Below are 55,828 nucleotides of genomic sequence, written 5' to 3'. Positions count from 1 at the left end.
ATCAACCAGGCGGTACGCAAAATGTCGGCGGCCTTGGCTACCGGCTGCTCCATCATCGTCAAAGCACCTGAAGAAACGCCTGCCGCCCCGGCTGAGTTGATCCGCGCCTTTCACGATGCAGGCGTGCCTGCAGGTGTGATCGGTCTGGTGTACGGCACACCGGCCGAGATTTCGAACTACCTGATCGCGCACCCGCTGATCCGCAAGATCACCTTCACCGGCTCCACCCCCGTGGGCAAGCAACTGGCCGCCTTGGCGGGCCAGCACATGAAGCGCGCGACCATGGAGCTGGGCGGCCACGCCCCGGTCATCCTGGCCGAAGACGCCGACATCGCGCTGGCTTTGAAAACCGCAGGCGCGGCCAAGTTCCGCAATGCGGGCCAGGTCTGCATCTCGCCCACCCGCTTTTTGGTGCACCACAGCATTGCCGACGCCTTTGCCGAACAATTTGCCGCACAAGCACAGGCCCTGAAAGTGGGCGATGGCCTGGCCGCAGGCACACAAATGGGGCCACTGGCCAACGATCGCCGCCTGGCCGCCATGCAGTCCATCGTGCAAGACGCCCGCGCCAAAGGAGCCAAGGTGCTCACAGGTGGTGAGCGCATTGGTACCCAAGGCAACTTCTTTGCGCCCACGGTGCTCTCGCATGTGCCGCTCGACGCCGATGTGGTGGTCAACGAGCCCTTTGGCCCGATCGCCGCGATCCGCAGCTTCGAGAAGATCGAAGACGCCATCGCCGAAGCCAACCGCCTTCCCTTTGGTTTGGCGGGCTACGCGTTCACCAACTCCATGAAAACCATGCACCTGCTGAACCAACGCCTGGACGTGGGCATGCTGTGGGTCAACCAGCCCGCCGCGCCTTGGCCTGAGCTGCCCTTTGGCGGCATGAAAGATTCGGGTTACGGCTCTGAAGGCGGCCCCGAGGCGCTGGAGGCCTACCTCAACACCAAAACGGTGTCGATCTTCAACGCCTGAGGCTGGCATCGTGCTGCGCATCCTGGTCACCGGCTTTGAACCCTTTGGCGGGCAAAGTCTCAACCCTTCTTGGCAAGTGGCGCATGCCTTAAATGGCCTGACGCTGAAGGGCGCGCAGGTCGTATCCGTGCAGCTGCCTTGCGTGTTTGCGCAGGCGCTGCCCGTTTTGCAGCTTACCTTGGCACAGCACCGGCCGGACATTGTGATGGCGCTGGGCCAGGCTGAGGGGCGCTGTGATTTCTCGGTCGAGCGCGTGGCCATCAACGTCATGGACGCCCGCATCGCCGACAACGCGGGGGCGCAGCCCATCGATGTGCCCGTGGTGGCAGGGGCGCCGGCGGCCTACTTCAGCACCTTGCCCATCAAGGCGCTGGTGGCGGGTTTGCGCGCTGGCGGCTTCCCGGCATCGGTGTCGCAATCGGCAGGCACCTTTGTCTGCAACCAAGTGTTTTATGCCTTGCAGCACGCGCTGGCAGGGCAAGGCGTGCACAGCGGCTTTGTGCATTTGCCGCTGTTGCCCGAACAAGCCGCGAACTGGAAGGGCCCCACCCTGCCCAGTTGGCCTGCCAGCTTTCAGATTGCGGCGGCGCGGCAGGCTCTGACCGTGCTGGTGGCGCATCGGCAGCAGGGCTTGGGCGATGTGGCCTTGGGTGGCGGCACGCTCAACTGACTTGCAAGCCGATCTGCAGAACGCAACCAGCACTCCGCCCCCCTTTTTTGTCACCCCGGTCGAAGACCCGGGGTCCACTTGGTCATGTCCTTGCTCAAGTACCTGGAGACGATCCAACAGCCTTGAGTTCAGTGGTCATGCGCTGGCGGGCCCGGGCGGCCACCCCCGTCTCGGCAAAAGCCCAGGCCAGTGATGCGCCCATGCCTTGCAAGGCGGTGCGCACAGCGGCTTGCTCCAGCGCACAGCTGCGTTCGCGCTCCAGCATCTCCAGCGCCCAATCGGGCAACATCTGAAACGCGGCCCGCACGATCAGGCTGACCAAGGGTCTGTCCAAGGGCGCACACGGGTAGTGCTCGATCAGGTCAATCGTCTCTCGTGTGCGTTCGTCCACCCGCAGCTCGGACCGAAAGTCTTGCAGCTGACTCAAGGCTTGGTGGCGCGTTTGGGGCAGGTTGTGCGCGCCCAGGCGCTCGCCGATTTGAGCCATTTCGGCAAAGTACAGGTCTTGCCTGTCCGAGCGCAAAGGCTGCAGCGACAAGTCTTGGTAGGCACGCAAAAAACTGGTGATCTCGCCCAGGTGCACCCAGCGGATCAGCTGCGGGTCGTTGGCCACATAGGGCGTGCCATCGGGCAGCGTGCCGCGAATGTGCGCGTGGATGCGGGTGACCCGCTCAATGGTCTGCAAGGCCGCTGCCGTGCCGCCATAGGTGGTGGTGGCCACAAACAGGGCCGTGCGCCCCAGCCGCGCCTGCAGCTGGGATTGGCTTTTCTAGACAGGCGCTGATCCTCCGTCGCTGCCAGAGCTTGGGCGATCACCGGATGAATGGGCATGGACTGCATGGAATTTATGGTACCCAGACAATGGATCACTTCAAAACCAAGGTCTAGTTGAGGCTTTGATAGTGCCTCACCACCCATCAAACAAAAACAACACCGGATGAGAGTGATCCTCGACGCACGTATTCGTCGAGCTCTATTCGATTTGGCAACCCATCGCAGTCCCCTGGGAATTGAACTACGCGAGCACCAATAGCATTGCCTCGCCGCGCAGCCTCGCTCAGCGACATTCCCTCAAGGAGTGCACTGATAACCCCTACCGCAAAGCCGTCGCCAGCACCGACCGTGTCAACGACTGTCTCAACTTCAAATCCAGAAATGGTTGCAAAACCCTCTTTGCTGGCAACAAAAGCTCCTTGGGATCCTAGCTTTACAACTACCTGGCTAACCCCCTTCTCCAAGTAGAAATTTGCAATTCCTTCCGCAGTACTTTGTCCAGTCAGGAGTTGACCTTCAGCCAAACCCGGCATGACAAGATCCGAGCAAGCGGCAAGCCGGTTAATACACTCCACCATCGCAGCCTGCGAAGGCCAGAGTCGTGGCCGTAGATTTGGATCGAACGAAATCGTTCGTCCTTGAGCCCTGGCGAGCCTGGACATCTCAAATACAAGTTCTCTCAGGCGGGTCGACAGTGCCGGACTGATTCCAGTCAGATGCAGGTGCCGAGATGCGAGGCAATAGTCGACAGGGTTATCGATAAGACACAAATAGCTGGCCGCCGAATTTCGTCGGAAATACTCTATGGTTGGATCGCGGCCGTCTACCTCACGTGACTTGAGCATGAATCCAGTAGAGTGGTCGGGGTCAATTTGAACGTGCTTGCGATCGATACCCTGCTGATCCAAAAATGCAAGCAAATGCTCCCCAAAGCTGTCGGCCCCCACTTTGCTGATATATCCGACGCTTAACCCCAATCGTTTGATACCAACCGCAACATTGAGTTCAGCGCCTGCAGTAGCCCGACTGAAATCAGTCACTCTGGACAGCGCACCAGTCTCTTGTGCGATCAACAAAGCCATTGCCTCGCCAACTGTCACTAAATCAAGAGTCGGATTCACATTACCGCCCCAAGTTGCCACGGTAGAAATTCGTTGTCTCCGAGGCCATGCAGTTCGCTTTTTGTACGCTGACCCGAGGCAGTTGACAGCATCAAATCGAAGAGGAGTTCCCCTGCCTGTGCAATGGTCATATACCCATCAACTATGCCACCACAATCAAAGTCCATGTCCATACTCATACGCTTGAACAGTGCAGTATGTGTGGCCAGCTTCAATGAGGGTGTAGGCTTGCATCCGTACGTCGATCCTCGTCCTGTGGTGAAACAAATCAGGTTGGCGCCACCAGCTACTTGCCCGGTCGCAGACACGGGGTCGTATCCGGGTGTATCCATGAACACGAGGCCATGTACATGGACTGGCTGAGCGTATTCATAGACAGCCATCAAACCGCCGCTCCCTGCTTTTGCGACTGCCCCCAGCGACTTCTCCAGAATCGTGGTGATACCACCAGCCTGGTTACCGGGAGAAGGATTGTTGTTCATGTTACCCCCGTGCTTGTGCGTGTACGCTTCCCACCAACGCACACGACTCATAAGTTTTTCCGCTACTTCAGAACTTGCCGCACGCGCAGTCAGCAAGTGTTCTGCGCCGTATATCTCAGGCGTCTCCGACAAGATTGCCGTTCCGCCATTTCGAACCAATAGATCTACGGCGGCACCAAGCGCGGGATTTGCACTGATGCCGGAATAGCCATCTGAGCCACCGCACTGCAAACCGACAGTTAGGTGCTTGGCACTTGCGGTCGTACGGATTTTGCGGTCGGCAATCGGCAGCATGTCTTGCAATATTGCCACCCCTGCATCAATCGTCTCGCGAGTCCCTCCCTCGTCCTGAATTGTCAAAGTAGCAAACAATGCAGGGTCTCGGCGGCCCAAGGTCTTAACCAGAGGTGCAAGTTGATTGACCTCGCATCCAAGCCCGACTGAGCAAGAGCACGCCAGCGAAATTCGGATGATCAGCATATCCGCGCAATGTACGGCGAAGCAACTCCAAGGCTTCACCAGCACCCGACATGCCACATCCGCTGCCATGGGTTATCGCGACAACCCCGTCCACATTTGGATACGCACGAAGCGTGGACTCCTGAATGGACTGCGCAATGTGTCTACAGACAGTAGCAGAACAATTGACGCTAGAGATGACACCAAGATAATTTCTGGTCCCTACCCGTCCATCAGCCCGCACTATTCCTTCAAAACTAGCCGTGACCGCCTCAATTGCAGTTGGGTGGAATTTTTTGCCCACACCATGGTCCGACTGGGAGCTGAGCATTGCGACGTTGTGTTGATGTACATGATCACCTGCTTGGATATTAAGAGTGCTCAGACCGATGATCTGTCCATACTTAAGAACAGGTTGACCCACCGCGATAGACTCAAGTGCCAGCTTGTGACCCGCTGCGATAGGGTTTCGCACGGTAATGAATTTACCCCCTAGGACAATATTCTGTCCGACGCACAGAGCAACCCTTGCTACGGCTACGTTATCCGCATCGTTTAAACAGATGAGAAATGGATTGGCACAATTCATGACGTCTCGTTATTGAGAATTTTTTAAGTGATATTTGCCAAAGCTGAACGAAGGAGTGGCTGCTTGAGATCGGGCGATGTGGCCTCTGCAAGCGTGACGATTGGCCTCAGCCGACGCTGCTTCTTCTCATCATGGTTTTGTGCGATGTCAGCTAATTTGTGGGCTAGGTATGGATTCAGGAAACGTTCACGCACGGTTGTCAAGTAGTTCAGCGCCTCCACGCCATGCCCCAAGTTCTGAAAAATTGGCAAAACTTCGTCTGCCCACAGTACCTCAAGATCGGCGCGAAGAAGCGGGTCATTCATTGCCTGCGCTACTGTTTCGTCTACCGCTCGCGCATCGGTCAGCCACCGTTGCGCAAGATAGGTGTGGCCTGCGTTAAGGAAGAACAGTTTCAATCTCTCGAATCGCTCCAGATCATCCGTGACCACTATTGACTCATGAGTGCAGGGCAAGACCAAGCGTTCTTGTCGTTCAATCGCCCATAAAGCGTAAGGCTCTGCAACTGCACCTACCGGCTTGATGGCTTCCGAAACGATTCGGTCGACCAAGGAATTGGCCCACACACAATGATCATGCAACCAGGCAATGAAGTCGTCAGGCTGGTTCCACCTCCGCGCCAGTTGAGACACCACATCTCTAAGCGTGTCTCCGTTTCGCTCAACCAACTCACATGGGAATATCGACAATTCAGCCTCTGGCTTCACAACCCAACGATGTACCAGCAGAACAACCAGTTTGGCAGGGAAACTGCGAGGCACCCTTGCCGTTTGGCCGATCAAATCTGCTGTGTCCCGATCATCTATCTGATAGCCTCGATCTGCGGTATTTGAGATGATCACCGTGACGTCACCTGCCATGTGATCCACAACTAATGGCCAATCAGCATTCGCATCCAAAGCCATGCGAATTGATTTGCACGTCAACAATTGATCAATCCGTTCTCCGTGTGACAGTCCGCGAATCATCACTGGATAACCCTGACCGTTGCAAAAAGCTGCAACTCGCTCGGCACTTGCAGGACTGCCAGTGGTTTGAACTACTGTGATACCGCCCAGTGCTTGCCCAGCGTCCATCGCCTGGGAAACAAAGAGATCAACATGTGCTTGCAGGAATCGGCTGGTACCGAACTGCAGGATTGGCTGGCCCATTTGTCTCAGCACTCCACGATAGCCTTGATAACCCCCTGCGACGGGTCGAGTAGTTTCGGGAAATTTTCGGGTACTTCCGCCAGGGTCATCCGATGCGTGTTGAGCGCTTTGTCCGGAATCAACCCAGCGCGCAATGCGTTAAGCACAGTTTCAAAATCTTCTGTAGTTGCATTGCGACTGCCCATTAACGTAGTTTCACGTTTGTGAAATTCCGGGTCAGAGAATGTGATTGACGCACCAACCACTGAAATCAACACATAGGTACCACCATGCGCTACGAACTTGAAGCCACGCTCCATAGCTTTAGGGTTACCTGTGGCGTCGAACACCACGTCGAAGAACTCGTTATCAGTACATTGCGAGAGTTGCTTCTCGTCATCAGGGCCTAACTGCACTGCAGCATTCACACCGAGATGCGTGGTGCAAAACGACAGTCGATCTAGACGCCCGTCCAATGTCGTGACAGTGGCTCCCCGCATCTTGGCGAAAATCATCGCGGCCATGCCAATTGGACCTGCGCCGACCACCAAGACACGCTGCCCCTGCAGTAAGTTGGAGCGACGTACCGCATGGGCACCTATCGCAAGGAATTCAACCATTGCTGCCTGATCCAAGGTAACGCCCTCAGCCTTGTGGACGAAACTCTGTGGCAGACTGAGATATTCGGTGAACGCACCGTCGCGGTGTACGCCCAGAACCTGAATGTTGACGCAGCAATTGGTCTTTCCCTGACGGCAAGCTATACATGTCCCGCAAGAGATGTAAGGCATGACATAAACCGTATCGCCAGCTGCCAAATGACTTCCACTTGGGGCCTTCTCAACAATTCCAGACAACTCGTGGCCCATGACCCTTGGATATTGGAGGTAGGGTTGATTGCCAGTAAAAATGTGCAGATCGGTTCCGCAGACGCCTACGCGCTTCACACGCAGCAGTACTTGATCTGGGCCACGAGTTGGAATGTCCCGGTTCTGGGCGATTAACTTGTTTGGCGTTTCACAGACGACCGTTAGCATGAATTTCTCCTAAGTTATGGATCAAATTTAGACATCAACACGTTTAAACGGGTTCATGTACGTCCTCAACCAACACCGCCAAGTTCTGCCCCGCACGCACATGACCGATGAGGCCGTGCGCATAAAGCATGCCACTTGACTGGAAGAACACCGGCTCTGGCTCCAGACTGGGACGGGTAAGGGCGTGCATCAGACCAGCCACTTGACCCGCCTCTATACGATCTCCCAGTTTGAAGCGGCGCTCGAAATAACCATCCATCGGGGCAAACACATAGGCTTTCCCGCCATTGATACGCGTCCAGCGAGTCTTCTCACCGGGCATGGTGGCGATGTGTGGCAACACACCGGTGTGCTTGAGAACCCTGTGTGTGGCTTCGCGAGTAGCTCGAACAGAGTCGCTAGTGACCCAGCCACCCATTCCCATTTCAGCCGCCAGTGTGGGGATACCTTTCAACGTGGCATAACCGGCCGCAGTGCGGTAGTCACCCATGTTGCTGGTTTGTACTGTGATGCCAACCCCGAATACCTCGGCTAAGCGGGCGTTGGCTTCGATGAGGCCTGGCGGCATATCGTCGGCCATAACCACATGAGCACTGGGCTGAATAAAAAGTGTCCGCCCCCCGGCGTGAAGGTCCAAGTAAAAGTCAGCACGGCTAAGTATGTGGTCAGTCACATACCGAGCAATTTGCTGCGTCGGCAAACCGTGATCGTCTCCCGGGAAGACACGGTTAAGGTTGAGGTGATCGATAGGCGAGGTGCGGCGACCGGCTCTTAGGGCTGGAGCATTGAACGTGGGCAGCAAAATCAATTGGCCAGCCACCTCACTGGCCTGAATCTGGCGCATCAACTCGGCGATGACGATCGGCCCTTCATACTCATCGCCATGGACGGCGCCTGACACCACCACCACTGGGCCCTGCCCGTTTTTGATGGACGCAGCGGGGAAAGGGATAACACCCCAGGCATCGTCATCGGGCGAGTGGGGCAGGTAAATCGTACCCACCTGCTTGCCGTCCCGCTCCCAGTCAATATCGCTGAATACCGTTGTGCTCATAGTAATTTCTTCATGGTCTAAATGGGGGCATCCCAAAGGGCCGGCACGGAGAGGGCCTGGGCCACATCGTTGGCGATAGCTTGCAGCAGCCGGTGGCCCTTGTCAGGACTGGCGGCCCAAGCTTCACCGATCAGCCCCTGGCGCGAACGAGTGCCGAGTTGCTGCCAGCGGTAAATGCCTGGATTGACTCCCGGGATCGCTGAGAGACCTGGTACCAAGGGCGTCCGGAATGTTTTTTTGAGAGGCTTGACCGTCTCGGGTGAGAGTGCCTGTAGCATGGAGGTCTCGGCCTCACAAGCGTGAAGCACGCGCTCCTGTTGCGTGAGAATGTCCGCGATCGAGGCCTCGGCAATGTGCCAGTAAGTACCTGCCGCCAAGGGTAGTTGCAGTTCCACTGTCAGCTCAGTGATGATCGTTTCCAGTGCCGCGATGTTGCCACCATGCCCGTTCATCACAAAGATGCGACGGAAACCATGCCGGGCTACTGATCGCACCACGCAGCCAACCACCGCGGACATGGCCGCGTAGTTAAGGGTCAGCGTGCCACCAAGGGACATGTGGTGCTCCGACATGCCGAAGGGGATTGCTGGCGTGACCAAGGCGCTGAACGGGCTGCGCATTTGTTGCGCTGCCCGCTTCGAAATCTCGTAGGCGAGTCTCCAGTCAACCTGGGTTGGCAGGTGGGGACCATGCTGCTCACTAGCGCCCAGCGGGATGATCACCACAGTCTTCATGCGCGCGGCGCGCACCAAGTCTGGAGCTGTCATCCGGTCCCAGCGGACTTCTCTGGGCCGATGACTTTTTGTCACAGGGATCCCATGGGGTCCATCTTGCGATACAGCCATTTCTGGTGCAGCTTGTCTAACTCGCCATTCTGGGTATTGAAATACACGAAAGAATCGAGCCACCGCACTAAGTTGTGCTCTCCCATTTTTACACCCATGTGAGCCGGGCTGTTTCGAATGTTGAACTTGAGGTCAAACTCATTTTTCGGGTTCATTTTGGCCAGTGCAGGGACTACCACACTGTTGGAGGCGAAGAGTTGAGCCTTGCCAGTGACGTATGCCGAAATGGCAGTGGCATCATCTTCCGTACGCATGATGTTTGCTTTGGGATTGGCGGCGGAAAGGGCCATCTCCTGGGCAGTGCCTTTGGCTGCTGCAACTTTGAACTTACCGAGGTCACTGGCCGACTTGACTACAATATTTTTTGGACCATACACCGCCAGTGATGTGTTGGCATAGGGTGCGCTGAACATGATCTGCTTGGCGCGCTCAGGTGTCAGACCCATGATGGAGATCACCACATCGACTTTGTCGGTAAGCAGGAAGGGCAAGCGATTGGCGCCAGTGAGTTGTACAAGTTCGGCTTTCACGCCCAAGGCTTTGGCCACCATGTTGGCAACATCAATGTCATAGCCCTCTGCTTCACGGTTCGCATTCTGAGTGCCAAAGGGCGGCACATCCACTGGCACACCAATTCGAATGACACCGGCGGTCAAGATTGCCTGAAAACGATCGGCCATTGCATTGCTGACGAGGCCAAGCGAAAGCAAGGCGACGGCCATATGGCGTGTCCATTTTTTCAACATAACTATCTCCTGATTGATACCAAAAAGCCTTCCTGTTTATTCACCCAACCAATTTGGCAGGACGACTTTGCCCGGAAGTAACGACAAAATTTACCTAGCTAATCAGTGCAACACTGCACTGAGAAAGCTCTCTAATTCCGGAGTCTTCGGATTAGCAAAAAATTCTTTGGCTGGCCCTTGCTCCCAGACCTTACCGTGGTGCATGAAAACAACCCGATTCGCCACACGGCGCGCGAAATTCATTTCGTGGGTAACCAGCAACATGGTCATACCTTCACTTGCCATTTCCTCCAGTACCAGCAGAACCTCGCCCACCAATTCTGGGTCGAGCGCTGATGTGATTTCATCGAACAGCATCAGGTTCGGTGCCATGGCCAAAGATCGCGCAATGGCCACCCGCTGCTGCTGTCCACCTGAAAGTTCATCGGCATAAGCGCCGATCTTCTGTTCGAGGCCAACCTTGCGCAGCGCCGCACGTGCCAAGGCGGCTGCCTCAGCACCCGGCACGCCCTTGACGATCATGGGGCCCAGGGTGATGTTGCGCTCCACTGTCAGGTGCGGAAACAGGTTGTAGCTCTGAAACACGGTGCCCACGCGTGCGCGAAGTGCGCGCAAATCAGCGCCTGGATCATGCACCGCGACACCGTCGACCCAGACCTCGCCAGCCTGCACGGGCTCAAGGCCGTTGATACACCGCAGCATGGTGCTTTTCCCCGAGCCAGATCGGCCGATGACCGCGATGATTTCACCCTTCTCAATGCTCAGGTCGACATTCTGCAGAATGGTGTTGCTACCGTAGCGCTTGACCACGGATTTCAATTCAACGAACGACACGTCGTTTCCTTTCTATTATTCGGCTGTAACGGGTAAGGGGGAAACACAGGCAGAAATACATCATGGCCACGAGCAAGTAGACAGAAAATGGCTGGAAGGTGGCCGCCGTGGTCAGTTGACCCTCGCGCGTCAACTCCACGAAGCCGATGACGGCACCGAGTGAGGTGTTTTTGATCAGTTGGACTATGAATCCCACTGTGGGCGGGATAGCTATGCGGAAAGCCTGCGGAATGATGACGTACCGCAACTGCTCAAAGTAAGACAATCCGATCGAGACACCGGCTTCCCACTGAGTTTTGGGAATCGCCATCAGCGCGCCTCGCCAGATTTCACCCAGGAAGGCACCGGCATAAATCGAAAAGCCCAGTGTGGCCGCCGCCAGGGGCGGGAGCTTATAGCCCCAAATGGACAGGCCAAAATAAAAGATGAACAGCCATCCAAGCAGCGGGATGCCCTGCACGATACCCACGTAACCGAAAGCAAATCCGCGCAGTATCCTGAACCGCGAAGCTCCCAAGCCCGCGACCACCAAGCCAATAGCGCCGCCCCCTATCAAAGCCAAAAAGGCCAACCCAATGGTCCAGCGAATCGCGAGGATCAGATAGTAGGCGTCGGTGAGGGAAAGTTCACGAATCATGTTCTGCGAAAAATCAGGTGATAGCAGAGGCTAAATCCGCCACGCAACAGGAGCGTCAGACCCAAGTACAGTAGCGAGACGACGATGTAAACCTCGAAATCCCTAAAGGTCCTGGACTGGATGATGGAAGCCGTGTGAAACAGGTCGGGCGCCGAAATCTGCGATACCACGCTCGTGGCCAACATCATCAGCACGAATTGACTCGACAACGATGGGTAGACATTTTTCAGCGCGGGAATCAGCACCACGTGGCGGAAAATTTGTGGCTTGTTCAGGCCCAAGGAGATCCCGGCTTCAATTTGCGACTTGGGAATACTTTCAATGCCGGCGCGAACGATCTCTGCGGTGTAGGCTCCAAGGTTGATGGTCAAAGCGAGCACACTCGCCGTCATCACGTCAAGTTCGATGCCGACGCCCGGTAAACCGAAATAAATCAGAAACAGTTGAACAATGAGCGGCGTGTTTCTTATCACTTCGACGTAGGCCCGTCCTAAGCCGCGTAGCCAGGCGCTACCGTAGACCAAGCTCACCGCGACGGCAATTCCCAGGATGAATCCCAAACCAATAGTGATTGCACTAAGTTGCAAGGTGATCATCAGACCATCAAAAATTGCCTCTTTCTGGGCCAAGACGTCTCTGAACTGAAAGCTGTATGTCACTTTGTATATGAAAAGTTATTTTATCTGCAAAAAAATTTTATCAGACGAGCCATCTTATCTGGCGTACTACTCAGAAAAATTCATCGAAAACCCTTAATTTCGAATAATTTTTACCAAGATACAGAAAAAACCTCAAGGAAACACAACTTAAATTTTCTTTGATAAAATAAACTTTTTATATGTGAAAGTTAAATCATGCCAACTGACAAATCTACGCCCAAATACACAGCGCCGGCCCTCGAAAAAGGGCTAGACCTTTTAGAAGTCCTCGCAGGCGCTGCGCAGCCCATGGGTTTGAGCAACCTTGCTAAGGCGATGGGACGGAGCATCAGTGAAATCTTTCGCATGGCTTTGACCCTTGAACAGCGGGGTTACCTCATCTTGGATGGTGATGATCGTTATCGCCTAAGCCTCAAGATGCTTGAGCTATCCCATCGGCAACAGCCACTAAGGTCCTTGGTTGCTACAGCAACGCCCCTAATGCGTGAGTTGGCTGGCCGGGCCTATCAGTCTTGCCATTTGAGTACTTACCATGACGGTCAGTTGCTTGTGGTGGCCCAGGTCGATGCGCCTGGGCCGTTCACCATGGGCGCCAAAGTGGGTGCGCTCGCCAAGCTCAGCGACACCGCATCTGGAAAGGTCCTATTGGCTTTTCGCGATGACGCAGAGCGGACTCGCATGCTCGCGGCACAGGTCCGTATTCATGGTGAATTGGAGATCGATGCTGCTCATCTCTTTCAACAGATCGAAGAGGTCAGACGAAACGGGGTGATTACATCGCCCAGCAGCCGTATCCGAGGTTCCATAGACATTTCTTATCCCATCTTTGGTAATGGTCGAGAGGTCATGGCCGCCCTGACTGTGCCCTATTACGAAAGACTGGACAGACCACAAAGTCCTAGCATTCCAGACACCGAGGAAATCGGGCGCGAAATTGCCGTGCGTCTGTCAAAGTTGCTTGGCTACGCAGGCGACTCTGATACGGCGTAGTCACCAGCATCTCCGATGGACCCCGCAAAACTGATTCGGTCCGCAAGGGCTAATCTCAGGCTGTTTGTACAGTGCTAAACACTGCGCACAAAACAGAAGCTATTCCAGCCAAGGGTTTAAGGCGAGCGGTCCGTCCATCGGAGTGGCCTGTCGCATCTTCGCAATCAGCCAGTGCTGCTATCGCTACGCGTCCAGAAAGAGCACCGAGAACGAGCAGATCGCTGATTGGCTGCTGCACCTGACTGACAACAACCGCAGTTGGGGCTTTGGCCTGTGTTACCTGTACCTTCGCAACGTGAAGGGATCCGGTGTAACCACAAGCGTTTCTAACAGATTTACTGGTAGCAGGAACTCAACCTGCGGATCCAGTCGCGCAAGCGCCTGGTGGGTGAGAAGCCGTAGACAGTGAGCGTAGACGTGATCACGATCTGCACATGGGCCATGCTAGGCATGGCTCAGGCAGTCTTCTAGCATCGGCAGTCGTGCCAAGTTAAAGCTGGGGCTACCAACACGTTGCCGCACGCCGTCGAAGCCGAGGAACAGGATCATAGGAGAATGACTTACATTCATTACGCTAGCGTCATGTGAACAGTCGACGTTTCAGCTCCCCCGCACACATCGACACTGCGGTATGTGCCTCGTTGATGACTTTTCCCATCAAAACAAAGCCGTGAATCTGTCGCTGGAAGCACACGTACGTTGAATCACACCCGGCCTCGGTGAGGCGCTGTGCATATTGAAGCCCCTCATCACGCAGCGGGTCATATCCAGCTGTCAGTGTGAAGGCTGGTGGCAGCTTCGATAGGTCAGGATGCAGCAGCGGTGACGCACGCATTTCAACTTTTTCATTGGCTGAAGTGAGATAGTGACCGATGAAGTAGTCCATGGTATCTCTGGTGAGCATGAAGCCCTGCCCGTTGGTTTTGTAGGACTCTGTAACACAGCGTGCGTCGGTGCATGGGTAGATCAGGAGCTGAAACGAGATCGGAAGGTCACCAGCGTCCCTCGCCAAGATAGCGATAACAGCCGCCAAGTTGCCACCTGCGCTGTCGCCACCGATGGCCAGACGGGCCGAATCAAGGTTCAGCGCTTTCGCATTCCTGTATACCCAGTAGGTGGCTGCGAGGCAGTCGTCAACGGAGCACGGGAACCGAAATTCTGGCGCCAGTCGATAGTCGACCGAAATCACAGCGCACCCAGCGCCGTTACTCAACTCTCGGCACAGCGTATCGTGGGTGTCCAAATCGCCAATGACAAATCCCCCGCCGTGGAAGTAGACAAGTGCTGGCAGTTCGGTGCCAGCCGCAGTTCCAACAGGTCGGTATAGGCGAAGGGGAATCGGGCCGTGGGGGCCTGACGCCTGCAACTCGCGCACATCACCGACTTCAGGAGGTTCTGGCTGGGTGAGGTTCTTGCGATCCTTATACAGCGCCCTAGCAGCTGCGGGCGTAAGGGTATGGAGGGGCTGAATACCGCTTTGCTCAATCAGGCTGAGCAGTGCTTTGACGTGCGGGTGAAGCATGTGCAGTCTCCTTGATGTTTGTTGTCTGGCGGACTATAGAACAGATGACATGGCATTGCATTTGCTTGGCGGATTCAATTACGACGTGTCCTTGCTCAAGTACCTTGACCCGATACAGCAGCCCTGAACGTCGGGGCCGGGAATGCCGGGTCCATGCGCTGGCTGGCGCGGGCGGCCACCCCCGTCTCGGCAAAAGCCCAGGCCAACGACGCGCCCATGCCTTGCAAGGCGGTGCGCACAGCGGCTTGCTCCAGCGCACAGCTGCGTTCGCGCTCCAGCATCTCCAGCGCCCAATCGGGCAACATCTGAAACGCGGCCCGCACGATCAGGCTGACCAAGGGTCTGTCCAAGGGCGCACACGGGTAGTGCTCGATCAGGTCAATCGTTTCGCGCGTGCGCTCATCCACCCGCAATTGAGGTCGGTAATCCTGCAGTTGCATCAGGGCCTGATGGCGCGTCAGGGGCAGATCGTGCGCGCCCAAGCGCTCCCCCATTTGCGCCATTTCGGCAAAGTACAGGTCTTGTCTGTCCGAGCGCAAAGGCTGCAGCGACAGGTCTTGGTAGGCACGCAAAAAACTGGTGGTCTCGCCCAGGTGCACCCAGCGGATCAACTCCGGATCGTTGGCCACATAGGGCGTGCCGTCGGGCAGCGTGCCGCGAATGTGCGCGTGGATGCGGTTGACCCGCTCGATGGTCTGCAAAGCCGCTGCCGTGCCGCCATAGGTGGTGGTGGCCACAAACAGGGCGGTGCGCCCCAAGCGCGCCTGCAGCTGGGTGCGAAAGCTGGAGTGGTCCCATACGGCGGCCAGCGCCCGGGGGTGCAGGGCCTGCAGCATGAGTGACGACAAGCCCCCGGTCATCATGGCTACAAAGTGGGCGTGTACCTGCCAGGCGGCCGAGTCGGGCCCGAACAACCCGGGGTCGCCTGCGGGTTGCAAAAAGTCGCGCGCATCACCGGTGGCCCCGGTCATGGCCCGCACGCGCTGGCCCAGCTGGTCCTTGATCTGCGCTTCCAGGTGCGTTTGCAGCTGCGTGCGCAAAGGGGATTGAAAAAATGGGAATCTGGCCATGGCCTAGAGGTTTGAAAAAAACCCAAGTGTGGTTCAGCAAGCGCAGCCCTGCAGAGTCAAGGGCAATGACCTTGGTCGCTGCACCGGCACGCGGTGGCCCTGCTCGAATCCCTTAGCTCAAGGCCGACTGGGTTCGATCCGTTTCAAATCAAAGCCACGGTCATGCAGCTTGCCCAACAGCTCTTGGTAAATGGCCGCAGGCATTTGCGGTGTGCGTGACAAGATCCACAGGTACTCGCGTTTCGGCTCGCTCACCACCACCCATTGGTAGTCCGGGTCCAGGTCGATGATCCAGTAATCGCCCCAGACCAGCGGAATGAAGGACAACCATTCGGGGGCAAAGCGCACCTTGAGCCTTGGAGAGTTCGGCCCGCCAATTTGTCGTGCCGCGCCCAGCGCCTCGGTCCATTCGCCTTTGTCGGTTTTGCAGCGGTTGAGCACCTGCACCCGGCCATCGGTTTGCAGCGTGTAGGTGGCCTGCGTGCTGCTGGCGCATTTCCTCTGAAACCAGTTCGGGTATTTGGCGATCTCGTGCCAGGTGCCCATGTAGCGCGGCACGTCCACCGAGGGCACGGATTGCAAAGGCGCAGGTTCGGCATGCGCTGGAGCAATGGCCGCGAAGGCGATCAGGGCCAGGGCCAGCCATCCTGCAGCCGTGCGGGACAAAGCGCCAAGAACGGCTGGGACGGCCCATCGGCGTGGCGCGTTCACCGGTCGGGTTGCAGGGTTGAGGGTGGGGTTCATGCTGGTGTCCTGCAGGCGCGGTATCGGAGGGTGTATCGGAGGGCGTCTTGGTCGCCGCAGCGAGCTGGCCACAGCGCCTGCACCAGGTCTGTCTGTTACACCACGATCGGGTTCATCGCACCGTCCATGCTCATGCAAATGCCGGTGACGTAACTGGCTTTGGGCGAGGCCAAAAACAGCACAACGTGGGCTATTTCTTCGGGCTCGGCCATGCGGCCCAAGGGAATTTTGGCGACCGCTTGCGCCATGGCTTCGTGGGTGTCGACCCCTTTGATCCGTGCATCGGCCGCCATGCCTTCTTGCAGGCGATCGGTCAAGGTCAGGCCGGGGTTCACCGCATTCACCCGAATGCCCTGTGGCCCGTAAGCCGCAGCCATACCGGCGCTCACCAGCATCAAAGCCGCGTTGGCCGCACCGCCGGGCAGGTGGATGGGGCTGGCCACTTTGCCGCCATTGCCCACGATGTTCACCACCGTGCCCTGGCCACGCGCGGCCATGCGCTGGATGGTGGGGGTGAGCATGTGGATGGTGGTGAAGTATTTGGCCTGCATCGCATCGGCAAAGGACTCGGGCGTAAGCTCGGGTGCGGGCGTGCGCTTGGCCGCACCAGCCGAGTTGACCAACACATCAACCGGGCCGAACGCGGCTTCAGCCGAGTTCAGCGCCGTCAGGGCATGCGCCGCATCGCGCAAATTGGCCGCCACCGTGTGGATGCGCTCAGCCGGAAAGTGGACGTGCAGTTTTTGCAGGGCATTGGTCAGGTTGGCTACGTCACGCGAGACCAGCGTGACCTTCGCGCCCTCTTCCAGAAAGGCGTGAGCGCAAGCCAGGCCAATGCCTTTGCTGCCGCCAGTGATCAATACATGCTTGTCGCTTAGGTGCAGATTCATGGGGTACTCTTCTGATGAAATAAGAAATTGAATTACGTGATTTAAACACCCTTCTTTTTCCTTTGCCCCATGAACTCAAAAATCTCTGTCCTGCGTGAGCGTTTGAACCAACCGGGTCTGGTGGTCGCGCCCGGTGTATTTGACATGGTGTCGCTGCGCCTGGCCGACAGCTTTGGCTTTGATGCGCTGTACATGACCGGCTACGGCACCGTGGCCTCGCACATGGGTCTGCCCGATGCGGGTCTGGCCACTTACAGCGACATGGTCGGCCGCGTCACCGCCATGGCGGGCATGGCCCGCACGCCGCTGATTGCCGATGCCGATACGGGCTACGGTGGCTTGCTCAACATGCGCCACACCATTCGGGGTTACGAAGCCGCAGGCGCTTGCGCCATCCAGCTTGAAGACCAAGAGTTCCCCAAAAAATGCGGCCACACCCCGGGCCGGCGCGTCATCCCCACGGCCGACATGGTGCGCAAAATCCAGGTGGCCGTCGATTCGCGCGCGTCCAAAGACTTCTTGATCATCGCCCGCACCGATGCCCGCACCACGCTGGGCCTGGATGAAGCGCTGCGCCGGGCTGAGGCCTATGCCAAGGCTGGGGCGGACATTTTGTTTGTCGAGTCGCCCGAGACCGAAGAAGAAATGCGCCGCATTGGCCAAAGCTTTGACCTGCCGCTGGTGGCCAACATGGTCGAGAAAGGCCGCACCCCGGTGCTGACCCGCCCCGAGCTGGAGGCGCTGGGCTACAAGATCGCCATCTTCCCGGTCACCGCCTTGCTGGCGGGCGTGCAGGCCATGACGCAGGTGTACCAACAGTTCAAGGACACGGGCTCGTCGGCCAAGGGCGACACGCCTTTGTACGACTTCGCCGACCTGACCAAGCTCATGGGTTTTGAAGACGTGTGGGCTTTTGAAAAGCGCTACGCTGAAACCAATTGATTTTTATTGATGTGCCCCCGTAGGAGCCTACCCCGTGGGTGATGGGCGTGGGACACGCCCTGATCAGCATCGCCCACCAAGCCATCGCCCACGGGGTGGGCTCCTACGGGGAGCGGGTCCATAGCCACCGAGTTGCACTTGACGGTGCAAAAAATTTGAAACTTCAGCGTGCCAGATCCATCAAACCCCAAGGAGACAAATATGACCTCATTGAAATCATCCCCCCGCCGCCACTGGCTGCAAACCCTGCTGGCCACTGGACTGGCCGCCAGTGTGTGCGGCGGCTTGGCCCTGAGCGCCAGCACCGCTGCTGCGCAAGCTGCCTACCCCGCCAAACCCATTCGCCTGGTCGTGCCCTTTGCGACCGGTGGGGTGACCGACACCAGCGGCCGTCTGATCGCCGAGCAGTTGTCCAAGCGCTTGGGCCAACAGGTGATCGTGGACAACAAGCCCGGCGCATCCGGCAGCATCGGCACGCAAATGGTGGCCGCGGCCGCGCCCGACGGCTACACCCTGCTGCTGGGCTTTGACGGGACCTTGGTGATCTACCCGCATTCGGCGCCCAAAGTGGGTTTTGACACCGTCAAAGACTTTGCCCCGATCGGCAAGATCGGCGACGCAATTTTGATTTTGGTGTCGCACCCAGGCGTGCCCGCCAAGTCACTGCAACAAGTGATCGCCTTGTCCAAAACCCAGCCGGGCGGCTTGTCGTATGGCTCTTCGGGCACGGGCGGCACGCCGCACATCGCCGGCGAATTGCTCAAGCAGCGCACCGGCGCCAACCTGACGCACATCCCCTACAAAGGCGGCGGTCAGGCCATGATCGACTTGCTGGGCGGCAACATCCCGCTGGTTTACACCGCCGTGGCGGGTGCCATTTCACACGTCAAATCAGGCAAGTTGCATGCGGTGGCGGTGTCCAGCGCGCAGCGCGCCCCGTCCCTGCCCGATGTGCCCACCTTCATCGAATCGGGCGTGGCCGATTTCGACATCAACTCCTGGGTGGGCCTGTTGGCCCCAGCCAAAACGCCCCAAGCGATTGTGGACAAGCTCAACACCGAACTGAACGCGGTGCTGAACGACCCGGCTGTGCGCGAGCGCCTGAACACCCTGGGCATCACCGCCAGCCCTGGCGGCCCTGAGCGCTTTGGCCGCGACATGGCGCGTGACCTGTCGCGCTACGCGGCGGTGGTCAAAGCGGCGGGCATCAAGGCCGAGTGATTCAGCCCTGCAGCCCTTTGACCAAGGGCTGCGCCAGCCGCTCGCCTTCTTGCACCCAAAAGGCCGGGTCGGCTTTGCGGATGCGGTCGATGGCGTTGCCCATGTGCGCGGCAGCGGCTTGCCGGGCCTGCACAGAATCACCGGCCTGCACGGCCTGCAAGATGGCCTGGTGCTCGCTGCGCACGGCGGCTGTAAAGTCGCCACGCCGGGCCTCGTTGGCCCGCGTGACCTGAGTGGCCCCGTGCAGGAACTGGCTGAGGTAGCCCAATGTCTGGATCAGAAAAGGATTGTGTGTGGCCTCGGCAATCGCCCGGTGGAAATGCACATCTTCGGCCACACCATCGCCACCCGACTGGACAGCCTGTTCCAGCGCCTTGACCGCTTGTTCGATGGCCAGCAGGTCGCTGGCACTGCGCCGCTCGGCCGCCAACGCCGCCACCTCGGCCTCCAAAGCGCGGCGTACCTCCACCATCTGAATCACGGCCTCTTGCGAAGCGGCTTGCCGGGCTTCGAACTGCAGCGGCGCAAAGGGCAGTTGCTGCCTGACAAACACCCCGCTGCCCTGGCGCGAGTCCACCAGACCCAGAGATTTGAGGCGCGACACCGCCTCGCGCACGACGGTGCGGCTGACGGCGAATTGCTCAACCAAGCGCGCCTCGGTGGGCAGTTTGTCGCCCGGCGCCAAACGACCTTGCTTGATCTCGGCGCTCAATTGCTCCGCCACCTGATCGGACAAACGGGCACCGCTGGAGACGGGGGTGAAGTGCTGGCTCATGGAGTTGTCATACAAAAAACAAATCTAAGCATAACGGGCTGAGCAACGGGGTGCTGTCAAACAGGTGTCGTTGGGCGTTGGGGGCTGGGTGTTGCGTTCAACCCATCACGCTTAACCCTCAACGCTGAACCCCTTAGAATTACGTTTAGGTAAATTGATTTATCAATGGTAAATTACGGCCTGGGCACCGCAGGGTGCTTTTTGACCATTCTGGAGCTCGCACATGGGTGCTTACGTCAACCCGATTTATCCGTACAAGTCACCAGCCGACTTGATGTCCACGCCGCCGCAGCGCAAGCCGTTGATCGTCATTGGCGCAGGGCCTGTGGGCTTGGCCGCGGCCATTGATGCCCGCTTGCAGGGGCTTGAGGTGCTGGTGCTGGACGACGACAAGACCGTGTCGGTCGGCTCGCGGGCGGTGTGCTACGCCAAGCGCTCGCTCGAAATTCTGGACCGTTTGGGCATTGCCGACGAGGCTTGTGGCTTGGGCGTGAGCTGGAACATTGGCCGCACTTTTTTGGAAGAAGACGAGGTCTACCAGTTCAACCTGGTGCCCGACGCGGGCCACAAGCGCCCCGGCATGATCAATCTGCAGCAATACCATGTTGAGGAAATGCTGATTGCCCGAGCGTTGGAGCTGGGCGCGGACATTCGCTGGCAGCACAAAGTCACTGCCGTCACCCGCCACGATGAAGGCCACGACGCACACGCCACGCTGACGGTGGAAACGCCCGAAGGCACGTTTGACATTGAAGCCGACTGGCTGGTGGTGGCCGACGGCGCACGCAGCCCGATCCGCCGCCATTTGGGGCTGGACATCGAAGGCCGCGTGTTCCAGGACCGCTTTTTGATCGCCGACGTGATCATGAAAGCCGACTACCCGGCCGAGCGCTGGTTCTGGTTCGACCCGCCCTTTCACCCCAACCAAAGCGTGCTGCTGCACAAGCAAAGCAACAACGTCTGGCGCATCGATTTTCAGCTGGGCTGGGACGCCGACCCCGAAGAGGAAAAGAAGCCCGAAAAAGTCATCCCGCGCCTGAAGGCCATGCTGGGCGACGAGCGCCCGTTTGAGCTGGAGTGGGTCAGCATCTACACCTTCCAGTGCCGCCGCATGACCGACTTCCGTCACGGCCGCGTGCTGTTTGCAGGCGACGCGGCTCACCAGGTCTCACCCTTTGGCGCACGCGGGGCCAACTCGGGTTTTCAGGACGCAGACGATTTGATGTGGAAACTGGGCTTGGTCATCAAGGGCCAGGCTAGTGAGAAATTGCTCGACACCTACGCGATGGACCGCGAATTTGCCGCCGACGAAAACATCATGAACTCGACGCGCTCGACCGACTTCATCACGCCCAAGAGCCGCACCAGCAAGACCTTTCGCAACCAGGTGCTGGCGCTGGCCAAGCACCACCCGTTTGCGCGCAAGCTGGTCAACTCGGGCCGCCTGTCCATGCCGTCCTTCCTGACCGATTCGATGCTCAACACGCCCGATGCCGAAGCGTTTGAAGGCAACATGGTGCCTGGCGCGCCGATGGACGATGCGCCCGTCCAAGTGAACGGACAAGATGCTTGGTTGCTCAACCAAGTGGGCAAGGGTTTTCAGGTCATGTTGTTTGTGGATGCGCCGCTCTCGCCCGATGTGCTGGCGCAACTTGCAGATGTCTCCTTGCATGGTGGGAGCACGCCCCTGCGCGCGATTGCTTCTCCCATCCAGCCAACTCTGCTCATCGTCGCCCCAAGCCCCTTGAACATCCCCAGCATGAACGTCATCGTCGACACCCAAGGCCTGGTGGCCAAGCGCTATGACGCGCAACCCGGCACCACCTATTTGCTGCGCCCCGACCAGCATGTGCTCGCCCGCTGGCGCACCCTGGACACCGACCGGGTGCAAGCGGCCATGGCCCGCGCCTTGGGTCAAGTGGGCACACCTGCCTGAAGCCCTTAGAGAACCGACATGCCCACCGACACACCCACAACCCTAATCACCGCGCCCCACTTCCACGAGGCCGGACGCCGATTTTTTCGCGACTTTTCACCGGGTGACGAGTTTTACGAAAACTTGATCGACGCCCACAACGGCCTGAGCGACGAACAAAGCGAAGCACTCAACGCCCGCCTGATTTTGCTGCTGGCCAACCACATTGGCGACTTGCGCGTGCTGCGCGAGGCATTGCAAGCCGCCCGCCAAACCGACTGAGCCCAACGACTGAGCCCACTGACAAGTCGCACTGAACACCGGAGACCGCCATGAAAATCAACCGCATCCACCACGCCGCTTACCGCTGCAAAGACGCCAAAGCCACTGTCGAGTGGTACGTGAAAAACCTGAACATGGATTTCGTGCTGGCCATCGCCGAAGACTTGGTGCCCTCCACCAAGGCCCCTGATCCTTACATGCATGTGTTCCTGGACGCGGGTGGCGGCAACGTGCTGGCCTTTTTTGAACTGCCCAACTCACCCGAAATGGGCCGTGACGAAAACACCCCCGCTTGGGTGCAACACATTGCTTTTCAAGTTGACAGCCTTCAAGCGCTGGAAGACGCCAAGGCCCGCCTGCAAGCCAACGGCGTAGAGGTGCTGGGCCCGACCAACCACACCATTTTCAAGAGCATCTACTTCTTTGACCCGAACGGCCACCGCCTGGAACTGGCCGCCGACGTGGGCACGCCCGAGATGTACGCCAAGCTCGACGCGTGCAAATGGGAGATGCTCAACGAGTGGGCGCAAACCAAACGCGCCCCCAAACACGCGGCCTGGATGCACGAGACCGAGTTGACCAACTGAAGCAGCTTGACGCCAGGGGCTGGGCCTGATGGCCCGGCAAGTCGGGTTTTGGCGCTAGCTCCGGACAAGATAGACCTGGGTTATTAGGTCTCCAACGACTGATTTGCAGCGTTAGGAGACATCGGCTAAAAGCGCTGGCTGCCAGCTACCGGCCAGTAGCAGTCATCGATCTTTATAGTTCTCATGACCGATAAAGGCTAAGAAAAAAGATGGGAAGCCCTGTTAGCCAAGGTTGCCAATAGCTACCTGCCCGTTAGCGAGGACTTCAACCATCACTTGTCTTAATGATCACGTTGCGTGATGGCCCAGCCGTTTTGAAATTGACTCGGCACAGACCCGCAGTGCCTTGGCCGCCCGTCCATCCCAATCAGTGTCAAATGTTCCAGTGGGCCCCATGATCGTGATGGCCAAAACGATGTTGCCGGAATAGTCAAAGACAGGGGCAGAGAAAGAGGCGACACCTGGCGTAGGGTGGTTGACGCCTCGCGAGAGTTTTCTGGTGCGGGCTTCTTCAATCATCCTTTCAACGACCTTTTCTTCAAGAGGATGAGCGATGTCAGGCCCTAATCGAATCCGGTCCTCCAACATCATCTTTTCGATCAGTTTACGCGGCAGAAAAGCCGAGAAAACACGGCCAGTGGCAGTGTTGACGAGCGACATCACTGATCCGGTTCGGATATTGGTGTGCACGGGATAGCTTGCATCGATTAGTCGCACGATCACCGGGCCCAGATTGCCCCAGACCGCAATCGCGACGCTGTGAGTGGTCTCTTGGGCAAGGGCTTCTGCGAACGGAGTGGCCTCACGCACAGGGTTCATTGTTTGCAGACTGATCAACCCCAGCTGGATCGCCATGGGGCCTAAAAAGTAATACCCAGTAAAAGGGTCCTGTGCTACCAAGCCAATCTTCGCAAAACTCACCAAATACGGATGAATTTTTCCTGAAGGCATGTTGGCCGCTTTCACCAAGTCCTTTAACGCCATGGGCCTTGGCTCTGAAGCGAGAACCTTAAGGATTTCCCCTCCCACCTCAATCGATTGAATACCACGCCGCTCGCGTTCTGGTGTGGGCTCCGAAACGTTTTTTAAATTGATTGGATGGATTTTAGGCATGGCTGGAATCATACGCACCAATTATTAGTCAATGTCTAGCACGCTAGTACAGGGTAAATCCCTAAACATCATTTAGCTTGCTAGGTTTAAATTAGCGCTAATGCGATGAGTAATTGATCTTCCATTCCTTAGAAAGAGATTTCAATGTCGGTAAAAAATCAGCTTGATTGCGATGTTCTGGTTGTGGGGTCGGGTGTGGCAGGCATGTCTGCTGCGGTTACGAGCGCCATCCGTGGTTTGAAAGTCGTTGTGGCAGAAAAGGCCTCTTTCTACGGGGGGACGACATCCCGTTCTGGCGGCTGGCTCTGGATTCCGAACACCCAGATGGCCAAAGCCTTGGGCCATGTCGAGCGCCCAGATCAGGCACTGACCTACATCAAGGATCAGGCTGGTGACAACTTTGATGAAAAGCGCGTGCGCGCGTTTATCGAAAACGGTCCCAAGTGCGTCGAATTTTTCACATCCAAGACGGTGGTGCAGTTCGATATGCCGCTGACATTCCCTGACTACCATGCGGAGGCACCAGGCGCTGCGCAAGGTGGTCGCTCATTTGTGACACGCCCTATGGACGCTCGCGAGATGGGGCCGCTGCTCAAAGACCTTGGCCCTGTGCTTCCAGAGTTGACAGTCTTCGGCCTCACGATCGGTTCAGGGAAAGACATCATCCACTTCATGCGAGCCTCGCGATCTTTAGAGTCGGCCTGGTACGTGACAAAGCGCCTGACCAAACATTTTTTGGAGGTCTTGCGTTACGGCCGTGGTATGACGCTGACCAATGGCAATGCCTTGGCTGCGCGATTGGCGAAGTCGGCGGCGAATTTATCAGTGCCGGTGCTGTTGTCTTCTCCTGTTACGCAATTGTTGCGCGACGGGGAGCGAGTAACTGGAGCGGTTTTAGAACAACAAGGTCAAAGGGTCAAGGTCAATGCCAGGATGGGAGTGGTGCTGGCAAGCGGGGGTATTCCACATGACGAGGTGCGGAAAAAAAAGGTCTACCCCCACGTTCGTTCAGGCCATCAGCATTGGTCACCAACTCCGCATTCCAATACCGGCGATGGGGCACGCATGGCAGAGGCCGTAGGTGGCGTATTTGATGACACCTTGCAGCATGCTGCAGCATGGACTCCGATGTCGCTGGTGCCGCGCAAGGACGGGAGTACGGGCATCATGCCGCACTTCATCGATCGCGCTAAACCCGGGGTAATCGCGGTCAATCAGGATGGCAAGCGCTGCACTAACGAAGCCAATTCATACCACGATGTCGTGCAAGCCATTGTTGAGTCTTCCGTCAGCAAGGAGGACAGTTTTTGCTGGCTAGTGGCTGATCACCGCGCCATTCGCCGTTATGGACTTGGATTTGTTAAGCCGTTCCCCATGCCTATGGGCGAACACCTGCGCAACGGGTATCTGAAAAAGGGGGGAACGGTAGCCGAACTTGCACAAAAAATTGGTGTGAGTACCTCCGCACTAGAAGAAACCATCAACCGCTACAACGAGAACGCTCAGTTCGGTCGGGATCCCGAATTTGGTCGTGGCAGCAAAGCCTACAACCGGTATCAAGGCGATGCACTGCACAGCCCGAACCCCTGTGTGGAGCCACTGAGGACAGGACCTTTCTATGCCATCAAGCTAGTACCTGGCGACATTGGCTCCTTCATGGGTCTGAAAACAAATGAAAACGGCCAAGTGATCCGTACCGATGGCAATCCGATTGAAGGACTTTATGCCGCTGGCAATGATGCAGCCAGCATCATGGGCGGCGAGTACACCGGGGCAGGCATCACCTTGGGACCAGGTCTGACCTTTGGCTACATCGCAGCAAATCATATAGCCGATCAGGTTAAAGCCACACAGTCCGCTCCCGCTCACGTTGCCTGAGGAGGAACCATGGATATCCCAAAAATTCTTATTGGTCGCACGGTTTTCATCACAGGAGCTGGACAGGGCAATGGCAAAGCTATCGCCATAGGATTAGCAGAGGCTGGTGCCAAGATCGTAGTCACAGACCTCAATCGCGAGAATGCTGATGCGACGGCCGAAATCATTCAAAGCAAAGGGGGACAAGCTTGGAGCTTTGGCCTAGATGTGACCTCGGCGGAGCAATGCGCTGAAACTGCTCGCCATGTCGCCAAGGACGTGGGCGCTGTGGATGTATTGGTCAACAACGCCGGCATTCTCATCCGCGAAGGCATTGACAGCCCGAATGCAGCCAAAAATCTGCAACTGATCATGAGAGTCAATGTCGAGGGCACTTTCAATGTCACGCATGCGTTCCTATCTGATCTTCGGAAAACGAAAGGCACGATAGTCAACGTAGCTTCTGTAGCCTCCTTTGCCGGCTGGCCAAACACTCTGGGCTATGCCCCATCGAAAGGGGCCGTCAAACAGCTCACACAATCTCTGGCGGCTGATTTGGCCAAGGACGGCATACGGGTCAATGCGATCGCTCCGGGAGTGATTGCCACCGCCATGTCGGCTTCTACGCGGGCGGATCCTGCGAAGCTGGAGAAATTCCTCACCCGCATCCCGATGGGGCGGGTCGCAGAGCCTGAGGAGTTGGTGGGGGCAGTTCTGTTCCTCGCATCCTCTATGTCGACTTACGTCACTGGCGTGACGATTCCAGTCGACGGCGGGTTCTTGGCAGTCTGATTTCCACTGCGGCCGGGATCTCGCGCACGGCCGTATTTTTCCAAAGCGAGTACCTCAACTTTCCAAACAAGGAGACAACCATGTCCAAATTCAAAATGACCCGGCGTATGGCCATCCTTACGGCTGCATCGCTTATGAGCTTAGCCACTGCAGCGCAGGAGATCAAGCTCGGCTTCAACGGTGACCTGTCGGCATCTCCCTCCGCACAGAGCGGTGCTGCGGGCGTTCTCGGTATTCAAGCTGCAATCGAGGACATCAATGCTGCCGGTGGTATCAATGGCCGCAAACTGACCTTGGTCATTAGAGACGACCAGTCTCAGCCGCCCAAATCGATTCAGAACATGAGCGATCTGATCGACAACGTGAAGGTTGCTGCGGTCTTTGGCCCAACTAACTCTGGAAATGCGTTGGCCTGGAAACACATTCCTAATCAGAAAAAAGTTATTTCTATGGGCATGATCGGTGGTGGCACTGACATCACTAAAGGCACTGGTGGCGACAATTACATGTTCCGTGTGTCGATGGTTGATCGCGAACAGGTCGCAGGTCTCATGGCCTACGCTCAAAAAGCTGGCTATAAAAAAGTCGGTCTGCTGACCGAAACCACGGGCTATGGCGCAGGTGGACTTAAGGACATGCAGGAAATCGGAAAACTGCACGGCATTGACGTTTCAGTGGCAGAAAAATTTGCTGTTGCCGATACCGATATGACTTCGCAGCTCAACAAAATGAAAGCGGCGGGTGTGGATGCCGTTGCCATTTGGGCGCAGGGCACCCCCACCGGACAGTTGATGCGCTCGATGGAAAAGATCAACTACTTCCCTCCAGTTTTGTCCTCCTGGGCGGCTGACAACATCACTTTCTACGATGCCGCTGGAAAGACGCTGGCAGAAAAGCCTATTTTCATGCGCACCATGGTCGATCCATCGACGCCCAAGCAGAAACAGCTTTTCGACCGAACCAAGGCCAATCTGGCAGCGCCCAGTGCTTTCCCGTTCGTGGTGCACGGTTATGACGCAGTGCAACTGATTGCAGCTTCAATTCGCCAGGCTGGTGGTACCGATGGCGAAAAAATGCGAGCTGCACTGGAAGATCTGAAAGATCCCGTGGCGGGCACCATGAAGACATACAACAAGCCTTTTAGCAAAACCCAGCGTGAAGCGCTGACAGCCTCCGACTTTGCATTTGTTAAGTGGGATGCCGGCAAATTGGTTCAGGTAAGTGATCCAGTTATCAAGGCATTGACATCTGCAGACTTCAAACGCTGACGTTTATGGGGGGGCGTGCGAAAAAACGGCCCCGCTTCAACAGGATTTTAAAAATGGAAATCGCTCTATTGCAGGCGCTCCTGAGTGGGGCTGCCGTGGGAAGCACATATGCGCTTGTTGCGTTGGGTTTCAGCGTCACGTTCACCACCACCAAGACACTTAATTTTTCTCACGGTGAGTTTGTCTCAGCTGGAGCATTCATCGGCATGAGCGTGTTATTTCTGGCGCTTGGAAAACCCATCACTTCAACCTCGTTTGGAGGGGAGATCACAGGCAATGGCGCGCAACTGTTGGCGCTGCTAGCGGCATTGGGCGTGATGGGTTTACTGGGCTGGTTGTTGTATTTGCTTGGTGTACGGCCTTTTTCCCGTAAGCCTGGAATGTCTTGGGTTATGAGCACGCTGGGATTCGGCGTGATCCTGCAAAGCATTGGATTGGCTATCTGGGGAGCCAAACCTGTCGTTGTCCCAGGTCCTGTCGGTGATGAAGTTATTCGTCTGTGGGGAATCGGTATACGTCCACAGGAAATTTTGATGTTGGTGGTTTCTGTCTCCATCATGGTGTTGTTCGATCATGTCATGCGCAAGACCATGGTTGGGAAAGCCATGCGGGCAGTAGCACATAACCCCAATGTTGCCAGCTTGATGGGCATCAATGTCAACGCCATGATGATTGGCGCATTCGTGGTCAGTTCAGCACTCGCAGGATTGTCAGGCTTTATGCTGGCACCTATTGCGCAGGCTTCGTTATTCATGGGTTTGGCAGTGGGCTTGAAAGGTTTTTCAGCCGCTATGGTCGGCGGGCTGAACAATGCGCGTGGTTGTGTTCTTGGTGGTTTTCTATTGGGAGTTCTGGAGTCCATGGTCAACCTTTGGTCGGCGCAGTGGCGTGAAGTGACCATTTTTGCACTCGTGATCGTGGTTTTGGCGGTACGCCCCACAGGCCTGTTCGGTACAAAGATGGTGGAAAAGGTATGAGCAACCTCAAACATTTCCTGGGGGTTACCCTTTTTGTGCTGATCTTGGGCACCATTACGGCCAGTATCGGAAACGACTATTACCTGCGCATCATTTTCATGATGTGTATTTACTATCTGTGCGGCGTCGGTATGAACGTGCTGGTAGGGTATGCAGGCCAAAAATCGTTAGGTCAGGCGGGCCTGTTTGCTGCTGGGGCATACGCAGTGGCTTTGCTGACAACTCGAACTGAAATTGGCGCAGCCACAGCGTTGGTTCTGGCAACAGTAATTTCCGGCTTGTTCGGCGTCTTTATTGCGCTGCCTTCTCTGCGCGTCAAGGGTCCTTATCTTGCAATGGTAACGATGGCCTTTGGCATCGTTATTGAAAAGTTGGTGTCAGAGTGGTCGGATGTCTTCGGAGGTGCCACCGGCATCTATGGCATCAAGCCGCTTTCTTGGGGAGACCAACCTTTCACCATTCAGCATTGGGTGTGGTTTGCTATCTTTATATCGGCTTCGGCTCACCTCTTGATTCGTAATCTGATGTCAGGTCGCTTCGGTCGTGCCATGCTTTCCTTGCAAGCAGATGAAATTGCCTCTGCCTCTGTGGGTGTCCGGGTCTACCGCGCAAAAGTGGTGGCTTTTGTGATAGCTGCCACCACGTGCGGATTGGCGGGCGCGCTTGTAGCCCAGCAAAATCAATACATCAACTCGGATTTCATTACCTTCCACCTGTCGATTTTCATACTACTGCTTGTCTTGTTCGGCGGAGTTGGCAATTTGTATGGTCCCTTGGTCGGAGCAGTCTTGCTTACTGCTATCGATGCCTCATTGGCACGCTGGCCATCGGTGCAACATCTGGTGTATGGCGCACTCTTGTTGTTTGCGATGTTTGTGATGCCAACGGGTGTAATGGGGGTATTGCAAAAGTGGGTCAAACGCAATACCGTCAATTTGGACGTTGAAAAGTCCACGATCACAGAATCTGATCTACGGAAGAATTTTGGCGGGTCTGGTGATTTGCTGATCGTCGAGGGTCTTAGCAAGGCCTACGGTGGCATAAAGCCTGCGCAAAACGTGAGCTTCAAACTTCAACATGACCATGTACACGCTCTGATCGGACCGAACGGTGCCGGCAAGACCACCATGATCAATATGCTCAGTGGTATTGTCACGCCTGATGCTGGCAGTATTCAGTTTGATGGGCACAATCTCATTGGACAGGAAGCACACAACATCTGTTCCTTGGGCATTGGGCGAACTTTTCAGAATCTTCGTCTGTTCAGTGAACTTTCAGTGCTGGACAACGTTATGCTGGGTCGCCATTCCCGTATGCGAAATGGATTTTTGTCGTCGCTGTTTGCTTTGCCAATAGCCCAAATGCAAGAAAGAGCTGCGAGGCAGCATGCATTGGCAGTGCTCGATCTGGTTGGTTTGACAAAGCTACAAGGGACGCCTGCGGGAAGTTTGCCCTACGGCCTACAGCGCAGGGTAGAGCTAGCGAGGGCCTTGGCAACTGAGCCCAAACTCCTATTGCTTGATGAGCCTGCAGCAGGTCTGAATCCTCAAGAAACTGCTGAACTTGGGCAGTTGTTGGTGAAGATCAGCCGACTGGGAACAACCATTCTCATGGTGGAGCATCACATGGACTTGGTCATGGCGATATCAGACCATGTGATTGTTCTTGACTATGGTATCAAGATTGCAGAAGGTAAGCCATCAGACATTCAGAAAAATCCCAAAGTGATCGAAGCCTACTTGGGCGGTGAAGCTGTCTTGGCCGCATGAAACACAAGGAAAAAAATGCTCAAGTTACAAGACATTCGTATCTCCTACGGTGCCGTCGAAGCTGTTAAAGGGGTCAACCTTGAGGTGCGAGAGGGAGAAGTGGTGACAATCATCGGTGCCAATGGCGCTGGCAAATCCACACTGCTCAAAAGCATTGTTGGACTGGAAAAACCGCAAAGCGGCTCCATCCATTTCAGTGGACAAGACATCACCTATGCACCTGCCCACAAACGCGTAGGCATGGGTCTAGCATTGTCGCCTGAGGGTCGCGGGGTGTTCCCAGATCAGACAGTTCGAGAAAATCTTATGCTGGGAGCCTATGCACACCAGGGGAATCCGGCACAGGTTGAAGACCTGATTGAAAAAGAGTTTCAAAGATTTCCCAGATTGAAAGAGCGTCAAAATCAGCTTGCTGGGACGATGTCTGGAGGTGAGCAGCAGATGTTGGCGATTTCACGGGCATTGATGAGCGAGCCCAAGCTTCTGCTGCTTGACGAGCCTTCATTAGGGTTGGCGCCCCTCATCATTGCTGAAATTTTTCGTTCCATTCGTCAACTCAGTGCTTCCGGGTTAACGATTTTGCTGGTGGAGCAAATGGCCAATCAAGCTTTGTCAGTGGCTGAGCGTGCCTATGTTTTGGAAACCGGAAAAATAATCCTTCAAGGCTCCGGGTCTGATCTCATGAAAGATCCTGCGGTTCGCGCTGCCTACCTTGGTGCGCACTGACTAAAAGGCACCCAATGGCTGAGCAGGAACCAAAAGAGGTGTTGAGGACCGCCCAAGACTTTAAAGGCCGAGTGGTCATGATCACGGGTGGTGGATCAGGTATTGGCGAAATCACATGCAAAATTTTGGCCGCAGGTGGAGCCAAAGTAGCGGTGGTCGACTTTGATTTAACTGCAGCAGAACGTGTGGCTTCGCAAATTCAATCTCAGGCTGGCATTTCTGTCGCCATACAAGCAGATGTTACTCAAGCTGAGGCTGTTAATCAGGCCGTACAGCAAGTTGTAAGACTCTGGGGTAGTTTGCACATGGCTGTCAATAACGCCGGAATTCCGTCGCCTAGAGCTGCGGTTGCTGATACCGATTTGGCGATCTGGAGCCGTGTTTTGGATGTCAATCTGACTGGCATGTTTTATTGCTTGCGCAGTGAAATTCCAGCGATTTTGAACAGTGGTGGTGGTGCCATAGTGAACTTGTCTTCGATTCTGGGTCTCAATGGCATGGCAGGTCGAGCAGCATATGTTGCCGCCAAGCATGGTGTTGTGGGCCTGACCAAATCGGCCGCTTTGGACTATGCACAAACAGGGCTGCGAATCAACGCGGTTGCACCAGGTTATGTCGACACGCCTCTTCTAAAAGAACGCACCGCTGATGAACGCCAAAGTATTGCCCAGATGCATCCAATGGGCAAGATGGCTGAGCCTCAGGAAATTGCGGAAGTCATTACTTTTTTGCTTTCTCCCAGAGCCTCTTTTATCACCGGGCAAACGTATTTGGTTGATGGTGGCTACTCAGCACGTTAAACGGCAAATGCTCAACATTTCGAAATCTTGCATTGCATGTAATCGTTTGATCATTGTTTCGCAATGTCCACTTAAATTTGAAGAGATATCAAATGAATGAGCGCAGTGTGATCGTTTCTGAGGAAGTTGATGCAAATCAAGCTGAGCCTGTTAGCCTCTGGTTTACCTTAGCGATTGCCTGTTTGCTTGTTGCGATATTTTTTGCTCTTTTCATTGCGGCCTTTTGATGTAATCGGCTAAGGACATTTGGAGGAGAGTCTGTTCCGGATTGTGAAGAAACGGTCGGGGGTGATCGATTCTGTTTTGCTAGAAGCTGTCATTCAATTGGTTGAAGACAAAGGCCGCTTTGGGTCGGTTCCTGCCTTTGGTTACAGCTTTTCGTAGTCTGCTTACAGCCTTCAACAGCCACTGAGACTCAAAAACCAGCGTTCAGCCATTTCGGCAACTCAACGCCTGCGCAGGAAAAATTGCGCCACAGCGCCCGTCAGGGCAAAGCCCAGCATCATCCAACCCAAGTTCACCGCGCCTTCGTGCGGCACCAAGCCCACCAGGTAGCCGGCGCTGGCCCCGGTGAGTTGCTGCATCAGGCCTGCCACCGCAGCGGCCGAACCTGCCAGCGCGGGCACCACGCCCACCGTGCCCGCCAGCGTAGGCGGGTTCAGCAGGCCATGACCCAAGCCCAAAAGCAACAAGGGCAAAGCCACGGCCAGCGCCGTCTGCACGCCACCCAAGCCCAGCGCCAGCATCACCACCAGACCGCCCAGCGTCAGCGCCTGGCCCCAGGCCATGACGCGTGATTCGCCCGCCTGCTGGATCAGGCGAGAGGTCATGAAATTGCCCAAAATGTACGAAACAGGCACAGCCATGATGAACCAACCAATACCATCCGGACCGATGCCATAGCCCTTGAGCACGATGGGTGCGCCTGCCAGGAAAGCGTAAAACGTGGCGGTGGAGGCCGCCAGGATGGCGACGTAGAGCAAAAAGCGCGGCTCGCGCAGCAGGCGGGCGTAAGCGCTGAGCATGGCGCGCAGCCAGTGGCCCGTTGCAGGCGCGCTTTGGGCCCCACGCGGCAAGCCCAGCCACGCTGCCACCAAGAGCAGCACGTCCAAAACAGCCAGCAACACAAAGTTGGTTTGCCAGCCAAAGCGCACATGCATCTGCCCGCCGATCAGCGTAGCCAGCGGCGGGCACATGCCCATCGCCATGCCGATGTAGGCCATGACGCGTGTGCGTTGTGGTCCGGCAAACAGGTCTTGCACCATGGAGCGGCTGACCACCATGCTGGCGGCGCAGCCCGCGCCTTGCAGCACACGGGCGGCAATGAGTGTGGTGATGTCGGTGGCCAGCGCGGCCATGACCGAGGCCAGTCCCGCGATCACCAGCCCCAGCATCAGGATGGGCTTTCGCCCATACCGATCCGACAAGGGGCCATACACCAACTGCAAGGCACCGTAGGCCACCACGTAGCCGCTGAAGGTCAGCTGCACATCGGTTTGGTGGGTGTCAAAAATCACGCCCCACTCTTGCATGGAGGGCAGGCAAAGCGTCATGGCCAGCAGGCCAAAGGCGATTTGTGCCAACACGTTGGCGATGAGCCAGGGGCTGTGGGCGGCAGTGTTCTGGGTGCCGGGCGCGCTGGCCATGTCAGCCGCGCTGCAACTTGTAGACCGCCGTGCCCGCCATCAGGTTGGGCCACAGACGCACTTCATGACCGTTTTGCAGGCCAAAGGCATCCACCACGCGCAGCTGGTTTTTATGGGCCAGGTCGCCAAAGTCAGCATAGGTGCCCACGCGGATGTTGGGTGTGTCGTACCACTGGTATGGCAGTCGCTTGGTCACCGGCATGCGGCCTTGCAACACGCTCAGGCGGTTGAACCAATGCGCAAAATTGGGGAAGGCCACGATGCCCACACGGCCCACGCGCACCGTCTCGCGCAGCATGGTCTCGGCGTTGCGCAAGTGCTGCAGCGTGTCGATTTGCAGCACCACGTCAAACGACTGGTCGGCAAACAGACTCAGGCCCTCGTCCAGGTTCAGCTGGATCACGTTCACACCGCGCTGCACGCAGGCGTGCACATTGGCGTCGTCCAGCTCCACACCGTAACCAGTACAGCCCTTGTGTTGTTGAAGATAGGCCAGCAAGGCCCCATCGCCACAGCCCAAATCGAGCACGCGGGCGCCTTGCGGCACGAGGCGAGCAATGGCTTGCATGATCAGGGGGTCGCTCATGCGGCACCTCCTTCGTTCAAAGTCTTCGCCATGTTGTCAAAGTAAGAACGCACCACGTTCAGGTAGCGCGCATCATCCAGCAAAAAGGCGTCGTGCCCGTGCGGCGCGTCAATTTCGGCGTAGCTCACGTCGCGGTGGTTGTCGAGCAGGGCCTTGACCATTTCGCGGCTGCGGGCGGGCGAGAAGCGCCAGTCGGTGCTGAAGCTGACCAGCAAAAACTTGCAGCTGGCGCGGGCCAGCGCTTTGGACAAGTCGCCGCCAAAGGCGCGTGCCGGGTCAAAGTAATCGAGCGCCCGTGTGATCAGCAAATAGGTGTTCGCGTCAAAGTACTCGCTGAACTTGTCACCTTGGTAGCGAAGGTAGCTTTCAATCTGGAACTCGACTTCTTGCGTGGAATATTTGTAGCCAGTGGCGTTGTGCGTCACGGCTTCGCGCAGCTCACGGCCAAATTTTTCGTTCATCACGTCATCGCTCAGGTACGTGATGTGGCCGATCATGCGGGCGATGCGCAGGCCGCGTTTGGGCACCACGCCTTGTGCGACAAAGTGGCCGTTGTGAAAGTCCGGGTCGGTCACGATGGCGCGGCGGGCCACTTCGTTGAAGGCGATGTTTTCGGCATTCAAATTGGGGGCACTGGCCACCACCACCGCGTGTTTCACGCGCTCGGGGTATTGCAGCGTCCAACTCAGCGCCTGCATGCCGCCCAAACTGCCGCCCATCACGGCAGCCAATTGTTCAATGCCCAAGGCGTCGAGTAAAAGGGCCTGGGCGTTGACCCAGTCTTCCACCGTCACCACCGGGAAGTCGGCGCCATAGACGCGCCCGGTGTCGGGGTTCACATGCATGGGGCCAGTCGAGCCAAAGCACGAACCCAGGTTATTCACGCCAATAACAAAAAATCGGTCGGTGTCGAGCGACTTGCCGGGACCGATCATGTTGTCCCACCAACCCAGGTTTTTGGGCTGGTCGGCGTACACACCCGCCACATGGTGTGAGGCATTGAGGGCGTGGCAGATCAGCACCGCGTTGGATTTGTCGGCGTTGAGCGTGCCGTAGGTTTCGTAGCTCAGTGAATAGCCACGGATGGACGCACCACTTTGCAAAGGCAAAGGGGCTTCAAACAGCATGCTTTGGGATTCGGCGATCAGCATCGAATGTGTTCTGGTGTGCAAAAAAACAAAACCCGGCTTCGCAGTCAGCTGGGCCGGGTTTCTGTGAGATGAAACACACGCCATTTAGCTGAATTTCGAAACCAGTCAGGTTCCGGCGCCCGCAATCGGGTTCAAATCGGCGCATGGAGCAAGTATAAGGGCGATGAACCCCATGGCTGGGCAAGCATCAGAACACCAGCATCCGGGTCAGAGGACTGCTCAGCTGCCCCAGCCCGACAACGCGATCACGCCGAGCACGGCAAAAATACCTGCAGAAATCAGGTGCACCAGACGCAGTGGAACGCGCTGGGTGATGGCGTCGCCCAGCCACACCACGGGTGCGTTGGCCAGCATCATGCCCAGCGTGGTGCCCGCCACCACGGCGAACCAGGCGTTGTATTGCGCCGCCAGCATCACGGTGGCGATTTGGGTCTTATCGCCCATCTCGGCCAGAAAGAACGCCACCACCGTGGTCAAAAACACGCCCATGCGCGGGGCGCTGTCGCCTTCTTCATCGTCCAGCTTGTCGGGGATCAGCATCCAAGCTGCCATGGCGATGAAGGACGCGCCCAGGACCCAGCGCAGCACGTCGGGGCCCATCACGGTGGTGACCCAGCTGCCCACGGCGCCAGCCAAGCCATGGTTGGCCAAGGTGGCCACCAAAATCCCCAACACGATGGGCCAGGGCTTGCGAAAACGGGCGGCCAGCACGAGTGACAAAAGCTGGGTTTTGTCACCCATTTCGGCCAAAGCCACGATACCGGTAGAGACGAAAAATGCTTCCATGGGGGAGTGCGGGCGTCAGCCTGAACACTGAATTGCTAAGAGGTGGGCATCTTACGTGAGGGACCTGTGCACCGGTTTGGGGGCGTGACGATCGCTCAGGCACTTGTGACTTACTTTGGGTGCGTTTCTTGCTTTTCTTTGGTGCGCGAGGGTGGATCGCCCCCAAAATGCACCAAATCAAATCAAAATTTTTCAAAGGACGATCATGGAAGCACTAAAACAGGGCGCAGATGCGCTTTTTATATTGTTGGGCGGCATCATGGTGTTGGCCATGCACGCCGGTTTTGCTTTTCTGGAGCTGGGCACGGTCCGCAAAAAAAACCAGGTCAATGCGCTGGTCAAAATCCTGGTGGATTTTTCGGTATCCACTGTGGTTTATTTTGTGGTCGGTTACAGCGTGGCTTATGGCACCACCTTCTTTGTCGGGGCAGAGCAATTGGCCGCCAAAAACGGCTACGACCTGGTCAAGTTCTTCTTTTTGCTGACCTTTGCCGCCGCCATTCCCGCCATCATTTCGGGCGGCATTGCCGAGCGGGCCAAGTTCTGGCCGCAGTTGATCGCCACGGCTGTGATCGTGGGTTTTGTTTACCCCCTCTTTGAGGGCATTGTCTGGAACCAGCACTTTGGCGTGCAGGCTTGGATCAAGGCGCTCACGGGCGATGAGTTCCATGACTTTGCAGGTTCAGTGGTGGTCCACGCCATGGGGGGCTGGATCGCTTTGCCCGCGGTCATTTTGCTGGGTGCGCGCTACAACCGTTACCGAAAAAACGGTGAAGTTTCGGCACATCCCCCTTCGAGCATTCCGTTTTTGGCCTTGGGCTCGTGGATCCTGATCGTGGGCTGGTTTGGCTTCAACGTGATGAGCGCCCAGACGCTGGACAAAATCTCCGGTCTCGTGGCGGTTAATTCCCTGATGGCCATGGTGGGTGGCACATTGGCGGCTTTGGTTTTGGGCAAAAACGACCCCGGCTTTGTGCACAACGGTCCCTTGGCCGGTTTGGTGGCGGTCTGTGCAGGCTCCGATTTAATGCATCCTTTTGGTGCAATGGTCACAGGTGCTGTGGCCGGCGCCTTGTTTGTGGTGATGTTCACCCTGACCCAGAACAAATGGAAAATCGACGATGTGCTGGGCGTGTGGCCCTTGCATGGCATTTGCGGTGCCTGGGGCGGTATTGCGGCGGGCATTTTTGGGGCCAGCAGCTTGGGCGGGTTGGGTGGCGTCAACCTGAGCGCGCAGTTAATCGGCACCAGCCTCGGTGTGGCATGGGCCCTGTTCGCCGGTGTGGCGATTTACGGCCTATTGAAAATCACCCTCGGATTGAAACTCAGCCCCGAGGAAGAATATGACGGGGCCGATTTGACGATTCACAAAATCAGCGCCTCGCCCGAGCGGGAAGTGAGTTGGTAAAACAACAAATGTGCGTGGTTTCACACTTTTTGCAGGGCATTTAAAGAAAATGCCTTGCATTTATTTTTGTTTTCTCGAAGATAGTGGACAGGCTTTAGCGGCATTTCCACTGAAGTCCAGTTTGCGGTGAACAGGTCAGTTTCGCTTTCCTTCCGATGTTTTCAGGTTTGTTGAATGCGCTTTCGGAACTCCATCGCTTTTATCTCTGTGTTTTGAGGAGTCCCTTTCATGGGCAACAAACTTTACGTCGGCAACCTGGCTTATTCGGTGCGAGACGGTGATCTGGAACAAGCCTTCGGTGAATTCGGTGCTGTGACCAGCGCCAAAGTCATGATGGAACGCGATACGGGCCGCTCCAAAGGCTTCGGCTTTGTGGAAATGGGCAACGATAACGAAGCCCAAGCCGCGATCAACGGCATGAATGGCCAGCCTTTGGGCGGCCGCAATGTGGTCGTGAACGAAGCACGCCCGATGGAAGCACGCCCTCCACGGTCAGGCGGCGGTGGCTTTGGCGGCCCTCGCCGTGAAGGCGGCGGTGGTGGCGGTGGTGGCGGTGGTGGCGGTGGTGGCGGTGGTGGCGGCGGTGGCGGCGGTTACGGCGGCGGCGGCGGTTACGGCGGTGGTGGCGGCTATGGCGGCGGCCGCGAAGGCGGTGGCGGATATGGCGGCGGCGGTCGTAGCGATGGCGGTGGCGGCTACGGTGGCGGCGGTCGTAGCGATGGCGGTGGCGGCTACGGTGGCGGCGGTCGTGGTGAAGGCGGCGGCCGTGGCGATGGCGGTGGTTTCAGAAGCCCCTACGGCGCAGGCCCCCGTGGTGGTGGTCGCCGTGAAGGTGGCCGCGAAGGCGGTGGCGACTACTGATTGAGCACATGGGCTGATCACTCAGCCCATGAAAGCCCAAAGCCCTGCGTTGCAGGGCTTTGTCGTTTCTAGCGCCCTGCGTGGCGCGAACCTTCAGAAAAATCTGCCCCCATCCGCCGGGGTTTCGACAGGGTTTGAGCCGGGCTTGTTCCGGTTTTGTGGTTCTCTTAAGGGGTCTGACGTGGCGGTAAAACCGCTCGCACGCGGCCCTGCAGCTCGTACTGACCGCTTCGGGTGTCAAAGCGCATGTTTTGGCCCGTGAACACTTCAGCGCCGCGCGTGATGCGCACCGGCTGGTCCGAAACCAGCCGCTCTTCTTCCAACCAAGCCGTGAATGTTTCACCGCGCAACTCGACGCGCGGGCCCTGAGCGTCTGCCTGTCTGACTGCCAGCGCTTCGCCGGTCAGGGTCACCTGTTGATCGGCCTCACGGGAAATACCTTTTTGGGCTTGGGCCGTCAGGCGTGTGCCCGCCTCGTTTTCGGCCAGAATGCGCACGCCCTCGATGTGCAGGCTTTGCGTGGCCGGAAAGTGCGTGGCGCTTTGCCCGCTGACTTCGCGAGTCAGTCGGCCTGTGGCGTCAAAGGATTTGACCGTAAATTGATCGAGGCGGAAATCCGGGTCCTGACGCAGCTGGGGGTCAATGCCGGGCGGCATCAACTCGGGCACGCTGCGAACCAACCACCAGCTGCCCAAAGCCAAAATCGCAAACAGGAACAAGGGCAAGTAAATCGTCAACCGGTCCAGGGTGCGGCGCAGCCGCGTGAGCAAGTTCATGCCGATGCGCCCGGGTGGTCATGCACCCCCACTTGCGCGAGTAAGGCGGCGTAGTGCCCGCCCGCCACCAGCAGCAGGTCACAAAAGGCGCGGGCCGCGCCTTCGCCGCCGCGCTCGGCGGTGATGTGGTGGGCCAGCGCTTTGGCCTGGGCATGGGCATTGGCCGGGGCACAAGCAAAAGCGGCGCTTTGCATCACGGGCAAATCGGGCCAGTCGTCGCCGATGGCGGCCGCTTGCGCCCAGCTCAGGTTCAGTTCGCTCAAAAAGGCCTCGGCTGCCGGGCGCTTGTCTTCGGTGCCAAAGCGTGCGTGGGTGATGCCCAGCGCCTTCAGGCGCAAGCGCAGCGGGGCCGAGTCACGGCCGGTAATCACCACGGGCGTGATGCCGGCCTTTTGCAGCAGTTTCAGGCCCTGGCCGTCGAGTGTGTTGAAGCGCTTGAGGGTCTCACCGCTTTCAGAAAAATACAGCCCGCCATCGGTCAGCACGCCGTCGATGTCGAAAAAGGCCACGCGAATGCCTTGCGCTTGCAGCAACAACTCGGGCGGGTAATTCAAGACAGGGGTGAGCGCTTTGAAGTCTTGCATGTCAAATCACCTTGGCCCGCATCAGGTCGTTGGAGTTGATGGCCCCGCACAGGAGGCCCTGCGCGTCCACCACCAAAATGCTGGTGACGCGGTGCAGTTCCATCATCTCGGCGGCTTCGACGGCCAGCGCGTCATGGCGGATGGTGCGCGGATTGGGGTGCATGACGTCGCGGGCACTCAGGCTGCGCAGGTCCACGCCTTTTTCAATCAAACGGCGCAAATCGCCATCGGTGAACACGCCCAGCACGCGGCCATCGGCATCGGTGACCGAAGTGGCACCCAAGCCCTTGCTGCTCATCTCGCGCATGAGGGCCGTGAATTCGGCATCCGGCCCGACTTGCGGCACATCGGTGCCTTTGCGCATCACATCGCCCACATGCGTGAGCAGCTTGCGGCCCAGCGACCCCCCCGGGTGCGAGCGTGCAAAGTCTTCGGGCTTAAAGCCGCGGGCATCCAGCAGGGCCACGGCAAGCGCATCGCCCATGGCCAGCTGGGCGGTGGTGCTGGCGGTGGGGGCCAGGTTCAAAGGGCAGGCCTCTTTGTCGACGGAGCAGTCAAGCACCACGTCGGCGTGGCGGGCCAGAAATGACTGTAGGCCGCCGGTCAGCGCGATCAGGGGCACGCCCTGGCGTTTGAGCACCGGCAGGATGGCCACCAGCTCGTCGCTCTCGCCGCTGTTGGAGATGGCCAGCACCACATCCACGGTTTTGATCATGCCCAGGTCGCCATGACTGGCCTCGCCTGGGTGAACAAACATGGCCGGGGTGCCGGTCGATGCCAAGGTGGCGGCAATCTTGCGGCCAATGTGGCCGCTCTTGCCCATGCCAGTGACGACCACGCGGCCTTGCACGCCCAGCACCAAGTTCACGGCTTGAACAAAGCGCTCGTCCAACCGGTCTTTCAATTGGAGCAAAGCGGCGGCCTCGATGTCGAGGGTCTCGCGGGCGAGTTGCAGGGTGTGGGCGGAATGGGCAAGCATGTTTTGCATTTTATCGGGCGCAGCACATGGCCCTTGAAATGACGCGGTTGCTGAATACGGGGCCATGCGCGCTTGTTAATATGGACGCATGAGCGCTTTGGAGTTGACCCTGTTGTATTTGCTGGCCGCCGTGCTGGGTGTGGTGGGCTGCCGCATGCTCAAGCTGCCGCCCATGCTGGGCTATCTGGCGGTGGGGGTGCTGATTGGCCCCAACGCGCTGGCACTGGCGCAAAACTCCGAGGGCGTCAAACACCTGGCCGAGTTCGGCGTGGTGTTTTTGATGTTTGTCATCGGGCTGGAGTTCAACCTGCCCAAGTTGCGCTCCATGCGCAAACATGTGTTTGGCCTGGGCCTGCTGCAGGTGCTGCTGACGCTGGTGATCGTGACGGTGTTTTCCTTGTTCGTGGCCACGATGGCGCCCACCCTTTGGAAAATGGAGTGGCAAACCGCGCTGGCCCTGTCGAGCGCGATGGCCATGAGCAGTACAGCGATCGTGGTCAAGTTGGTGGCCGACCGGCTGGAGCTGGAGTCTGAACACGGCAAACGCGTGGTGGGTGTGCTGCTGTTTCAGGATTTGGCAGTGGTGCCGCTGATCGTGATGATTCCGGCCCTGAGCGCCCCGGCTGACGAAATGCTCACCGCCTTGCTGATGGCCGCACTCAAAGCCACCGTCTTGATCACCTTGCTCATGACGGGCGGGCAGCGCGTGATGCGCTGGTGGCTGACCCTGGTGGCGCGGCGCAAGAGCGAAGAGCTGTTTGTGCTGAACCTGTTGTTGGTCACGCTGGGCCTGGCCTGGATCACCGAAATAGCAGGTCTGAGCTTGGCACTGGGGGCTTTCATTGCGGGCATGCTGATTTCAGAGACCGAATACAAGCACCAAGTGGAGCTGGACATCCGGCCCTTCCACGATGTGTTGTTGGGTCTGTTTTTCATCACCATCGGCATGATGCTGGACTGGCACATCGTGGTCGAGCGCTGGCCCTTGGTGCTGGTGCTGACCACCTTGCCGGTGATTTTCAAGCTGGTTTTGGTGACCGCATTGGCCAAGTTCACGGGTGCCCCCAATGGGGTGGCGCTGCGCACCGGTTTGTATCTGGCGCAGGCGGGTGAGTTCGGTTTTGTGTTGCTCACTCTGGGGGCGCAAAGCCAAATCATTCCACCAGCCTTGCTCAACCCGGTGCTGGCCAGCATGGTGCTGTCCATGATGGCCACGCCTTTCATCATCATGCACAGCGAACGCATCGTGCTCAAGGTGGTGGCCGGCGAGTGGCTGCAGCAATCCCTGCAAATGACCACCATTGCCCGCAAGTCGATCAGCACCAGCAAGCACGTCATCATTTGCGGCTACGGGCGTTGCGGACAGAACCTGGCACGCATGCTCGACAAAGAAAAAATCCCTTACATGGCGCTGGACCTGGACCCTGACCGGGTGCGTCAGGCCGCTGCTGCCGGAGATTCGGTGGTGTTTGGCGATGCCGGGCGTCTGCAATCGCTCATGGCCGCAGGCCTGGCCCGCGCCAGCGCGGTGGTGATCACGTATCTGGACGTGCCCGCTGCCATGAAGGTGCTGGACCACACCCACAGCCACGCCCCCCAGGTGCCGGTGATTGTGCGCACGCAAGATGACCTGGACTTGGAAAAATTGCTGGCCGCTGGTGCCACTGAAGTGGTGCCGGAGGCGATCGAGGGCTCCCTCATGCTGGCCAGCCATGCGCTGGCGTTGGTGGGTGTGCCCATGCGCCGCGTGATCCGCATCGTGCAAGACCAGCGCGACGCCCGCTACAACCTGCTGCGAGGGTATTTCCACGGAGCCGACGACGACACGCTAGACGAGATCGACCACGAACGCCTGACCACAGTGGGGCTGCCCATGGCCTCGCCCTGGCTGGGCAAGCAGGTGAAAGACCTCGCTTTTCATGCCATGGGGGTGCGCGTGGTCAACCTGCGCCGCGCCAATGGCCAACCCGAAAACGTGAGCGAAGACACCGCGTTGTACGCGGGCGACACGCTGGTGCTGTCGGGCAAATCCCAAACACTGGCGGTGGCCGAAGAAAAACTCCTGCAAGGCTGAAGACATGGACGATCTGAGCGTCAACGATTATCTGAAAAGCCACATCCGCACGGTGCCCGATTGGCCCGCGCCGGGGGTGCAATTCCGAGACATCACCCCGCTGCTGCAAGACCCACGCGTGTTCCGGGTGCTGATCGACGCCTTTGTGCACCGCTACATGCACCCCGCCTTGCGCCCGGATGTGGTGGCGGGTCTGGATGCGCGGGGCTTTATTTTGGGCTCGGTGGTGGCTTATGAACTGGGACTGGGTTTTGTGCCCATCCGCAAAAAAGGCAAGCTGCCTTTCACCACCGTGGAAGAAACCTACGAGCTGGAATACGGCAGTGCCACGGTCGAGCTGCACACCGACGCGGTCAAGCCGGGTCAGCGGGTGCTGCTGATCGACGACCTGATCGCCACGGGTGGCACCATGCTGGCGGGCAAAAAGCTGCTTGAAAAACTCGGCGCTACGGTGATCGAAGGAGCGGCCATCGTGGACTTGCCCGAGCTGGGAGGCTCGAAGCGGATCCGGGACAGCAGCTTGAATCTGTTCACACTGGTGTCGTTCGAAGGACATTAAGAGCTCTGGCAGGTGTCGCGCAAGACGCAGGCAGGCCAGGCGACCCGTTTTAAGCTTTGCACTTCAACTCTTCGCACTCATTGCCATGAACGCTCCCCACACCCCAGCAGCGGTCGCCGACGACCGCGTGCCTTACGCCAAGCCCCAGCCCTGGGGCATGGCCCCCGACATGGTGGTGCACGACGTGCAAACCGAAGACGAACGCTTGTGGGCCCCGGTGGCCCCGGGCATTTGGTCACGCCCGCTGCACCTGAACGTGACGGGTGGCTTTTACGTGCACCTGCTCAAAGTCAAGCGCTCGGGCCTGTTGCAGCGCCACCGGCATTCGGGCCAGGTGCATGCCCATGTGCTGCGCGGCAAATGGTTGTACCTGGAACACGACTGGGTGGCCGAAGAAGGCAGTTATGTGTTCGAGCCCCCGGGTGAGACCCACACCCTGGTGGTGCCCGACGACTGCCAGGACATGGTGACGATGTTCACCGTGCATGGTGCCTTGATGTACGTGGACACGCAAGGCAACGCCACCGGCTATGACGATGTGTTCACCCGCATCGAGAAGTACCGCACCCACTTTGAGGCCGTGGGCTTGGGAGCGGATTACGTGAAAAAATTCATGCGTTAAGTTCGCAGAGCGTTGATAAAAACCCGCCCAAGGTGTCACGGGCGGGCTTCTTCAAAGACGGTCCTTTGGTCCGATGCGTTTTATCTTTCGATGCTGCGGTTCCAACGCGCATTCCATGCAGGACGGTTCTCGTTGATCACGTTCCAATCCAGCACGACTGCTGATTTCATGTAGTCGGCAAACTGTCTCAGTTTCAATTTGGCATCATCGCCCACAGCGGGTGCTTTGGGGTTGGACGGGATCTGGTTGCCGTGCTCCAGACCTGCAGCCTGTGCTTGGGCTGACAGCAGATACTCGGCCAGCTTTTGTGACAGAACAGGCTCGGAATTTTTGGCAATCACACACTCGGCCACCATGAGCACTACCGAGCCTTCTTTGGGCTGAGCGTATTCGACGGCAATGCCCTTTTCCTGCAAGGTGGCCACGCTGGTCGGTGTCAAGGGCGCAATGGCGGCTTCACCGTTCTGGATCATTTCGGCCAATTTGGCCGAGCTGGGGATGTACTCGAGCACGTTGGGGCCAATCGATGCTTTCCAAGCATTGAATCCCGGGTCTACGTTGGCTTCGGTGCCGCCTTTGATGCGGTTGAACATCAAAAAGCCATGCAGGCCAAATGAAGAAGATGGCATGGATTGGAAGACCACTTTGCCCTTGAATTTGGGGTCCGCCAAATCCATCCAGGAGGTGGGTGCGGCCCAGCCCTTTTCGGCAAACATTTTCTTGTTGTAAGCCAAGCCTGTCATGCCCATGGTCACACCGGCAGCGATGTCATCCTTGAAGCGCGCGGTGGGGAAAATTTCATTCAAAGCAGGGCTGGGTTTGAGCTTCTCGCACAGCCCCATGCCTGCGGCTCGGATCATCACCCCATCGTCCAGGAACATCACATGCATCTGGGGCCTGTCTTTGTTGGCTTGCGCCTTGGCCAGGATTTCTGATGAGGTGCCCGGGACCACCACCACTTTCACGTTGTTCGCTTTTTCAAAGGCCGGGAAAACATGGCTTGTCCATGTTTTTTCCATGATGCCACCATTCATGCCGATGTACAGGGTTTTGGTTTGGGCCTGCGACAAGCCTGGTGCCATGGCCGCGATGGCGACGGCCAGGGCGCCAAGCGGCGCTTTTACAGAAATTTTTGATCGCGAGAAGGGGGTCATGGTAAGTCTCCTGGGGTTGATGTGACGGACGAAGAAACGGCAGAAAAACGGGCGATGGAAAAGGCCTCAATGGGGGTGGACGAGCGGCCATGGCAAACCAGTTCGGCCAACACCTCACCCACAGCAGGACCGGTTTGAAAACCTGCGCCTGCGAAGCCAAAAGCGTGGATCAAACCTGGCGTGGTCTGGCTCCTGCCGATCACCGGTTCATGGTCAGGCAAATAACCTTCGGTACCACTCCAGGTGCGGATCACATGGGCGTGCCGCAGGCTAGGCAACAGTTCAACCGAGCGGGCCAGCACCAGGCCAATGGCCTCGCGCGAAGGCCTGGCGCGCAGATCATCCAGCGCAAAACCCCGTGATCCACCGATCACGCAATTGCCTCTGGGGGCTTGTCTTGCATAGATGCCGCCACCTTCAACGCCAAGGCTCAAGTTCATGAAGGCAGGCAATGGATCGGTGACGGCCATGACCGGGTGTGCAGACACCATGGGCACCATTTCGTTGAATTGAGCGGCAATGTGCCCTGCCCAGGCACCTGCACAGTTGAGCAAATGGTCACTGCAAATGTGGACACCCGTGTCGCTTTCGATCTCAAAGCCTCGGCCCGAGTGGTGGATGTGCTTGGCGGTGGTGTTCTCCATGACCACCGCCCCGGCAGCTTGCGCCGCCTTGGCAAATGCAGGCGAAACCAGCCGAGGGTTGGCATGCCCGTCTTCGGCGCACAAGGAGCCGCCCAACACGCGCTCGCCCAGCCAGGGGTAGGTCTTGCGAAGGGCATCACCGCCAATGATTTGCAAGTCCAGGCCAAGGGCCTGACTTTTGTCGCGGTAGGTTTGCAGCGATGCCAGATCGGCTTCGGTCCGTGCAATTTTCAGGTGGCCAGAGCGGATGTATTCGCCATCGGTACCGATCAGCTCGGGCAAGCGCCCCCAGATGGCATGGGCCCGCTGCGACAGTGGCAATTGCACCAACGAACGCCCCTGGCGGCGAACGCCACCATAGTTCACGCCACTGGAACGTGAACCACACACATCCCGCTCCATCACCAGCACAGACTTGCCCAGCTTTCTCAAGGCCAGAGCCGCACTCGCGCCGACGATGCCGCCGCCCACGATGGCCACGTCAAAGTGCTGTGCGAAGCTCATGCGGGACCCTCGCTTTTGGCGCTGAGGGCTTTTTCAAAGGGAATGGGTTTGATGGGCGCTTGTCCACGCAAACGGCCCACCTGCGAGGGCGCTTGCTGCGTGCAATGCGCCAGCAATTCAGCGGCGGCACAAGCACACATGCGCCCTTGGCAACGCCCCATGCCCACCCGCGACAAAGCTTTTAAACGGTTCAGCTCAAGTGCTCCCGATGCTTGGGCGATTTCCCGAATTTCGCCTGCTGTGATCTCTTCGCAGCGACAGATCACCACCTCGTTGGTAGTCATGGCAGGCCATTGGGTGGGCTCGGGAAAGGCTTGGGTCAAACCTGAGCCAAAGGTCCGGCGTTTTGCAATCTGCCGGTCCAGCGTCTTGATGCGTGCCTTTTCTGCGTCAGTCAAAACCAGCCCTTGATCCATAAGAAAGGCCCATGCGGCACGCTCTCCTGACCACTCGGCCGCATCAGCGCCTTGAATGCTGGCGCCATCGCCCGCCATGTACACCCCGGGCACAGACGATCGGCCCGCGCTGTCTTTGGTGGGCAGCCAGGCCCTGTCTGCCTGGTGATACGCAAACTCGCAGCCCAACAAATCGGCCAACTGGGTTTCCGACCTCAGACCATACCCCGTGGCCACCGCATCGCAGTCGATGCGGTGTTCGCCGAGCTGGTCGCGCCAGATCAATTGTTCGACCGATGCGTCACCCAGCGCTTGCACCGGCATGGCCCCTCGCTGGATGGCGACCCCGTGGGCCATGAGCCAGGCCACGTAATAAAGGCCTTTGGCCAAGACAGACGATTGGGCCATCATGTCCGGCAAAGCACTCAGCTGGTCGCTCAACTGGGCACTGTCCAAAATGGCCGCAACGTGCCCACCCGCTTTGACGTATTGGTAGGCGACGAGGTAAAGCAAAGGCCCAGTGCCCGCAAAGACCACCGACTTGCCGATGGCGCAGCCTTGAAACTTCAGAGCCACTTGTGCGCCCCCCAGGCTGAACACACCGGGCAGTGTCCAGCCCAAAAAAGGCAGGATCCTGTCGGTCGCACCCGTGGCCATGATGAGGGCTGAATAGGGCAAGACCGATGTCTTGTCTTGGTGCAGCAAATCCAGGCACCCGGCCTCGGCATTCCACACCAGTGTGTTGGGTCTGTAATCGATGTGCGGCATCAAGGCCTGCATGGCGTTCAGGACGGCATCGGCTTTGCTGGCCTCGAAGCCATACAGGCTTTTTCGGCTGCGTTCAAAATTCTTGGGTGGTTGTCGGTAAATCTGACCGCCGTGACGCGCGTTTTCGTCGAGCACGATCGGGCGCAAGCCTTTGGACACCAAAGTTTGAGCGGCGCGGATGCCCGCAGGGCCTGCGCCAACAATCACGGTCTGGGCAAGGGGGGTGTTCATGGTGTCACCACCAAACGCATGCCAGGTTCGATCAGTTTGAGGCAGCTGCGCAAACGCGAACCCTCTTCGGTCACCACCCAGCAATCCTGGCAAGCACCCATGACACAAAACCCGGCCCGTATGGCCCCGGATGGGTCGGCCCGTCGAAGGCCCCGACTTTGCGTGAGCAGTGCCGTCATGATGGTGTCACCAACCAAAGCCTGGCAAGCCTCTCCGTTCAGGAAAAAGGTGAGCGGTTCGCGCTGCTTTTCACTCAGTCTGACCCACAAGCCAGCGGATTTGGGATGGGCCTGTGTCATTTGCCACCCACCAGTATTTTGTCCAGACCATAGAGGCGGTCCAGGATGATCATCACTGCGGCCGTCAAGGCCACCATCAAGGCCGAGACGGCGGCCATCAGTGGATCGAGCGACTCTGTGGCGTACATGTACATGCGCACAGGCAAGGTCACCGTGGCCGGCGAGGTGACAAAAATGGACATGGTCACTTCGTCAAAGCTATTGATGAATGCCAACAGCCACCCTCCCGTAACGCCAGGCAAGATCATGGGCAAAGTCACACGCCTGAAGACCGTCAAACGGCTGGCCCCCAAGGACAAAGCTGCATGTTCACAATGCCTGTCCATGCCCACCGCCGCAGCCAACACCAGGCGCAAGGCATACGGGGTGATCACCACCACATGCGCCATCATGAGCCAATAAAAATTGCCTGTCGCACCGATGAGTGTAAACATTCTCAAAATCGCCACCCCCAACACCAGGTGGGGCACGATCAAGGGTGAGAGAAACAGGGCATTGAGGGCGTCGCGGCCTTTGAACTCGTAACGTGAGATGGCCAGTCCCGCAGGCACCGCCAGCAGGGTTGACAAAGTGGCCGCCCCCAAGCCCAGCCAAAGGCTGTTCCAAAACGAGGTGATGAAATCGGGGTGATCAAACACCGCCTTGAACCAGCGCAGCGAGAACTCGGTGGTCGGAATCGTCAAGGTGTTTTCGGGCGTGAATGCGACCAGACAAACGATCAGCAAAGGCGCCAGCATGAAACCGATCACCAAGGCATTGAACAGCTTGGCAATGGGGCCGTTTCGGTTCATGCAACCCCCATGGATTTTTTGTAGCGGCCTTCCAGCACGCGGTTGTAGCTGAGCATGACCACCAGATTGGCCAGCAGCAAAATCAAGGCCAGCGTCGCCCCCAGTGGCCAGTTCAATTCGTGCAGGTATTCGTCATAAACCACCGTGGCTACCATTTTCAGACGGCGTCCACCCAACAAGCCCGGAATGGCAAATGCACTGGCACACAAGCCAAACACAATCAGGCAACCCGACAAAATGCCCGGCATCACCTGCGGCAACACAATCCGCCGCACGGTGGTGAAGGGTGATGCAGACAAGGACAAGGCCGCATGCTCGACGCCCGGGTCGAGTTTTTGCAACGAAGTCCAGATCGGGATGATCATGAAGGGCAGCATGACGTGCACCAAGGCGATGATCACCGCCCATTCGGTGTACAGGATCTTGACTGAACCCAGACCGGCAAAAGCAAAAAACTGGTTGATCACACCATTCGGTCCCAGCAACATGCTCCAGCCAAAAGCCCTGACCACTACTGAAACCAGCAGGGGTGCCAGCACCACCAGCAAACAGATCGTTCTCCACGGGTCCCGCATCCGGCTTAAAACATAGGCTTCGGGTGCACCGATCAATAAGCAAATCCCGGTGGTCATGACAGACACCCAGAACGTGCGCCAGAAGATCTCAAAATAATACGGGTCGGTCAGCACCTCGATGTAATGTGCCAGGGTGTACTCGTTTTTCACCCCCGTGTTGTAGTCAAACACTTGGAAAGACAAAAGACCCGTCATCAAAAGAGGGGCCAGCAACAAGCCGCAAAACAGCAGCAGTGCCGGAGCAGACAAGATCCATGGCGTCAGTGGCCTTTGTGCGCTCATGACAATACCCGCATGGCTTCATCAGACCAATCCAGGCCTGTACTTTGACCCTCGTTCAAAGGGGAAGTGTCATTGTTCGCGCATGTGATGGTCAACAGGCCTTGCGCTGTTTCCACCTGATAAAGCCATTGGCTGCCCAGAAAAAACCTGGCCATGACCAAACCATCCACGCGACCCGCGCCTTGAGCAACACACTGAATTTTCTCGGGCCGCACGCTGACCATCACGGCCTGGCCTTCAACCCAGAGGCCTGAGGCCACCTTGAGTTTCAAGCCGCGCATATCGATGCAGCAGTCACCATCGTTGTGGATGACCTGCCCTTGCAACAGATTGGCTTTGCCTACAAATTTGGAGATGAATTGGGTTTGCGGGTTTTCGTAAAGCGTGAATGGCTTGTCAATTTGAGTCACGCGCCCTGCTTGCATCACCACCACACGGTCACTGAGCGACATGGCTTCGGTCTGGTCGTGCGTGACCATGATCGTGGTGGTGCCAACTTTGCGTTGAATCTGACGCAGCTCGAATTGCATTTCTTCACGCAGCTTGGCGTCCAGATTGGACAAAGGCTCGTCCAGCAGCAAGACGGGGGGCTCGATCACCAATGCGCGGGCCAGAGCGACCCTTTGACGTTGCCCGCCTGAAAGTTCTCGGGGGTAGCGCTGTGCCAATTCGTCCAAGTGCACCAATGACAAAGCTGAGGCCACTCGGTCTGCACGTTCGCGCTTCGCCACGGCGCGCATCTCCAAGCCAAAACTCACATTCTGGCTGACCGTCATGTGGGGAAACAACGCATAGCTTTGAAACACAATGCCCAAGCCCCGTGTGTTGGGTGGGCTGTGGGTGATGTTTTTGCCATCGAGGCAAATTTTGCCGTGGCTGGCCTCGACAAACCCGGCAATCATTTGCAGCGTCGTGGTCTTGCCACAACCCGACGGTCCCAAAAGGGTCAGGAACTCTCCTTTTTCAACGCTCAGGTTCATGTCTTCCACGGCACATTGCGAGCCATAGAACTTGGAAAGATTGGTCAGCGTCAAAAACGACATTCGCCACACTCCTGTGCCCGCAGGCTCTGCTCTGATCCCTCCAGACATCTGCTCTGGACTTTGACAAATGGTGTTGCAATCACACCAGAGCGTCAACAGGGTATTTCACTAAACGGCATAACTATTTAATTTATTTCATTGTGCAGAATAATTGACATAAAATCCTTAAAATTCTTCAGTTATACAAAATGACCAAGACCTCAACGGGATCCGGTGTGCTGGAAAGGGCTTTTGCCATCATTGGCCATTTGTCCCATGCGCAACGCGAGGGTGCGCGCGTGACGCAAATTGCCAAAGACATCGGGCTGACGCAAGCCACCGTTCACCGCACTTTGCAAGCCCTGATTGCCCAGAATGTGGTGGAGCAGGATGAGCGGACGAAACACTACCGGCTGAGCATCGAATTTTTTGCATTGGCTGCGCGTGCTGGTAACCCCTCGCTGCTGCGCGACCTGTGTCGGCCGGGGTTGCTGCGCCTGTCGGCCAGTTTGGGCGACACCATGTTCTTATTGGCGCGCAGTGGTTTTGATGCGGTATGCATTGACCGCAGCGAAGGGCCTTTTCCGATTCGCTCGTTCACAGGCGATATTGGCGGTCGCGTGGCGCTGGGTGTGGGACAAGGCAGTTTGGCTATTTTGGCTTTTTTGCCAGAAGCTGAACGCGAAGAAGTCATTCGCTTCAATGTGCCCCGCGTGAGGGAGTTGGGCACGTTCGATGAGGTGTATTTGAGGACCGAGATCGATCGGGTTCGGGCACAAGGCTATGCCGACAAAAACACGGGCTTGCTGGAGGGCATGGCTGGCGTGGCTGTACCGATTTGCAATCGTGACGGCCATGCCGTAGCAGCATTGAGTGTCGGGACTATTTCGACCCGATTGAACGCAGAAAGATTGCCTGCTGTTGTGGATTTGCTCCGCAAGGAGGCCCAGCGTGTTTCACCGCAAATCAACCCCTTTGACCCCACATTGCGCAGGCCGCTTTCCTTTTTGGCTGCTTGGATGCCCAACGGGTGAGAACCGCATCCGTTGGGACAGATGTTTACAGCGGCTTCTTGATCCAGTTGGCAATTTCGCCAATGATGCCGCGACGGAAGGCCAGCACACAAATTACAAAGATCACGCCTTGCATGATAGTGACCCAGGCACCAAATTGGGCAAAATAGTTTTGCATGCTGACGATGACCGCAGCGCCAGCCACAGGGCCAAACAAAGTGCCCATGCCGCCCAGCAGGGTCATCAAGACCACCTCACCCGACATGGACCAATGCACGTCGGTCAGCGAGGCCAACTGGAACACCAGCGACTTGGTGGCCCCGGCGGTACCCGCCAAAGCGCCCGAGATCACAAAAGCAATCAGCTTGAACATGTCGGTGTCGTAACCCAGCGAAATGGCTCGGTCCTGGTTTTCGCGGATGGCTTTGAGGATCTGGCCGAAGGGAGAATAAATGATGCGCCAAATCAGGGCAAAACCGGCCAGGAAAATCGCCAGCACAAACATGTACATGGCCGAATTTTCAGCCAAATCGAACACGCCAAACAGCTTGCCGCGTGGCACCGACTGGATGCCGTCTTCGCCGCCTGTGAACGGCGTTTGCAGATAAAAGAAAAACACCATCTGCGAAAACGCCAAAGTGATCATCGCAAAATAAATGCCTTGCCGGCGAATGGCCAGCATGCCTGTCACCAGCGCCAGCAAGCCAGAGCAAGCGGTGGCAAACAGCACCGCCAGCTCGGGGTTCCAGCCCCAGACTTTGGCCGCGTGGGCTGCGGCATAACCAGCGGTGCCCAAAAACATGGCGTGGCCAAACGACAGCAGGCCGCCAAAACCAATGAGCAGGTTGAAGGCGCATGCAAACAAGGCAAAGCACATGACCTTCATCAGGAAGATGGGGTACACCCAGATCGGGGCGATGACCAGCACCATCACCATGATGGCAAAGGCCACCCACTGGTGCGTGAACGACTGGGTCTTGAGTGAGGGGGTCGAGACAGTGGTCATGGTCTTACTTCTGGGTGCCGAACAGGCCTGCAGGCTTGATCAAAAGAACGATGGTCATGATGATGAAAATCACCGTGCTGGAGGCTTCCGGGTAGAACACTTTGGTCAAGCCCTCGATCAGGCCCAAGCCAAAACCGGTGAGGATCGCCCCCATGATGGAGCCCATGCCGCCAATCACGACCACCGCAAACACCACAATGATGATGTCGGCGCCCATGGTCGGGTTGACCTGGTAAATGGGCGCGGCCATCACGCCGGCAAAAGCGGCCAAGCCCACGCCGAAGCCATAAGTCAGGGTAATCATGCGGGGCACGTTGACGCCAAAAGCCTGCACCAGGCTGGGGTTTTCAGTGGCGGCGCGCAAATAGGCGCCCAGCTTGGTCCGCTCGATCACGTACCAGGTGGACAAGCACACGACCAACGAAGCCACGATGACCCAAGCGCGGTACTTGGGCAGGAACATGAAGCCGGTGTTGTAGGCACCCTTGAAGACCTCGGGCACCGGATAAGGCATGCCCGAAGAGCCGAATTCGTGTCGGAACAAACCCTGAATGATCAAGGCCAGACCGAAGGTGAGCAGCAGGCCATACAGGTGGTCCAGCTTGTACAGCTGCTTGAGCATGATGCGCTCAATAAGCATGCCTGTCGCGCCCACCAGGATGGGCGTCAGGATGAGCGACACCCAGTAGTTGATGCCCAGCTTTGTCAGCGACAAATAGGCCACAAAGGCGCCCAGCATGTACTGGGCGCCGTGGGTGAAGTTGATGATGTTCAACAAGCCGAAAATCACGGCCAGGCCCAGCGAGAGCAATGCGTAAAAAGAGCCGTTGATCAGCCCGATCAGCAATTGCCCGAACAGGGCTTGCGAGGGTATGCCAAAGATTTCCATGGTGATGTATCGACTTGCTTGAACAAAGGGTTGAAATTACTTCTTGACCAACGGGCACTCGCTCTCAGCCAGGGGGCGGAAAGCCTCGTTGGCAGGAATGGTGGCCACCAGCTTGTAGTAGTCGTATGGGCCTTTGGATTCGGCAGGCTTCTTGACCTGGAACAGGTAGGCCGGGTGAATCTTGCGACCGTCAGCGCGCACAGTGCCTTTGCCGAACAAAGGATCGTCGGTGGGCAGCTCTTTCATCTTGGCGGCGACTTTGCTGCCGTCATCGGTCTTGGCAGCATCCACAGCCTTCAGGTAGTGGATCACGCTGGAGTAAACACCGGCTTGCACCATCGATGGGTATTTGCCACCCTGGATTGCTGCGAAACGCTTGCTGAAAGCGCGGGTGTTGTCGTTCAGATCCCAGTAGAAGGTTTCGGTCAGCATCAGGCCTTGCGCGATGTTCAGACCCAACGAGTGCACGTCTGGCAGGAACACCAGCATGCCGGCCAGGTTTTGACCGCCTTTGGTGATGCCGAATTCAGCCGCTTGCTTGATGGAGTTGGTGGTGTCACCACCCGCGTTGGCCAGACCAATGATCTTGGCTTTGGAGGCTTGTGCTTGCAGCAAGAAAGAAGAGAAGTCTTGTGTTGGGAAGGGTGTGCGGACTTTACCGACCACCTTGCCGCCGTTCTTGTTCACCACAGCTTCGGTGTCGCGCTCCAGGGCGTGGCCGAAAGCGTAGTCAGCGGTCAGGAAGAACCAGGTGTCACCACCACTTTTCACAATGGCTTTGCCTGTGCCGTTGGCCAGCATCCAGGTGTCATAAGCCCAGTGGATGGTGTTGGCGTTACAGGCCTTGCCCGACAGATCGGCCGTGGCTGAGCCTGAGTTGACGTGCAGTTTGCCTTTGTCGCTGGCAATTTTGGCCACAGCCAGACCCACCGAAGATGTGGGCACGTCGGCGATCATGTCGACTTTGTCGGTGTCAAACCACTGGCGAGCCACGTTAGAGCCCACATCGGGTTTGTTTTGGTGGTCAGCGCTGACGATTTCGACTTTGAGCGTGCTCTTGGTCGCCTTGATGTAGTCCTCGACGGCCATGCGGGCCGCAGTCACCGAGCCGGGGCCGGTGATGTCGGAATACAAGCCCGACATGTCGTTCATCACGCCGATCTTGACGATGCCGTCAGAGATCTGTGCTTGGGCTGAGCCTGCAAAGGCGCAAGCGGCCACGGCAGCGAGGGAAAGAAGTTTGCGTTTCATCGTGTTATCTCCAGTTAGAAAAAAATCACACACCCAAGTACTCATGCAGCATGCCCATTTTGGCGGACAGCTCTTGCGAGCTGAAGGTCTCCACCATCTGGCCATGCTCCATCACGTAAAACCGATCCGCCAAGGGCGCGGCAAACCGGAAGTTCTGTTCCACCATGATGATCGTGAAGCCCTTGGCCTTGAGGGCCTTGATCATGCGGGCTAAGGCTTGAACAATGACCGGGGCCAAGCCTTCGGAAATTTCGTCGAGAAGCAAAAACCGCGCACCCGTGCGCAGGATGCGGCCGACCGCCAGCATTTGTTGCTCGCCACCTGACAGCCGGGTGCCGGGGCTGTTTCGGCGCTCCAGCAAGTTGGGGAACATGTCGTAGATTTCCTCGACCGACATGCCGTTCGGGGCAATAACGGGCGGTAGCATCAGGTTTTCTTCGCAGGTCAGGGCCGAGAAAATGCCGCGTTCTTCGGGGCAATAACCAATTCCGAGCTTGGCGATCTGGTGCGGCGCCCAGTTCACGGTCTCTTGGCCCCTGATGGTGATGGAGCCGGTGCGCCGACCGACCAGGCCGAGGATGGATTTGACGGTGGTGGTACGCCCAGCGCCGTTGCGCCCCAGCAGCGTGACCACTTCGCCTTCGTTGACGGTCATGTCCACCCCATGCAGGATGTGCGACTCTCCGTACCAGGATTGCAGGTTGCTGATGCGCAGGAATT

The 55,828-nt window shown here is 57.4% G+C and carries 56 protein-coding genes and 1 pseudogene (2 of these 57 only partly in view); 22 read left to right on the top strand and 35 right to left on the bottom strand.

Annotated elements, in window-relative coordinates; genetic code table 11:
• A protein-coding gene (locus B9Z49_RS07190; RefSeq protein ID WP_108352818.1) for an NAD-dependent succinate-semialdehyde dehydrogenase crosses the window boundary here: on the top strand, positions 1–975 show its 3' portion. The gene continues 462 nt to the left of window position 1, outside the view; the window shows 975 of its 1,437 coding nt (coding positions 463–1,437); the start codon falls outside the window, past its left edge; its stop codon occupies positions 973–975.
• Between the two features lie 10 nt (positions 976–985).
• Positions 986–1,645, top strand: coding sequence for a pyroglutamyl-peptidase I (pcp, locus tag B9Z49_RS07185; protein WP_199225008.1), 660 nt, complete (start codon positions 986–988; stop codon positions 1,643–1,645).
• Between the two features lie 94 nt (positions 1,646–1,739).
• On the opposite strand, the gene B9Z49_RS07180 is transcribed toward pcp, so the two are convergent.
• From B9Z49_RS07180 to B9Z49_RS07130, 11 genes and pseudogenes are all read right to left on the bottom strand, one after another.
• Positions 1,740–2,387: an oxygenase MpaB family protein gene (locus tag B9Z49_RS07180; RefSeq protein ID WP_255418871.1), complete on the bottom strand. Its 648-nt coding sequence runs from the start codon at positions 2,385–2,387 to the stop codon at positions 1,740–1,742.
• A gap of 175 nt (positions 2,388–2,562) precedes the next feature.
• Complete coding sequence (locus B9Z49_RS07175) at positions 2,563–3,561, bottom strand: sugar kinase (protein WP_255418868.1); 999 nt, start codon at positions 3,559–3,561, stop codon at positions 2,563–2,565.
• Positions 3,537–5,070 (bottom strand): annotated as a pseudogene (locus B9Z49_RS07170) (UxaA family hydrolase). Before B9Z49_RS07170 ends, B9Z49_RS07175 begins: the two are co-directional and overlap by 25 nt.
• A 23-nt stretch (positions 5,071–5,093) precedes the next feature.
• Positions 5,094–6,221, bottom strand: a complete 1,128-nt coding sequence (locus tag B9Z49_RS07165; protein ID WP_108352739.1) for a D-mannonate oxidoreductase — start codon at positions 6,219–6,221, stop codon at positions 5,094–5,096.
• 5 nt (positions 6,222–6,226) lie between these two features.
• The gene (locus B9Z49_RS07160) at positions 6,227–7,237 is read right to left on the bottom strand and encodes a zinc-binding alcohol dehydrogenase family protein (protein ID WP_108352738.1); all 1,011 of its coding nucleotides are present in this window, start codon (positions 7,235–7,237) and stop codon (positions 6,227–6,229) included.
• 43 nt (positions 7,238–7,280) lie between these two features.
• Positions 7,281–8,291 carry a succinylglutamate desuccinylase/aspartoacylase family protein gene (locus B9Z49_RS07155; RefSeq protein WP_108352737.1) on the bottom strand — a complete coding sequence of 337 codons (1,011 nt, stop codon included), beginning with the start codon at positions 8,289–8,291 and terminating at the stop codon, positions 7,281–7,283.
• Positions 8,292–8,308: 17 nt separating this feature from the next.
• Entirely contained in the window at positions 8,309–9,058 is a 750-nt protein-coding gene (locus B9Z49_RS07150) for a creatininase family protein (protein ID WP_158273433.1), read from the bottom strand.
• Positions 9,059–9,096: 38 nt separating this feature from the next.
• Positions 9,097–9,882: a transporter substrate-binding domain-containing protein gene (locus B9Z49_RS07145; protein WP_108352735.1), complete on the bottom strand. Its 786-nt coding sequence runs from the start codon at positions 9,880–9,882 to the stop codon at positions 9,097–9,099.
• A gap of 102 nt (positions 9,883–9,984) precedes the next feature.
• Positions 9,985–10,716, bottom strand: coding sequence for an amino acid ABC transporter ATP-binding protein (locus B9Z49_RS07140; protein WP_108352734.1), 732 nt, complete (start codon positions 10,714–10,716; stop codon positions 9,985–9,987).
• Positions 10,703–11,353: an amino acid ABC transporter permease gene (locus tag B9Z49_RS07135; RefSeq protein WP_108352733.1), complete on the bottom strand. Its 651-nt coding sequence runs from the start codon at positions 11,351–11,353 to the stop codon at positions 10,703–10,705. The genes B9Z49_RS07140 and B9Z49_RS07135 overlap by 14 nt, the downstream gene beginning before the upstream one ends.
• On the bottom strand, positions 11,350–11,982 hold the full coding sequence (locus B9Z49_RS07130) for an amino acid ABC transporter permease (RefSeq protein WP_199225007.1): 633 nt from the start codon (positions 11,980–11,982) through the stop codon (positions 11,350–11,352). The genes B9Z49_RS07135 and B9Z49_RS07130 overlap by 4 nt, the downstream gene beginning before the upstream one ends.
• A 225-nt stretch (positions 11,983–12,207) precedes the next feature.
• Here B9Z49_RS07130 and B9Z49_RS07125 point away from each other — a divergent pair, with 225 nt between their 5' ends.
• Positions 12,208–13,002, top strand: a complete 795-nt coding sequence (locus B9Z49_RS07125) for an IclR family transcriptional regulator (RefSeq protein WP_108352732.1) — start codon at positions 12,208–12,210, stop codon at positions 13,000–13,002.
• Between the two features lie 580 nt (positions 13,003–13,582).
• On the opposite strand, the gene B9Z49_RS07120 is transcribed toward B9Z49_RS07125, so the two are convergent.
• From B9Z49_RS07120 to B9Z49_RS07105, 4 genes are all read right to left on the bottom strand, one after another.
• Complete coding sequence (locus tag B9Z49_RS07120; RefSeq protein WP_108352731.1) at positions 13,583–14,524, bottom strand: alpha/beta hydrolase; 942 nt, start codon at positions 14,522–14,524, stop codon at positions 13,583–13,585.
• Between the two features lie 95 nt (positions 14,525–14,619).
• Positions 14,620–15,594 (bottom strand): oxygenase MpaB family protein, encoded by a 975-nt coding sequence (locus B9Z49_RS07115; protein WP_108352730.1) that lies wholly within the window; start codon positions 15,592–15,594, stop codon positions 14,620–14,622.
• A gap of 117 nt (positions 15,595–15,711) precedes the next feature.
• Entirely contained in the window at positions 15,712–16,338 is a 627-nt protein-coding gene (locus tag B9Z49_RS07110) for a lipocalin family protein (protein WP_108352729.1), read from the bottom strand.
• A gap of 95 nt (positions 16,339–16,433) precedes the next feature.
• Entirely contained in the window at positions 16,434–17,228 is a 795-nt protein-coding gene (locus tag B9Z49_RS07105; RefSeq protein ID WP_108352728.1) for an SDR family oxidoreductase, read from the bottom strand.
• A gap of 69 nt (positions 17,229–17,297) precedes the next feature.
• On the opposite strand from B9Z49_RS07105, the gene B9Z49_RS07100 reads away from it, so the two are divergent.
• Positions 17,298–18,170, top strand: a complete 873-nt coding sequence (locus B9Z49_RS07100; protein WP_108352727.1) for an oxaloacetate decarboxylase — start codon at positions 17,298–17,300, stop codon at positions 18,168–18,170.
• A 201-nt stretch (positions 18,171–18,371) separates the two neighbouring features.
• On the top strand, positions 18,372–19,391 hold the full coding sequence (locus B9Z49_RS07095; RefSeq protein ID WP_108352726.1) for a tripartite tricarboxylate transporter substrate binding protein: 1,020 nt from the start codon (positions 18,372–18,374) through the stop codon (positions 19,389–19,391).
• Position 19,392: 1 nt separating this feature from the next.
• Here B9Z49_RS07095 and B9Z49_RS07090 read toward each other — a convergent pair whose 3' ends face one another.
• On the bottom strand, positions 19,393–20,166 hold the full coding sequence (locus B9Z49_RS07090; protein ID WP_108352725.1) for a FadR/GntR family transcriptional regulator: 774 nt from the start codon (positions 20,164–20,166) through the stop codon (positions 19,393–19,395).
• Between the two features lie 223 nt (positions 20,167–20,389).
• Here B9Z49_RS07090 and B9Z49_RS07085 point away from each other — a divergent pair, with 223 nt between their 5' ends.
• Genes B9Z49_RS07085 through B9Z49_RS07075 form a run of 3 tightly spaced genes read left to right on the top strand, consistent with a single transcriptional unit; the run spans position 20,390 to position 22,950 of the window.
• Positions 20,390–22,102 (top strand): FAD-dependent oxidoreductase, encoded by a 1,713-nt coding sequence (locus B9Z49_RS07085; RefSeq protein WP_108352724.1) that lies wholly within the window; start codon positions 20,390–20,392, stop codon positions 22,100–22,102.
• An 18-nt stretch (positions 22,103–22,120) separates the two neighbouring features.
• The gene (locus B9Z49_RS07080) at positions 22,121–22,363 is read left to right on the top strand and encodes a DUF2783 domain-containing protein (RefSeq protein WP_108352723.1); all 243 of its coding nucleotides are present in this window, start codon (positions 22,121–22,123) and stop codon (positions 22,361–22,363) included.
• A gap of 50 nt (positions 22,364–22,413) precedes the next feature.
• The gene (locus B9Z49_RS07075; RefSeq protein WP_108352722.1) at positions 22,414–22,950 is read left to right on the top strand and encodes a VOC family protein; all 537 of its coding nucleotides are present in this window, start codon (positions 22,414–22,416) and stop codon (positions 22,948–22,950) included.
• A gap of 288 nt (positions 22,951–23,238) precedes the next feature.
• Here the strand turns inward: B9Z49_RS07075 and B9Z49_RS07070 are convergent, their stop codons facing one another.
• Positions 23,239–24,063 carry an IclR family transcriptional regulator gene (locus B9Z49_RS07070; RefSeq protein ID WP_108352815.1) on the bottom strand — a complete coding sequence of 275 codons (825 nt, stop codon included), beginning with the start codon at positions 24,061–24,063 and terminating at the stop codon, positions 23,239–23,241.
• A 144-nt stretch (positions 24,064–24,207) separates the two neighbouring features.
• Here B9Z49_RS07070 and B9Z49_RS07065 point away from each other — a divergent pair, with 144 nt between their 5' ends.
• The 8 genes from B9Z49_RS07065 to B9Z49_RS22365 all read left to right on the top strand — a co-directional run bounded on the left by B9Z49_RS07065 (position 24,208) and on the right by B9Z49_RS22365 (position 32,479).
• Positions 24,208–25,941 carry an FAD-dependent oxidoreductase gene (locus B9Z49_RS07065; protein WP_108352721.1) on the top strand — a complete coding sequence of 578 codons (1,734 nt, stop codon included), beginning with the start codon at positions 24,208–24,210 and terminating at the stop codon, positions 25,939–25,941.
• A 9-nt stretch (positions 25,942–25,950) separates the two neighbouring features.
• Positions 25,951–26,712: an SDR family NAD(P)-dependent oxidoreductase gene (locus B9Z49_RS07060; protein WP_108352720.1), complete on the top strand. Its 762-nt coding sequence runs from the start codon at positions 25,951–25,953 to the stop codon at positions 26,710–26,712.
• Between the two features lie 80 nt (positions 26,713–26,792).
• On the top strand, positions 26,793–27,980 hold the full coding sequence (locus B9Z49_RS07055; RefSeq protein ID WP_233254541.1) for an ABC transporter substrate-binding protein: 1,188 nt from the start codon (positions 26,793–26,795) through the stop codon (positions 27,978–27,980).
• Between the two features lie 53 nt (positions 27,981–28,033).
• Positions 28,034–28,957 carry a branched-chain amino acid ABC transporter permease gene (locus tag B9Z49_RS07050; protein ID WP_108352719.1) on the top strand — a complete coding sequence of 308 codons (924 nt, stop codon included), beginning with the start codon at positions 28,034–28,036 and terminating at the stop codon, positions 28,955–28,957.
• The gene (locus B9Z49_RS07045; RefSeq protein ID WP_108352718.1) at positions 28,954–30,726 is read left to right on the top strand and encodes an ATP-binding cassette domain-containing protein; all 1,773 of its coding nucleotides are present in this window, start codon (positions 28,954–28,956) and stop codon (positions 30,724–30,726) included. Before B9Z49_RS07050 ends, B9Z49_RS07045 begins: the two co-directional genes overlap by 4 nt.
• A gap of 15 nt (positions 30,727–30,741) precedes the next feature.
• On the top strand, positions 30,742–31,452 hold the full coding sequence (locus B9Z49_RS07040; protein WP_108352717.1) for an ABC transporter ATP-binding protein: 711 nt from the start codon (positions 30,742–30,744) through the stop codon (positions 31,450–31,452).
• A gap of 14 nt (positions 31,453–31,466) precedes the next feature.
• Positions 31,467–32,252, top strand: a complete 786-nt coding sequence (locus B9Z49_RS07035) for an SDR family NAD(P)-dependent oxidoreductase (RefSeq protein WP_108352716.1) — start codon at positions 31,467–31,469, stop codon at positions 32,250–32,252.
• Between the two features lie 92 nt (positions 32,253–32,344).
• Positions 32,345–32,479, top strand: coding sequence for a hypothetical protein (locus tag B9Z49_RS22365; RefSeq protein ID WP_255418866.1), 135 nt, complete (start codon positions 32,345–32,347; stop codon positions 32,477–32,479).
• 219 nt (positions 32,480–32,698) lie between these two features.
• Here the strand turns inward: B9Z49_RS22365 and B9Z49_RS07030 are convergent, their stop codons facing one another.
• From B9Z49_RS07030 to B9Z49_RS07015, 4 genes are all read right to left on the bottom strand, one after another.
• Positions 32,699–33,898, bottom strand: a complete 1,200-nt coding sequence (locus B9Z49_RS07030; protein ID WP_108352715.1) for a Bcr/CflA family efflux MFS transporter — start codon at positions 33,896–33,898, stop codon at positions 32,699–32,701.
• A 1-nt stretch (position 33,899) separates the two neighbouring features.
• On the bottom strand, positions 33,900–34,484 hold the full coding sequence (gene metW, locus B9Z49_RS07025) for a methionine biosynthesis protein MetW (protein ID WP_108352714.1): 585 nt from the start codon (positions 34,482–34,484) through the stop codon (positions 33,900–33,902).
• Complete coding sequence (locus tag B9Z49_RS07020) at positions 34,481–35,635, bottom strand: homoserine O-acetyltransferase (protein ID WP_108352713.1); 1,155 nt, start codon at positions 35,633–35,635, stop codon at positions 34,481–34,483. The genes metW and B9Z49_RS07020 overlap by 4 nt, the downstream gene beginning before the upstream one ends.
• Positions 35,636–35,854: 219 nt before the next feature.
• The gene (locus B9Z49_RS07015; protein ID WP_108352712.1) at positions 35,855–36,421 is read right to left on the bottom strand and encodes a TMEM165/GDT1 family protein; all 567 of its coding nucleotides are present in this window, start codon (positions 36,419–36,421) and stop codon (positions 35,855–35,857) included.
• 205 nt (positions 36,422–36,626) lie between these two features.
• Between B9Z49_RS07015 and B9Z49_RS07010 the strand changes: the two genes are divergently transcribed.
• Together B9Z49_RS07010 and B9Z49_RS07005 are read left to right on the top strand one after the other, a co-directional pair.
• Positions 36,627–37,829 carry an ammonium transporter gene (locus B9Z49_RS07010; protein WP_108352711.1) on the top strand — a complete coding sequence of 401 codons (1,203 nt, stop codon included), beginning with the start codon at positions 36,627–36,629 and terminating at the stop codon, positions 37,827–37,829.
• A gap of 228 nt (positions 37,830–38,057) precedes the next feature.
• Complete coding sequence (locus B9Z49_RS07005; protein WP_108352710.1) at positions 38,058–38,690, top strand: RNA-binding protein; 633 nt, start codon at positions 38,058–38,060, stop codon at positions 38,688–38,690.
• Between the two features lie 167 nt (positions 38,691–38,857).
• Here B9Z49_RS07005 and lptC read toward each other — a convergent pair whose 3' ends face one another.
• Genes lptC through B9Z49_RS06990 form a run of 3 tightly spaced genes read right to left on the bottom strand, consistent with a single transcriptional unit; the run spans position 38,858 to position 41,038 of the window.
• Positions 38,858–39,466 (bottom strand): LPS export ABC transporter periplasmic protein LptC, encoded by a 609-nt coding sequence (gene lptC / locus B9Z49_RS07000; protein WP_108352709.1) that lies wholly within the window; start codon positions 39,464–39,466, stop codon positions 38,858–38,860.
• The gene (locus B9Z49_RS06995; RefSeq protein WP_108352708.1) at positions 39,463–40,050 is read right to left on the bottom strand and encodes an HAD family hydrolase; all 588 of its coding nucleotides are present in this window, start codon (positions 40,048–40,050) and stop codon (positions 39,463–39,465) included. The genes lptC and B9Z49_RS06995 overlap by 4 nt, the downstream gene beginning before the upstream one ends.
• A 1-nt stretch (position 40,051) precedes the next feature.
• Positions 40,052–41,038: an SIS domain-containing protein gene (locus tag B9Z49_RS06990; RefSeq protein WP_108352707.1), complete on the bottom strand. Its 987-nt coding sequence runs from the start codon at positions 41,036–41,038 to the stop codon at positions 40,052–40,054.
• 79 nt (positions 41,039–41,117) lie between these two features.
• Here B9Z49_RS06990 and B9Z49_RS06985 point away from each other — a divergent pair, with 79 nt between their 5' ends.
• The 3 genes from B9Z49_RS06985 to B9Z49_RS06975 all read left to right on the top strand — a co-directional run bounded on the left by B9Z49_RS06985 (position 41,118) and on the right by B9Z49_RS06975 (position 44,284).
• Positions 41,118–43,103, top strand: a complete 1,986-nt coding sequence (locus B9Z49_RS06985) for a monovalent cation:proton antiporter family protein (protein ID WP_108352706.1) — start codon at positions 41,118–41,120, stop codon at positions 43,101–43,103.
• A gap of 4 nt (positions 43,104–43,107) precedes the next feature.
• Complete coding sequence (locus tag B9Z49_RS06980; protein WP_108352705.1) at positions 43,108–43,662, top strand: adenine phosphoribosyltransferase; 555 nt, start codon at positions 43,108–43,110, stop codon at positions 43,660–43,662.
• Positions 43,663–43,747: 85 nt separating this feature from the next.
• Positions 43,748–44,284, top strand: coding sequence for a 2,4'-dihydroxyacetophenone dioxygenase family protein (locus B9Z49_RS06975; protein WP_108352704.1), 537 nt, complete (start codon positions 43,748–43,750; stop codon positions 44,282–44,284).
• A gap of 80 nt (positions 44,285–44,364) precedes the next feature.
• Here B9Z49_RS06975 and B9Z49_RS06970 read toward each other — a convergent pair whose 3' ends face one another.
• The 7 genes from B9Z49_RS06970 to B9Z49_RS06940 are packed head-to-tail and all read right to left on the bottom strand — an operon-like array spanning position 44,365 to position 50,970.
• Positions 44,365–45,438 (bottom strand): ABC transporter substrate-binding protein, encoded by a 1,074-nt coding sequence (locus tag B9Z49_RS06970; RefSeq protein ID WP_108352703.1) that lies wholly within the window; start codon positions 45,436–45,438, stop codon positions 44,365–44,367.
• Positions 45,435–46,586, bottom strand: a complete 1,152-nt coding sequence (locus B9Z49_RS06965; RefSeq protein WP_108352702.1) for an FAD-binding oxidoreductase — start codon at positions 46,584–46,586, stop codon at positions 45,435–45,437. Before B9Z49_RS06965 ends, B9Z49_RS06970 begins: the two co-directional genes overlap by 4 nt.
• On the bottom strand, positions 46,583–47,980 hold the full coding sequence (locus B9Z49_RS06960; RefSeq protein WP_108352701.1) for an NAD(P)/FAD-dependent oxidoreductase: 1,398 nt from the start codon (positions 47,978–47,980) through the stop codon (positions 46,583–46,585). Before B9Z49_RS06960 ends, B9Z49_RS06965 begins: the two co-directional genes overlap by 4 nt.
• The gene (locus B9Z49_RS06955) at positions 47,977–48,279 is read right to left on the bottom strand and encodes a (2Fe-2S)-binding protein (RefSeq protein ID WP_108352700.1); all 303 of its coding nucleotides are present in this window, start codon (positions 48,277–48,279) and stop codon (positions 47,977–47,979) included. Before B9Z49_RS06955 ends, B9Z49_RS06960 begins: the two co-directional genes overlap by 4 nt.
• On the bottom strand, positions 48,276–49,070 hold the full coding sequence (locus B9Z49_RS06950; RefSeq protein ID WP_108352699.1) for an ABC transporter permease: 795 nt from the start codon (positions 49,068–49,070) through the stop codon (positions 48,276–48,278). Before B9Z49_RS06950 ends, B9Z49_RS06955 begins: the two co-directional genes overlap by 4 nt.
• Positions 49,067–49,927: an ABC transporter permease gene (locus B9Z49_RS06945; protein WP_108352698.1), complete on the bottom strand. Its 861-nt coding sequence runs from the start codon at positions 49,925–49,927 to the stop codon at positions 49,067–49,069. Before B9Z49_RS06945 ends, B9Z49_RS06950 begins: the two co-directional genes overlap by 4 nt.
• Positions 49,924–50,970, bottom strand: coding sequence for an ABC transporter ATP-binding protein (locus tag B9Z49_RS06940; RefSeq protein ID WP_108352697.1), 1,047 nt, complete (start codon positions 50,968–50,970; stop codon positions 49,924–49,926). Before B9Z49_RS06940 ends, B9Z49_RS06945 begins: the two co-directional genes overlap by 4 nt.
• Positions 50,971–51,158: 188 nt before the next feature.
• Between B9Z49_RS06940 and B9Z49_RS06935 the strand changes: the two genes are divergently transcribed.
• The gene (locus B9Z49_RS06935) at positions 51,159–51,983 is read left to right on the top strand and encodes an IclR family transcriptional regulator (protein WP_108352696.1); all 825 of its coding nucleotides are present in this window, start codon (positions 51,159–51,161) and stop codon (positions 51,981–51,983) included.
• A 25-nt stretch (positions 51,984–52,008) separates the two neighbouring features.
• Here B9Z49_RS06935 and B9Z49_RS06930 read toward each other — a convergent pair whose 3' ends face one another.
• The 4 genes in view from B9Z49_RS06930 to B9Z49_RS06915 are tightly spaced (at most 36 nt apart) and all read right to left on the bottom strand, a layout consistent with a single transcriptional unit that may run on beyond the window.
• A complete protein-coding gene (locus B9Z49_RS06930; protein WP_108352695.1) occupies positions 52,009–52,968 on the bottom strand; it encodes a branched-chain amino acid ABC transporter permease in 960 nt (319 codons plus the stop codon).
• 4 nt (positions 52,969–52,972) lie between these two features.
• Positions 52,973–53,857: a branched-chain amino acid ABC transporter permease gene (locus B9Z49_RS06925; protein ID WP_108352694.1), complete on the bottom strand. Its 885-nt coding sequence runs from the start codon at positions 53,855–53,857 to the stop codon at positions 52,973–52,975.
• Between the two features lie 36 nt (positions 53,858–53,893).
• Positions 53,894–55,108 (bottom strand): ABC transporter substrate-binding protein, encoded by a 1,215-nt coding sequence (locus tag B9Z49_RS06920; RefSeq protein ID WP_108352693.1) that lies wholly within the window; start codon positions 55,106–55,108, stop codon positions 53,894–53,896.
• A gap of 25 nt (positions 55,109–55,133) precedes the next feature.
• Positions 55,134–55,828 carry the 3' portion of an ABC transporter ATP-binding protein gene (locus B9Z49_RS06915; RefSeq protein ID WP_108352813.1) on the bottom strand. It continues 16 nt past the right edge of the window, so the window shows 695 of its 711 coding nt (coding positions 17–711); the start codon falls outside the window, past its right edge; the stop codon is at positions 55,134–55,136.

The sequence above is a fragment of the Limnohabitans sp. 2KL-51 genome, from assembly GCF_003063645.1.
Lineage (GTDB): Bacteria > Pseudomonadota > Gammaproteobacteria > Burkholderiales > Burkholderiaceae_C > Limnohabitans_A.
Note: the sequence above shows the minus strand (reverse complement) of the source record. Positions and strands in the feature narration are given on the sequence as shown.

Bases quoted from the DNA above. Each gene is read 5' to 3' on its own strand.
- B9Z49_RS07075 (WP_108352722.1), top strand. From the start codon at position 22,414: ATGAAAATCAACCGCATCCACCACGCCGCTTACCGCTGCAAAGACGCC.
- B9Z49_RS06920 (WP_108352693.1), bottom strand. From the start codon at position 55,108: ATGAAACGCAAACTTCTTTCCCTCGCTGCCGTGGCCGCTTGCGCCTTT.
- B9Z49_RS07155 (WP_108352737.1), bottom strand. From the start codon at position 8,291: ATGAGCACAACGGTATTCAGCGATATTGACTGGGAGCGGGACGGCAAG.
- B9Z49_RS07095 (WP_108352726.1), top strand. From the start codon at position 18,372: ATGACCTCATTGAAATCATCCCCCCGCCGCCACTGGCTGCAAACCCTG.
- B9Z49_RS06940 (WP_108352697.1), bottom strand. From the start codon at position 50,970: ATGTCGTTTTTGACGCTGACCAATCTTTCCAAGTTCTATGGCTCGCAA.
- B9Z49_RS07080 (WP_108352723.1), top strand. From the start codon at position 22,121: ATGCCCACCGACACACCCACAACCCTAATCACCGCGCCCCACTTCCAC.
- B9Z49_RS07015 (WP_108352712.1), bottom strand. From the start codon at position 36,421: ATGGAAGCATTTTTCGTCTCTACCGGTATCGTGGCTTTGGCCGAAATG.
- B9Z49_RS07150 (WP_158273433.1), bottom strand. From the start codon at position 9,058: ATGACAGCTCCAGACTTGGTGCGCGCCGCGCGCATGAAGACTGTGGTG.
- B9Z49_RS07045 (WP_108352718.1), top strand. From the start codon at position 28,954: ATGAGCAACCTCAAACATTTCCTGGGGGTTACCCTTTTTGTGCTGATC.
- B9Z49_RS07165 (WP_108352739.1), bottom strand. From the start codon at position 6,221: ATGGGCCAGCCAATCCTGCAGTTCGGTACCAGCCGATTCCTGCAAGCA.
- B9Z49_RS07020 (WP_108352713.1), bottom strand. From the start codon at position 35,635: ATGCTGATCGCCGAATCCCAAAGCATGCTGTTTGAAGCCCCTTTGCCT.
- B9Z49_RS06950 (WP_108352699.1), bottom strand. From the start codon at position 49,070: ATGAACCGAAACGGCCCCATTGCCAAGCTGTTCAATGCCTTGGTGATC.
- B9Z49_RS06980 (WP_108352705.1), top strand. From the start codon at position 43,108: ATGGACGATCTGAGCGTCAACGATTATCTGAAAAGCCACATCCGCACG.
- B9Z49_RS06935 (WP_108352696.1), top strand. From the start codon at position 51,159: ATGACCAAGACCTCAACGGGATCCGGTGTGCTGGAAAGGGCTTTTGCC.
- B9Z49_RS06960 (WP_108352701.1), bottom strand. From the start codon at position 47,980: ATGAACACCCCCCTTGCCCAGACCGTGATTGTTGGCGCAGGCCCTGCG.
- B9Z49_RS07100 (WP_108352727.1), top strand. From the start codon at position 17,298: ATGAACTCAAAAATCTCTGTCCTGCGTGAGCGTTTGAACCAACCGGGT.
- B9Z49_RS07110 (WP_108352729.1), bottom strand. From the start codon at position 16,338: ATGAACCCCACCCTCAACCCTGCAACCCGACCGGTGAACGCGCCACGC.
- B9Z49_RS07120 (WP_108352731.1), bottom strand. From the start codon at position 14,524: ATGCTTCACCCGCACGTCAAAGCACTGCTCAGCCTGATTGAGCAAAGC.
- B9Z49_RS06945 (WP_108352698.1), bottom strand. From the start codon at position 49,927: ATGAGCGCACAAAGGCCACTGACGCCATGGATCTTGTCTGCTCCGGCA.
- B9Z49_RS07060 (WP_108352720.1), top strand. From the start codon at position 25,951: ATGGATATCCCAAAAATTCTTATTGGTCGCACGGTTTTCATCACAGGA.
- B9Z49_RS07040 (WP_108352717.1), top strand. From the start codon at position 30,742: ATGCTCAAGTTACAAGACATTCGTATCTCCTACGGTGCCGTCGAAGCT.
- B9Z49_RS07090 (WP_108352725.1), bottom strand. From the start codon at position 20,166: ATGAGCCAGCACTTCACCCCCGTCTCCAGCGGTGCCCGTTTGTCCGAT.
- B9Z49_RS07115 (WP_108352730.1), bottom strand. From the start codon at position 15,594: ATGGCCAGATTCCCATTTTTTCAATCCCCTTTGCGCACGCAGCTGCAA.
- B9Z49_RS07010 (WP_108352711.1), top strand. From the start codon at position 36,627: ATGGAAGCACTAAAACAGGGCGCAGATGCGCTTTTTATATTGTTGGGC.
- B9Z49_RS22365 (WP_255418866.1), top strand. From the start codon at position 32,345: ATGAATGAGCGCAGTGTGATCGTTTCTGAGGAAGTTGATGCAAATCAA.
- B9Z49_RS06975 (WP_108352704.1), top strand. From the start codon at position 43,748: ATGAACGCTCCCCACACCCCAGCAGCGGTCGCCGACGACCGCGTGCCT.
- B9Z49_RS07055 (WP_233254541.1), top strand. From the start codon at position 26,793: ATGTCCAAATTCAAAATGACCCGGCGTATGGCCATCCTTACGGCTGCA.
- B9Z49_RS07050 (WP_108352719.1), top strand. From the start codon at position 28,034: ATGGAAATCGCTCTATTGCAGGCGCTCCTGAGTGGGGCTGCCGTGGGA.
- B9Z49_RS07105 (WP_108352728.1), bottom strand. From the start codon at position 17,228: ATGAATCTGCACCTAAGCGACAAGCATGTATTGATCACTGGCGGCAGC.
- B9Z49_RS07145 (WP_108352735.1), bottom strand. From the start codon at position 9,882: ATGTTGAAAAAATGGACACGCCATATGGCCGTCGCCTTGCTTTCGCTT.
- B9Z49_RS06995 (WP_108352708.1), bottom strand. From the start codon at position 40,050: ATGCAAGACTTCAAAGCGCTCACCCCTGTCTTGAATTACCCGCCCGAG.
- B9Z49_RS07135 (WP_108352733.1), bottom strand. From the start codon at position 11,353: ATGATTCGTGAACTTTCCCTCACCGACGCCTACTATCTGATCCTCGCG.
- lptC (WP_108352709.1), bottom strand. From the start codon at position 39,466: ATGAACTTGCTCACGCGGCTGCGCCGCACCCTGGACCGGTTGACGATT.
- B9Z49_RS06925 (WP_108352694.1), bottom strand. From the start codon at position 53,857: ATGGAAATCTTTGGCATACCCTCGCAAGCCCTGTTCGGGCAATTGCTG.
- B9Z49_RS06990 (WP_108352707.1), bottom strand. From the start codon at position 41,038: ATGCAAAACATGCTTGCCCATTCCGCCCACACCCTGCAACTCGCCCGC.
- B9Z49_RS06930 (WP_108352695.1), bottom strand. From the start codon at position 52,968: ATGACCACTGTCTCGACCCCCTCACTCAAGACCCAGTCGTTCACGCAC.
- B9Z49_RS06965 (WP_108352702.1), bottom strand. From the start codon at position 46,586: ATGAGCTTCGCACAGCACTTTGACGTGGCCATCGTGGGCGGCGGCATC.
- B9Z49_RS07085 (WP_108352724.1), top strand. From the start codon at position 20,390: ATGGGTGCTTACGTCAACCCGATTTATCCGTACAAGTCACCAGCCGAC.
- metW (WP_108352714.1), bottom strand. From the start codon at position 34,484: ATGAGCGACCCCCTGATCATGCAAGCCATTGCTCGCCTCGTGCCGCAA.
- B9Z49_RS06955 (WP_108352700.1), bottom strand. From the start codon at position 48,279: ATGACACAGGCCCATCCCAAATCCGCTGGCTTGTGGGTCAGACTGAGT.
- B9Z49_RS07005 (WP_108352710.1), top strand. From the start codon at position 38,058: ATGGGCAACAAACTTTACGTCGGCAACCTGGCTTATTCGGTGCGAGAC.
- B9Z49_RS07035 (WP_108352716.1), top strand. From the start codon at position 31,467: ATGGCTGAGCAGGAACCAAAAGAGGTGTTGAGGACCGCCCAAGACTTT.
- B9Z49_RS06970 (WP_108352703.1), bottom strand. From the start codon at position 45,438: ATGACCCCCTTCTCGCGATCAAAAATTTCTGTAAAAGCGCCGCTTGGC.
- B9Z49_RS07125 (WP_108352732.1), top strand. From the start codon at position 12,208: ATGCCAACTGACAAATCTACGCCCAAATACACAGCGCCGGCCCTCGAA.
- B9Z49_RS06985 (WP_108352706.1), top strand. From the start codon at position 41,118: ATGAGCGCTTTGGAGTTGACCCTGTTGTATTTGCTGGCCGCCGTGCTG.
- B9Z49_RS07070 (WP_108352815.1), bottom strand. From the start codon at position 24,063: ATGCCTAAAATCCATCCAATCAATTTAAAAAACGTTTCGGAGCCCACA.
- B9Z49_RS07030 (WP_108352715.1), bottom strand. From the start codon at position 33,898: ATGGCCAGCGCGCCCGGCACCCAGAACACTGCCGCCCACAGCCCCTGG.
- B9Z49_RS07065 (WP_108352721.1), top strand. From the start codon at position 24,208: ATGTCGGTAAAAAATCAGCTTGATTGCGATGTTCTGGTTGTGGGGTCG.
- B9Z49_RS07160 (WP_108352738.1), bottom strand. From the start codon at position 7,237: ATGCTAACGGTCGTCTGTGAAACGCCAAACAAGTTAATCGCCCAGAAC.